Here is a 45,297-nt window from a genome sequence, read left to right on the forward strand (position 1 = left end):
CCGGCCCCCCGCGCCGCCGACCGCGCGCGGTCCCGCGCACCGAGGAGGCGGGCGGCGTGAGCGCGCAGGGCACCACCCCCGACGGCACCACTGCGGCGCAGCCCCCCGGCGGCGCCGGGGCGGCCCCGGCGGGGCGGGAGGCCAGCGTCCAGGCGCCCGTCTTCTGGGGTGCGGCGATCGCGATCCTGGCGATCGCCGGCTGGATCCTGCTCGCCCCCGAGTCCGCGTCGTCGGTGATCTCCACCGCGGTGGGCTGGGTGGGGCAGTGGTTCGGCTGGTACTACGTCCTGTTCGCCACGGTCGTGCTCGTCTTCGTCGTGGTCCTGGCGCTGTCGCGGTACGGGCGCACCAAGCTCGGCCCGGAGCACTCCTCCCCGCAGTTCAGCACCTTCGCCTGGGTGTCGATGCTGTTCGCCGCGGGCATCGGCACCGACCTGATGTTCTTCGCGGTCGCCGAGCCGGTGACGCAGTTCCTGCAGCCGCCGGTCGGCCAGGGCGGCACGGTGGCCGCCGCGCGCGAGGCGACCGTGTGGACGATGTTCCACTACGGCATCTCCGGCTGGGGCATGTACGCGCTCATGGGCATGGCCCTGGGGTACTTCTCCTACCGGATGAACCTGCCCCTGGCGATCCGCTCGGCGCTGTACCCGGTGTTCGGCCGGCGCGTGCACGGTGCCCTCGGTCACGGCGTCGACATCGCCGCCATGCTCGGCACGATCTTCGGTGTGGCGACGTCGCTGGGCATCGCCGTCGTGCAGCTGAACTTCGGCCTGTTCGTCCTCTTCGGCGTCCCCGAGGGCCCGGCCGCCCAGATCGGGCTCATCGCCCTGGCGGTGGTCCTCGCCACGATCTCCGCCATCACGGGTGTGGACCGCGGCATCAAGCTGCTGTCCCAGCTCAACGTGCTCCTCGCCGCCGGCCTGGTGCTGTTCGTGCTGGTCGCCGGGAACACCACGCTGCTGCTCAACGGCCTGGTCATGAACGTCGGCGACTTCGCCAGCGGGTTCGGGTCCCTGACGATGGAGACCTTCGCCTGGACGAACCCGCAGGACTGGATGAACGGCTGGACGCTCTTCTTCTGGGCGTGGTGGGCCGCCTGGGCGGCGTTCGTGGGCATGTTCCTCGCCCGGATCTCCCGGGGCCGCACCATCCGCCAGTTCGTGCTGGGCAGCCTGACCATCCCGTTCGCCTACATCGTCATGTGGGTCTCGATCTTCGGCAACAGCGCCATCGACGCGGTGCGCCGGGGCGGCTCGGACTTCGGCGAGCTGACCGTGAACACCCCCGAGCGGGGGTTCTACACCCTGCTCATGGAGTACCCGGCGTTCACGTTCGTGGCCGGTCTGGCGACCGTCATCGGCCTGCTGTTCTACGTGACCTCCGCCGACTCCGGCGCACTGGTGATGGCGAACCTGTCGTCCAGGCTGCCGACGCCGAACACCGACGCCGGCACCGGCCTGCGCGTCTTCTGGGCCCTGGTCACCGGCCTGCTCACGGTGGGGATGCTGCTGGTCGGCGGCGTCACCGCCCTGCAGAGCGCCACCGTCGTCATGGGCCTGCCGTTCACCTTCGTGATGCTGCTGGTCATGGTCGGGCTGTACAAGGCGCTGCGCGTGGAGGGCCTGCGGGACGTCAGCCGGGTCTCCAGCCTGCCGGGCCGGCTGTCGGGCCGCAGCCCCGGCGTGCCCGAGCGGCGCGACGGGGACAGCTGGCGCCTGCGCCTGGGACGGGCGATGGGGTACCCCTCCCGCGACGCCGCTCAGCGGCACCTGGACGAGGTCGTCCTGCCCGCGCTGCGGGAGGTCGCCGGTGAGATGCGCGAGCGCGGGGTGGACGCGGAGGTGGGCTGGACCACCGACGCGTTCGGCGACCGCTACGCGCAGCTGGCCGCGGACCTGGGACAGGTGCAGCCGTTCTGCTACCGGGTCCACCGGGCCGAGCTGCCGGTGCCCGTCTTCGCCCGCGACACCCCGAGCCGATCCGGCGACGACCGTGGGGACGACCGTGAGCAGGCCTACTCCCGCCTGGAGGTCCACCTCGCCGAGGGCGGGCAGGGCTACGACGTGATGGGCTACACGCACTCCCAGCTGATCGACGACGTGCTCGACCAGTACGAGCGCCACGTGGAGTGGCTGCGGTTGCAGCAGGACTCCACCCGCCAGGCGAACTGACCGTCCCCGAAGACCCGGAGGAGCCACCGTGCCCGAGCTGTTCATCGACTCCACCTGGCGACCGGCCGCCGAGGGCGGCCGTCGCGAGGTCGTCAACCCCTACGACGGCGAGGCCTTCACGACCGTCGACGAGGCCTCGGCACCCGACGCGGAGGCGGCCGTCCTCGCGGCCCGCCGCGCCTTCGACACCGGGCCGTGGCCGCGCACCGGTGTCGGGGAGCGCTCGGCGCTGCTGCGCCGCGTCGCGGACCTGCTCGAGCGCGACCGCGAGGAGATCGCCCGCACCGAGACCCTGGACACCGGCAAGACGCTGGTGGAGAGCCGCATCGACGTCGACGACGTGGCGGCGGTGTTCCGCTACTACGCGGAGCAGGTCCTCGTCGAGGTCGACCGCACCGTGGACGTCGGCCGCGACGACGTCGTCAGCCGGGTCGTGCACCACCCGGTCGGCGTGTGCACCCTGATCGCGCCGTGGAACTACCCGCTGCTGCAGATGTCGTGGAAGGTCGCCCCCGCTCTGGCCGCGGGGAACACCGTCGTCCTCAAGCCCAGCGAGGTCACCCCGCTGAGCACGGTGCACCTGGTGCGGCTGCTGGTCGAGGCGGGCGTGCCCGACGGCGTCGTCAACCTCGTGCTGGGGGCGGGGTCCGCGGTCGGGCCGGTCCTGACCGAGCACCCGGCCGTCGACCTGGTCTCCTTCACCGGAGGGCTGGAGACCGGCCGCGCGATCCTGCGCTCGACCGCGCAGACGGTCAAGCGCACGACGGTCGAGCTGGGCGGCAAGAACCCCCAGCTCGTCTTCGCCGACGTCGACCTCGACCGCGCCGCCGACACCGTCCTGACCGGGGTGTTCCTGCACGCCGGTCAGGTCTGCTCCGCGGGCACCCGGCTCATCGTGGAGGAGTCGATCGCCGACGAGCTCGTGGCCCGCGTCGCCGAGCGCGCCCGGCGCGTCCGGCTGGGCAACGGGCTGGACGAGGGCACCGAGTCCGGGCCGCTGGTCTCGGCGGTGCACCGGGAGAAGGTCGAGGGCTACGTGCGCCTCGGGCTGGAGGAGGGCGCCAGGCTCGTCACCGGTGGGCGCCGCCCCGCGGACCCGGCCCTGGCCCGCGGCTTCTTCTACGAGCCCACGATCTTCGACGGCTGCGACCGCTCGATGCGCCTGGTGCAGGAGGAGACCTTCGGCCCGATCATGACCGTCGAGCGCTTCCGCACCGAGGCCGAGGCGGTGGAGCTGGGCAACGACACCGCCTACGGCCTGGCCGGCGGGGTGCAGACCGGTGACGACGAGCGCGGGGAGCGCGTCGCGCGCGCCCTGCGGCACGGCACGGTCTGGATCAACGACTTCGGCCCCTACGTCCCGCAGGCGGAGTGGGGCGGCATGCGGATGTCCGGCAACGGCCGGGAACTGGGGCCCGCGGGCCTCGCGGAGTACCGCGAGGTGCAGCACGTGTGGCGCAACACGAAGCCGGCGGCAGCCGACTGGTTCAAGGGCTGACGGTGTCGGCCGGAGGAGAGGGAGAACGGTGAGCACCACGACCCCCGTCGAGGAGTTCGACTACGTCATCGCCGGAGGCGGCACCGCCGGGTGCGTCGTCGCCGCCCGGTTGTCGGAGGACCCGTCGGTGACGGTGTGCCTGCTGGAGGCGGGCCCGAGCGACGTCGGCGACGAGAACATCCTCAAGCTGACCGACTGGATGCACCTGCTGGACTCCGGCTACGACTGGGACTACCCCGTCGAGCCGCAGGAGAACGGCAACAGCTTCCTGCGCCACGCCCGCGCCAAGGTGCTGGGCGGCTGCTCGTCGCACAACTCGTGCATCGCCTTCCACCCGCCCGCCGAGGGGCTGGACGCCTGGGAGGCCATGGGCTGCACCGGGTGGGGCGCGAAGGACGTGCTGCCGCTGATCAAGCGGCTGGAGAACAACGACGGCCCGGGCGAGCACCACGGCCGCAGCGGGCCGGTCCGGCTGCGGACGGTCCCGCCGGTGGACCCCGCCGGCGTCGCGCTGCTGGAGGCGGCCGCCGCCGCCGGGCTGCCGACGGTCCGGTACAACGAGGGCGCCACCGTGATGAACGGCGCCGGGTGGTTCCAGATCAACGCCGATGACGACGGCACGCGCATGTCCAGCTCGCACGCCTACCTGCACCCGATCCTCGGCACGCGCCCGAACCTCGAGGTGCGCACCGGGTACTGGGTGGAGAAGGTCCTCGTCGAGCAGGACCCGGCGGACGGCACCCACCGCGCCACGGGTGTGCAGTTCATGGCGCCGGACCTCATCCACCACGGCACGGTGCGGGCCCGCCGCGAGGTCGTGCTCTCCGCCGGGGCCATCGACACGCCGAAGCTGCTGATGCTGTCCGGGATCGGCCAGCCCGAGCAGCTGCGCGGGTTCGGCATCGACGTCCTCGTCGACGCGCCCGGGGTGGGGGAGAACCTCGACGACCACGTCGAGGGCCTGGTGTTCTGGGACGCCCTGCAGCCGATGGTCACCGCGTCGACGCAGTGGTGGGAGATCGGTGTGTTCGCCACCACCGAGCTCGGCCGTGCGGCCGGCACGAACGTGCCGGACCTGATGATGCACTACGGGTCGGTGCCGTTCGACCTGAACACGGTCCGCTGGGGGTACCCGACGACCGACAACGGGTTCTGCCTCACGCCCAACGTCACCCAGGGCAAGTCCCGGGGAACGGTGAAGCTGCGCTCCCGCGACTTCCGGGACCGCCCCAAGGTCGACCCCCGCTACTTCACCGACCCCGAGGGTCACGACCTCGCCGTCATGACCGAGGGCATCCGCCTCGCCCGCCGGATCGTCGAGCAGGAGCCCATGGCGCCGTGGGCCGGTGCGGAACTTGCCCCCGGCAAGGACGTCGTCACCGACGACGAGATCGCCGACTACATCACCAAGACCCACAACACCGTCTACCACCCGGCGTGCACCGCGCGGATGGGTGCCGAGGACGACCGCATGGCCGTCGTCGACCCGCGGCTGCGGGTCAAGGGCGTGCGCGGCCTGCGCATCGCCGACGGCTCCATCATGCCGTTCCTCGGTGCGGTGAACCCCAACATCACCACGATGGCCATCGGTGAGAAGTGCGCCGACATGCTGGTCGAGGACCGCTGAGGGCCTCACCCCGAACGCACGGGGGCGCTGCACCGTCGCGGTGCAGNGCGCCCCCGGTGCGTCCCGGCCCGGTCCTCAGGAGCGCAGCAGCAGGGCCACCGGCAGGTCGGTCAGCAGGTCGGCGATGCGCGCCGGGCCGCCGGCCAGCTCCGCCCCGGTGAACGCGTTGCGCCAGCGGCCCTCGGGCAGGGTCAGCGTGTGCTCGCCCCAGCCGCCGTTGCGCTCCAGCGACACCGGCAGCCGGGTCGCCACCGCGATCGCCCCGGGGGCCTCGACCGGGCCCCGGGCGAACGCCAGGGCGTTGCCCGTGGACGTCGGCACGGGGGAGTAGCCGGCCTCGGGGCCGACGAAGGAGCGCTCGTGGTCCCGGCGGGCCCGCAGGGTCCGGGAGACGACGAGCAGCTTCTCGTCGTGCAGGTCCGCCGGGGCGGAGCCGCCGTCCAGCGCAGCCAGGCGGCGGGTCCGCTCGGCGTAGTCCACGGGCCGGCGGTTGTCGGGATCGACCAGGGACAGGTCCACCAGCTCGCTGCCCTGGTAGACGTCCGGCACGCCCGGCATCGCCAGCTGCACGAACTTCTGCCCCAGCACCGCCACGCGGGCCTGCGCCGCGGTCGCGTCGACGAACTCCCGCACCGCCGCCAGGACCGCCTCGTCCCCCAGCACCCCGGTGGCGAAGCGCTCCACCGCCGCCTCGTACGCCTCGTCCGGCGAGGTCCACGTGGTGTGGTCCTTCGCCTCGCGGGTGGCCTTCTGCAGGTAGCCCACCAGCCGCTCGTCGCTGATCGGGCCCTCGCCCCAGGTGCCGAAGAGGGTCTGCCACACCAGCAGCTCGGTGCGCGCGTCGAGCTCGCCCGCCCGGTGCTCGGCGGCCAGCTCGCGCCATCGCGTCAGCGCCGCGCCCCACTCCTCCGTCAGCTCCGACAGGACCGACAACCGCGCCCGCACGTCCTCGCTGCGCTTGGTGTCGTGCGTGGACAGCGTCGTCATGGCCGCGGGCCAGTCGCGGGCCAGGGCGGAGCAGAAGGAGTGGAACTCCTCCGGGGAGGTCCCGAAGCGGGTGGGGTCCCCACCGACCTCGTTGAGCGAGGACAGCCGGAACCAGCGGTAGAACGAGGTGTCCTCGATGCCCTTGGCCATCACCGGGCCGCAGGTCTGCTGGAAGCGCACCACGAACTCGGCGATCCGGGCGTCCGAGGGGTCGCCGGCCCGGTTCAGCGCCAGGTCCACCACCACCTGCAGGGTGTCGTGGCGCTCCTCGGGCAGGTGGGCGCGGGCCTGCTCGGCGGCACCCTCCACGACCCGGACGGCCTCCGGCGACGCCTCCTCCCCGGGCACCACGTAGGCGCGGTACTGGTGGAACGCCACCAGCAGCTCCACGACGCACTCGTGCAGGCCCCGGCGGGTGTGGTCGCGCAGGTCGACGTCGTCGTGGCAGATGCCGGAGAGCAGGTCCACCAGGCGGTGCACCTCGGCGTACAGGCCGTGCTCGACGACCTCGCGCTTGGCGTTGTCGACGACCGCCTGGAACGTGCCGGTCTCGCCGGTGAGCGCGGTGTACTGCTCGGTCAGCGGCTCGGCCCCCGCCGGGTCCAGGAACAGCCCGCCCACCCGCTGCAGGGCGTCGTAGCCGGTGGTGCCGGCGCACGCCCAGTCCGCAGGCAGCTGCTCCTCGCCCTCGAGGATCTTCTCCACGACGACCCAGGCGCTGCCGTCCCCGGTGGCGTTCGCGGTGGCCTGCGCCAGCCACCGCAGGTAACCGCGCGGGTCGGCCAGCCCGTCGGGGTGGTCGATGCGCAGGCCCTGCAGGTCCCCGCGGCCCACCAGCTCCAGCAGCAGGGCGTGGGAGGCGTCGAACACCTCCCGGTCCTCCACGCGGATCGCGGCCAGGGTGTCCACGTCGAAGAAGCGCCGGTAGTTCAGCTCCTCGTCGGCCACCCGCCAGTGCGCCAGGCGGTACCACTGCCGGTCCACCAGCTCCGCCAGCGGCAGCTCCTCGGTGCCCGGGCGCACGGGGAAGACGTGGTCGTAGTAGCGCAGCACGTGCTCCTCGCCCTGCGGCGTGGAGCGGGTGCCCAGGCTCAGCTCACCGGCGGCCAGGACCTGGCCGATGCGCTGCCCCAGCACCGCCATGAGGATCGCGCGGTCGGGCACCGACCAGTCCACGTCGAACCAGCGCGCGTAGGGGGAGCGGGGCCCCTCCTTGAGCACCGACCACAGCTGGGCGTTCTCGTGCGCCGGGGTGGGCACCGCCATGTGGTTGGGCACCACGTCGGCCACGGCGGCCAGGCCCGCCCCGCGCAGCGCGGCCACGAGCCGGTCGAAGCCCGCGCGCCCGCCGGCCTCCTCGTTGAGCCGGGAGTGGTCCACCACGTCGTAGCCGTGGGTGGAGCCCCTCGCGGGGGCCAGGACGGGGGAGAGGTAGGCGTGCGAGACGCCCAGGCGCTGCAGGTGCTCGGCCTGCGCGGCGGCGTCGTCGAAGGTGAACGCCGGCTGCACCTGGAAGCGGTAGGTGCTCACCGGCACCACGGCCGGGCGGTAGGTGGGATCGGTCACTTGTCCCCCAGCGGCTCTCGGGCCAGGACGAGCACGGAGCGGCCGGCCACGGGCAGCTTCGTGCCCGGCGAGAACGCCGACTCCTCGGTGAAGATGGACACCACCCCGACCTGGTCGTCGGCGGTGTCGAGGCGCACGTGCCAGTCGTCGCCGTACGCCTTCTCGGGCAGCGTGAACTCCACCGCCTCGTGCCACGGGTTGTACATGATCAGGAAGGAGTCGCCGACGATGCGTTCCCCGCGGCGGTCCGGCTCGGGGATCGCCTCGCCGTTGAGGAAGATCATGACGCTGCGGTTGGCCGCGTCGGACCAGTCCTCGTCGGTCATCTCGGTGCCGTCGGCGACGAACCACTCGATGTCGCCGATCTTGCTCTCCCCGCCGTGGCCGGCGTCGCCGGCGAAGAAGCGCCGGCGCTGGAAGACGGGCTCGGTGCGGCGCAGCTCGACCACCCGGCGCGTGAACTCCAGCAGCTCCTGCTGCGAGTCGGACAGGTTCCAGTCCATCCAGGCCAGCTCGTTGTCCTGGCAGTAGACGTTGTTGTTGCCCTGCTGCGTCCGGCCCATCTCGTCGCCGTGCAGGATCATGGGCACGCCCTGGCTCAGCAGCAGCGTCACCAGCATGTTGCGGTGCTGCCGCGCGCGCAGCGAGATGATCTCCTCGTCGTCCGTGGGGCCCTCGACCCCGCAGTTCCAGGAGCGGTTGTGGCTCTCGCCGTCCGCGCCGCCCTCACCGTTGGCGTCGTTGTGCTTGTCGTTGTACGAGACGAGGTCGCGCATCGTGAAGCCGTCGTGCGCGGTGACGAAGTTGATGCTGGCGATGGGCTTGCGCCCGGAGTGCTCGTACAGGTCGGAGGAGCCGGTGATGCGGCTGGCGAACTCCCCGAGCGTCCCGGCCTCCCCGCGCCAGAAGTCGCGCACGGTGTCGCGGTAGCGACCGTTCCACTCCGTCCACAGCGCCGGGAACCCGCCGACCTGGTAGCCGCCCTCGCCGACGTCCCACGGCTCGGCGATGAGCTTGACCTGGGAGATCACCGGGTCCTGCTGGACGATGTCGAAGAACGCGCTAAGGCGGTCCACCTCGTGGAACTGGCGGGCCAGCGTCGCCGCCAGGTCGAAGCGGAAGCCGTCGACATGCATCTCCGTCACCCAGTACCGCAGCGAGTCCATGATCAGCTGCAGGACGTGCGGAGAGCGCATCAGCAGGCTGTTGCCGGTGCCGGTGGTGTCGAAGTAGAACTTCTTGTCCTCGTCGACCAGCCGGTAGTACGCCTGGTTGTCGATCCCGCGGAAGCACAGGGTCGGGCCCATGTGGTTGCCCTCGGCGGTGTGGTTGTAGACCACGTCGAGGATGACCTCGATGTTCGCCTCGTGCAGCGCCCGCACCATCGACTTGAACTCCTGCACCTGTTGGCCGCGCTGGCCGGTGGAGGAGTAGGCGTTGTGCGGTGCGAAGAAGCCGATGGTGTTGTAGCCCCAGTAGTTGGACAGCCCCTTGTCGGTCAGGTGCGTGTCCTGCACGAACTGGTGCACCGGCATCAGCTCCACGGCCGTCACCCCCAGCGAGGTGAGGTGCTCGATCATCGCCGGGTGCGCCATGCCGGCGTAGGTGCCGCGGATCTCCTCGGGGATGTCCGGGTGGAGCTGGCTGAGGCCCTTCACGTGGGCCTCGTAGATCACCGACTCGTGGTACTCGTGGCCCGGCTGCCGGTCGTTGCCCCAGTCGAAGAAGGGGTTGACCACGACGGAGAGCATCGTGTGCCCCAGGCTGTCGTCGTCGTTGACGACGGAGTTGTCGTCGAAGCGGTACGAGAAGAGCGACTCGTCGCCGTCGACCTGGCCCTCGATGGCCTTGGCGTACGGGTCCAGCAGCAGCTTCTCCGGCTGGCAGCGCGCCCCGCTCTCGGGGTGGAAGGGGCCGTGCACGCGGTAGCCGTACCGCTGCCCGGGCATCACCGAGGGCAGGTAGGCGTGCCAGACGAAGCCGTCCACCTCGGGCAGGTCCAACCGCTCCTCGGTGCCGTCGTCGCCGATCAGGCACAGCTCCACCCGCTCCGCGACCTCGGAGAAGAGGGCGAAGTTGGTCCCCGCCCCGTCGTAGGTGGCGCCCAGGGGGTAGGGCCGTCCGGGCCAGATCTGCATCGCGGGTCCTTCCACTGCCTAGCTCGTGCACTCCACGTGCGCGGTCGACGGTCATCATGTCCGCTCGCGCCCCGGCTCACACCCCGACCGGCGGCGGCGGCGCGTGCGCCGCGGCCCGCGCCGCCGGCGCGGCTACCCTTCGGCGGTGCCCGAAGACCCCTCCCGGCCCGCGGGTGCCTACCGCGGACCCGCCCTGCCCGCCCTGCCCGCCGTGCCCGCCGCCGCCCGCTCCCCGCGGGTGCGCCGCGCGCTGGGCGCCGCCCGCGAGCTGGTCGCCGGCACGGTCGGCGCCTGCCTGCGCTTCCGGATCACCGGGCTGGCCGCCGAGGGCGGCTTCTTCGCGCTGCTGTCGCTGCCGCCGCTCGTCTTCGGCCTCGTCGCCAGCCTCGGCTACGTCGGGCGCTGGCTGGGGCGGGACGAGGTCGCCGCCGCCCGCGGGCAGCTGACCCGCCTGACGGAGGCCTTCTTCACCCCCGAGGTCATCGACGAGGTGGTCCTGCCCACCTTCGACTCGGTGACCACCGCGGGACGGGCCGACCTCACCCTGCTGGCCTTCGGGTTCAGCGTCTGGTCCGGTTCGCGCGCCCTCAACGTGTACGTGGACACCATCTCGATCATGTACGGCCTGGGTGGTCACCGCGGCATCGTGCGCACCCGGTTGCTGTCGCTGGGCACCTACCTGGCGGGTCTGCTGGTGGCCGTGGTCGTCCTGCCGCTGCTGCTGGTGGGGCCGCGCGTGGTGGGGCGCTGGTTGCCTGCGGAGCTCGCCGTGCTCTCCCGCAGCTACTGGCCCGTGGTGCTGCTGCTGTCGGTGTTCTGCCTCGCGACGCTCTACCACCTGGCCACGCCGGTGCGCAGCCGCTGGTGGCGCGACCTGCCCGGCGCCGTCCTGGCGCTGCTGCTGTGGCTGCTGGCCTCCTCGCTGCTGCGTCCGCTGCTGTCGGCCTCCGTCGGCGGCACCTCCACCTCGATCTACGGGCCCCTGGCCGCGCCGATCGTGGTGCTCGTGTGGTTCTACGTCCTGGCGATCGCCGTGCTCGCCGGGGCGGCCCTGAACGCCGCGGTGGACCGGGTCTGGCCCGACCCCGGCAAGGCGGCCGCGCGCGAGGCGGCGCGTGCCGAGGCCGTCGAGAGGCGCCGCTGGGTGCCGTGAGACGGGGCTCGTCCCGGCTCCGCCGTGCGGGCGCCAGGCGCCGGGCACGACGAAGGCCCGGCACCTGCGGGTGCCGGGCCTTCGATCGAGGGAGTGGGCGATACTGGGATCGAACCAGTGACCTCTTCCGTGTCAGGGAAGCGCGCTACCGCTGCGCCAATCGCCCTCGAGCACACCGGGAGCGACCCGATGAGCTTGTGAGGTGGAGACGGGATTCGAACCCGTGTGGACGGCTTTGCAGGCCGCTGCCTAACCTCTCGGCCACTCCACCGTGAGGCTCGCGCCTGTGAGCCGGCCTCCGAGCGGACGACGGGACTCGAACCCGCGACCCTCACCTTGGCAAGGTGATGCGCTACCAACTGCGCTACGTCCGCACGTCTCCGGCTTCCCGCCCTTCCGGCCGGTTCCCCGTGACGTCGTAGACAGTAGCCGACGGCTGCGGGTGCAGTCCAACCGCCCCGCCCGGCGCGTTCACCCGGCGTTCGTCGAGCGGGGGCGGTGGGCGCACCAGGGGCCCGCACCCGGCGTCGGTGCCGGGCGCGGGCCCCTGGTGCGAGCGTCGCGCTCGTCGCTGCTGGTCAGGCGGTCAGCCGGGCGATCAGGTCGTCCAGGTCCAGGTGACGCGCCTCGCGCCCCGGGGGCACGAGGGCCTCCGCCCGGCGCAGGAAGCGCCGGACGTCCGCCTCGTCCGCCTCGAGCTCCGCGTTGCCGTCCGGGGACGACAGGCGGAGCAGGACGCGCGGGCGACCCTCGGGGGAGTCGGTGCACGGGCGCACCTGCACGTCGCCGTCGCCGGCGGGTGCGGTGAGCCCCTCCCTCAGCAGGTCGCGCGCGAAGACCCACTCCACGTCCGCGTCACCCCCGCGGAAGACCGCGTGGATGGCGAAGGGGTCGTCAGCCCCGTAGTGCAGGCTGGCGGGGACGGGGAGACCGGGCCCGCTGGTGGTGCGTAGGCGCAGCGACACGTCGACGTCGACCTCGGTCTTGCGGTGCGGCAGTGCAGGCACGTCGACCTCCGTGTGCTCATGGCCGCTGACGGGCTACAGCGACCGTGCTGAGGAGTTTCCCACCGATCCGGCCTCCCAAACACCCGGACGGCGCAACTGGGACGTGTCCCGTCCACCTGCGGTTCCCCCCGGGCCCGCCGCCACCCCCGCCGCACCGGCCCGGACCCCGGTGCGCCGGGGAGCGTTCGCGGCACCTCGTGCGTTGGGGTGGTCGACGGAGGGCCCCGGCGGCGGGGCGGGCGAGGAGGAGCGGGTGCGCGTGACGGCGGACGGTCGGCAGGGCCGCGCGGGCGGTGGGGACGAGGCGGAGCGCGTGCCGCCGCCCGGCCCCTTCGCCCCGCCCGGGGGCGACGGGCCGCGCGGCGCGGACGGGGCGGTGCCCGCGGCCAGGGTCGGCGGCACCTCGCCGACGGGCGCGCCGGCGCCCGCGACCGCACCGGGGGGCGCAGGTGCCGGCGACCCGCTGCTGGTCCGCCGGCGGCGCGCGGAGCGCCTGCGCGCCGCCCTGCGCCGGCGCCGCGAGCGCCTGCGGGCCGACGCCCACGCCGACCGCGCCTACCGCACCGCGGTCGCGGTGGTCGGCACCGCCGTGGCGCTGCTGGGCCTGGTCATGGTCCCGCTGCCGGGCCCCGGCTGGCTCGTCGTCTTCCTGGGCCTGGCGATCCTGGGCACCGAGTTCGCCACCGCGCGGCGCGTGCACCGCTTCGCGCACCGCCAGGTCCACCGGTGGACGCAGTGGATCGCCGGGCGCTCGTGGGCCACCCGCATCGGCCTGGGCACGGGCGCGGCGGCGGCCGTGGGGGCCGCGGCGTGGGGGTACCTGGCCTGGCAGGGCGTGCCCGCCTGGAGCCCCGAGGTGGTCACCGCCCAGCTGAGCCGCCTCCCCGGGCTCTGAACGACGCACCCGCGGGGGCGGTCGTGAACACCCCCGGGGACACGGTATGGTTCTTCCACCGGTCGCGGTCAGCGGTCGCACCGGGCGATTAGCTCAGCGGGAGAGCACCTCGTTCACACCGAGGGGGTCACTGGTTCGATCCCAGTATCGCCCACACCAGCACCACCAGGAGCATCACGTGCAGAGCCCCGGAGTCGTCGACGCCGGGGCTCTCGTCGTCCAGATCGCCGTCTTCCCCGTGAAGTCCGTCGCCGGTCTGCTCCCCGCGGCCGTCGAGGTCGGCCCCGAGGGCCTGGAGGGGGACCGCGGGTTCGTCCTGACCGCCGGCGGTGAACCGCTGCGGGCGAAGACCACCCCCCAGCTGCGTGAGCTCGAGCTCTCCGGGACGCCGCAGGCGCCCCTGGTCAGCGCCCCGGGCGCCGCTCCCGGCGACCTGCGGGCCGTGGCCCGCTTCCTCGGCGTGGACGCACCCGTGCAGCTGCACCCCGCCCCAGGGGGCGCGCGCCAGGTCGCCGCCGTGCACGTGGTGACCACCGCGGACCGCGACGCCCCCGGCGCCGGCGACTCCTCGCGGGCGAACCTCCTCCTGCGTCCCGCCGCCGCCGCGCTCCCGCCCGCCGCGGAGCTCGCCGGTGCCCTGCTGGAGGTGGGACCGGTGCTGCTGCGGCTGGGGCGGCCGCCGCGCCACTGCGCCGGTTCCTTCGCCGAGGTGCTGCGCGGCGGGACCGTGCGCACCGGTGACGCGGCGCGGCTGCGGACGCGTGCCGACGGCCCGGGCGGGGCTCCCGGCTAGAGTCGCGGGCGTGGGGGAGCCCCCACGCCCCTGACCGACGACCCCCGGAGGCGCGCAGTGTCCGCCCAGCTCACCGTCACCCGTTCCGGCGCCTCGGCGCCCGCGACGACGGTGCAGGTCGAGGCCGGCGCGACCGCCGGCGAGCTGTTCACCGACGAGCGCGACGTCGTCGTCGCCCGCGTCAACGGCGAACTGCGGGACCTGACGCACCCGCTGGCCGACGGCGACGAGGTCGAGGGCGTCCTGATCTCCTCCGAGGACGGGCTGGCGGTGCTGCGGCACTCCGCCGCGCACGTCGTGGCCCAGGCCGTGCAGCAGCACTTCCCCGAGGCCAAGCTGGGCATCGGCCCGCCGATCCGCGACGGCTTCTACTACGACTTCGACGTCGAGCGCCCCTTCACCCCCGAGGACCTGAAGACCCTCGAGAAGACGGCGCAGCGCATCGTCAAGGAGGGCCAGCGCTTCGTGCGCCGCGCCGTCACCGACGACGAGGCGCGCGCCGAGCTGGCCGGCGAGCCGTACAAGCTGGAGCTCATCGGCCTGAAGTCCACCGCCGGTGAGGCCGCCGAGGGCGCCGGCGTCGAGGTCGGCGCGGGCGAGCTGACGATCTACGACAACGTCCGCCGCGACGGCACCGTGGCCTGGAAGGACCTGTGCCGCGGGCCGCACCTGCCCAGCACCCGCCTGGTCGGCAACGGGTTCAGCCTGCTGCGCTCGGCGGCCGCGTACTGGCGCGGCAGCGAGAAGAACCCCCAGCTGCAGCGCGTCTACGGCACCGCCTGGCCCACCAAGGACGACCTGAAGGCCTACCAGGAGCGGGTCGCGGAGGCCGAGCGCCGTGACCACCGCCGCCTGGGCGTGGAGCTGGACCTCTTCTCCTTCCCCGACGAGATCGGCTCCGGGCTGGCGGTCTTCCACCCCAGGGGCGGTGTCGTCCGCCGGGCGATGGAGGACTACTCGCGCCAGGCCCACGAGAGGGCCGGGTACGAGTTCGTCTACTCCCCGCACATCACGAAGCAGAACCTCTTCGAGGTGTCCGGGCACCTCGACTGGTACGCCGAGGGCATGTTCCCCGCCATGCAGCTGGACGCCGAGGTCGACGCCGACGGCACGGTGCGCAAGGCCGGGCAGAACTACTACCTCAAGCCCATGAACTGCCCCTTCCACAACCTGATCTTCGACAGCCGCGGACGCTCCTACCGCGAGCTGCCGCTGCGCCTGTTCGAGTTCGGCACCGTCTACCGCTACGAGAAGTCCGGTGTCGTGCACGGGCTCACCCGCGTGCGGGGGATGACGCAGGACGACGCGCACATCTACTGCACCCGCGAGCAGATGAAGGACGAGCTCACCCGCACCCTCGGCTTCGTGCTCGGGCTGCTCTCCGACTACGGCCTGGACGACTACTACCTCGAGCTGTCCACCAAGGACCCGGAGAAGTACGTCGGCTCCGACGACGCCTGGGAGGAGGCCACCGCGACGCTCGCGGAGGTCGCGCAGGCGTCCGGTCTCGAACTGGTCCCCGACCCCGGGGGTGCTGCCTTCTACGGCCCGAAGATCTCGGTGCAGGCCCGCGACGCCATCGGCCGCACCTGGCAGATGTCCACCATCCAGCTGGACTTCAACCTGCCCGAGCGCTTCGGCCTGGAGTACACCGCCGCCGACGGCTCCAAGCAGCGCCCCGTGATGATCCACCGCGCGCTGTTCGGGTCCATCGAGCGCTTCTTCGCCGTCCTGACCGAGCACTACGCCGGCGCGTTCCCGCCCTGGCTGGCGCCCGTGCAGGTCGTCGGCGTGCCCGTCGCCGACGCGCACGTGCCGCACCTGCAGGAGGTCGCCGCGAAGCTGCGCGAGCGCGGGATCCGCGTGGAGGTCGACGCCTCCGACGACCGCATGCCCAAGAAGATCCGCACCTGGACCAAGCAGAAGGTGCCGTTCCTCCTCATCGCCGGTGCCGAGGACGTCGAGGCGGGCGCGGTCTCCTTCCGCTACCGCGACGGCAGCCAGGAGAACGGCGTACCCGTCGACGACGCCGTGGCGAAGGTCGTGGACGCCGTCCAGCGGCGCGTGCAGGTCTGATGAGCGACGCGCACGAGCCCGGGGGAGAGGCGTCGGTGGAGCCGGCCGGCGCCCTGCCCGGCGACGCGGACGGGTTCGAGCGGCTGTGGACCCCGCACCGCATGGCGTACATCCGGGGTGAGAGGAAGCCCACCGACCCCGACGACGCCCAGCAGTGCCCCTTCTGCCGGGCGCCGTCGCGCTCGGACGAGGACGGCCTCGTGGTGCACCGCGGGCAGCGCGTCCTCGTCGTGCTGAACCTGTACCCGTACAACCCCGGTCACCTGCTGGTGTGCCCCTACCGGCACGTGTCCTCCTACGTCGACCTCGACGCCGCCGAGCTGGCCGAGTTCACCGCGCTCACCCGGGCGGCGCTCGCCACCCTGCGGGCCGCCTCGAACCCCGCCGGGTTCAACGTCGGCATGAACCAGGGCGCCGTCGCCGGGGCGGGCATCGCCGCCCACCTGCACCAGCACGTCGTGCCCCGCTGGGCCGGGGACGCGAACTTCCTGCCGGTGGTGGCGCGCACCAAGGCCCTGCCGGAACTGCTGGAGGACACCCGCAGGCGCCTGGCCGAGGCGTGGACCGCGCCCGTCCCGGCCGCCGCGGCCGGCGGCGAGGGCTGAGGCGTGCTCGGCCGCAACGCCCGCGCCTTCGCCGGCCGCGTCTTCACGCCCCCCGCGAAGCTGCTGCTGCGCCTGGGCGTCGACCCCGATGCGGTGACGATCGCCGGCACGGCCGGCGTCCTCGCCAGCGCCCTGGTGCTCTACCCCCTGGGGCAGCTGTTCTGGGGCTCCATCGCGGTGGGGTTCTTCGTCCTGTCCGACACCGTCGACGGGATCATGGCACGCACCCTGGGCCGCACGGGCCGCTGGGGCGCCTACCTGGACTCCACCCTGGACCGCTTCGGCGACGCCGCCGTCTTCGGCGGCCTCGTCGTCTGGTTCGCGCGCGGCGGCGACTCGCCGGTGACGGCCGGGCTGGCGCTGCTGTGCCTGGTGCTGGGCAGCCTCGTCTCCTACGCCAAGGCGCGCGCCGAGGGGCTGGGGTTCACCGCGAACGTCGGCATCGCCGAGCGTTCCGACCGGCTCCTCGCCGTCCTCGCCGCCACCACGCTCGTCGGCCTCGGCGTGCCGCTGCCGTTCCTGACCGTCGTGCTCGCGCTGCTGGCCGTCGCCAGCCTCGTCACCGTGGTCCAGCGCATGGCAGCGGTGCGCCGCCAGGCCCTGGCCGCCGCAGACGCCTCCCCGCCCGCCTCCGCTCCGCGCGCGTGAGCGGCGCCCGCGACGACCTGACCGCGTCCGCCTTCCGCCTGGCGTGGCGGCTGGCGCGCGCGGTGCCCGAACCGGTGGCGCTGACGCTGGCCGAGCGGGCCGCGGACCGGGTGCACGCCCGCGGCGGCACCCGGGTGGAGCAGTTGCGGGCCAACCTGCGCCGCGCGCGACCGCAGGCGTCGCCCGCCGAGCTGGACGACCTGGTGCACGAGGGCCTGCGTTCCTACGCGCGCTACTGGTGCGACGTGTTCCGGCTGCCCGCGTGGTCCCGCGAACGAACCACCGCGGGGGTGCGCGCGAGCGGTGCCGAGCCGCTGCTCGAGCAGTTGCGCTCGGGGCGGGGAGCGGTGCTCTTCCTCGGCCACCTGGGCAACTGGGACCACGCCGCGGCGTGGTGGTCGGCCTCCGGGCTCTCCCGGGTCGTCACGGTCGCGGAGCGGCTGCGCCCCGAGGCCGTCTTCACCGAGTTCCTCGCCTTCCGCCGGCGACTCGGCGTGGAGGTGCTGCCGCTGGGCGACCCGGGCACCTTCCCCGCGCTGGTGCGCGGGGTCCGAGCGGGAGCCGTGGTCCCGCTGCTGGCGGACCGGGACCTGTCGGGCAGCGGCGTGCCGGTGCGCTTCCTCGGCGAGACGCTGCCCATGGCCGCCGGACCGGCCACGCTCGCCCTGGCGGCCGGGGTGCCGCTGTTCCCCGCGGCCGTCTGGTACGAGGGGCCGCCGTCGCGCCCGCGCACGCTCGTGGTCGAGGTCGGCGAGGAGGTCCGCCGGCCGCCGGCCGACCCCGCCCGTCCCGCCCGCGAGGACCGCGCCGCGGCGGTGGCGGCGATGACGCAGGGCTGCGCGGACGCGCTCGACGCGGCGGTCCGCGCCCACCCGCAGGACTGGCACGTGCTGCAGCCGGTGTTCCCCGCGGACGTCGCCCGCGGGGGAGCGCGGGGAGGGACCCCGTGAGGATCGGGATCGTCTGCCCGTACTCCTTCGACGTGCCCGGTGGCGTGCAGTTCCACGTGCGCGACCTGGCCGAGCACCTGATCGCCCTGGGCCACTCCGTGCGCGTCCTGGCCCCCGCCGACGACCCCGCCACCCTGCCGGCCTTCGCCGACGCCGCCGGCGGGGTGGTCGCGGTTCCCTACAACGGCTCGGTGGCCCGGCTGTCGTTCGGGCCGCTGACCGCGGCCAGGGTCCGCCGCTGGGTCACCGAGGGGGACTTCGACGTGCTGCACGTGCACGAGCCGCTGTCGCCCAGCACCTCCCTGCTGGCGCTGTGGGCCGCGCAGCGCTCCGTGGTGGCGACGTTCCACACCGCCAACCTGCGCTCGCGCGCGATGCAGGCGGCCTCACCGCTGCTGCGCCCGAGCCTGGAGAAGATCGCCGCCCGCATCGCCGTCAGCGAGGACGCCCGGCGCACCGTCGTCGAGCACGTCGGCGGCGACGCCGTGGTCGTCCCCAACGGCGTGTTCACCGACCGCTTCGCGCGCGCGCCGCGCCGCCCGGAGTGGTGCGGCACCCCCGAACGGCCCGTCGTGGCGTTCGTCGGGCGCCTCGACGAACCCCGCAAGGGCCTGGGGGTGCTGTGCGAGGCGGTGCCCCGCGTGCGCGCGGTCCTGCCCGGCGCCCGCTTCCTCGTCGCCGGGCGCGGGGACGCCGACGCCGCGCGCGCCACCGCGCCCGACCCGGGGGCCCTGGAGTTCCTGGGCGCGGTCGACGACGACGACAAGCGCTCGCTGCTGGCCTCCGCCGACGTCTACCTGGCGCCGCACACCGGGGGGGAGAGCTTCGGCATCGTCCTGGTCGAGGCCCTGGCGGCCGGTGCGGCCGTCGTGGCCAGCGACCTGGGCGCCTTCCGCCGCGTGCTGGACGACGGCGCGCACGGCCGGCTGTTCCCCACCGGCGACGCAGCTGCGGCCGCGGCCGCTCTGCTGGAGCTGCTGACCGACCCCGGGCAGCGGCGGCGCCTGGTGGACGCCGGGCAGCGCGCGGCCCGGCGCTACGACTGGTCCGTCGTGGCCGCCGACGTCCTCGCCGTCTACGAGACGGTCCGCTCCGGCGAGGACGCCCACCGTGGTGGCGAGCAGCGCAGGTCCGGGCGGTGAACCCCCTGACCTGGGCGCTGGCCGGGCTGCTGGTCCTGTGCCTGGTCGCCTGGTACCTGTCGGCCACCGCCCAGCGGCTGGACCGGCTGCACCGGCGGGTGGAGACCAGCCGGGCGGCGCTGGACGCGGAGCTGACCCGGCGGGCCTCGGCCGCCCTGGAGCTGGCCACCTCCGGCCGGCTGGACCCGGCGTCGTCGCTGCTGCTGGCCGACGCGGCCACGGCCGCCCTGGACGCGCCCCGCACCCCCGCGGCGCTGCGCGACGCCACCGACGCCGACGACGCGCAGCGCTGGCGCGCCGAGAGCGACCTGACGCGGGCGCTGGCCGCCGCCCTGCCGCCCCCGGGCGAGCGGGCCGGGCCGACGGGCGCGGACGAGCCGGCCCCGGGCGGGCTCGGGGTCGAGGGCGGGGACGAGCGGTGCGCGCGCGTCCTGGACGCCTGGCACCGGGTCGGGCTGGCCCGGCGCTTCCACAACGACGCCGTCGTCCAAGCCCGGCGCCTGCGGGGCAAGCGGGTGGTGCGCTGGGGGCACCTGGCCGGGCACGCGCGCCTGCCCGAGACGGCCGACTTCCACGACGGGACGGCGGACGGGGACGTCCGGCCCGGTCCGTAGGATGCGCCCGGCAGGTCCGGTTCCCCGGAGCACACCCCGACACGAAGCGCGAGGCGCCAGAGCGTGAGCACCGACCAGTCCACCCCCCGTGCCGGGATGCCCGCGCCCCGGGCCGAGGTCCGCGCCGGCGCGGGTCCCGCCGTCGGCACCGACCGCGTCAAGCGTGGCATGGCCGAGATGCTCAAGGGTGGTGTGATCATGGACGTCGTCACCGCCGAGCAGGCCCGCATCGCCGCCGACGCCGGCGCCGTGGCCGTCATGGCCCTGGAGCGGGTGCCCGCCGACATCCGCGCCCAGGGCGGCGTGTCCCGCATGTCCGACCCGGACGTGATCGAGTCGATCGTCTCCGCGGTGTCCATCCCCGTGATGGCCAAGGCCCGCATCGGTCACTTCGTCGAGGCGCAGGTGCTGCAGTCCCTCGGCGTGGACTACGTCGACGAGTCCGAGGTCCTCACCCCGGCCGACTACGCCCACCACATCGACAAGCACGCGTTCACCGTGCCGTTCGTGTGCGGGGCCACGAACCTGGGCGAGGCGCTGCGGCGCATCACCGAGGGCGCGGCGATGATCCGCTCCAAGGGGGAGGCCGGCACCGGCGACGTCTCCAACGCGGTCACGCACGTGCGCACCATCCGCGCGGAGGTCAACCGGCTGCGCTCGATGGCGCCGGACGAGCTGTACGTGGCGGCGAAGGAGATGGCCGCCCCCTACGAGCTGGTCCGCGAGGTCGCCGAGCGCGGGGAGCTGCCCGTGGTGCTCTTCACCGCCGGCGGCATCGCCACCCCCGCGGACGCGGCGATGATGATGCAGCTCGGCGCCGACGGCGTCTTCGTCGGCTCGGGCATCTTCAAGTCCGGCAACCCCGCTCAGCGCGCCGAGGCGATCGTCAAGGCCACCACCTTCCACGACGACCCCGACGTCGTCGCGAAGGTCTCCCGCGGTCTGGGCGAGGCCATGGTGGGGCTGAACGTCGAGGCCCTCCCGGAGCCGCACCGCCTGGCCACCCGCGGCTGGTGACCCGCTGAGCGAGCAGGACCCGGGCGAGCACGACCCGCTGGGCCCGGAGTGGGGCACCGCCCCCGACGGGACCCGCACCCGCAGCGCGGCCCGCGTCGTCGTCCTCGACGACGCGGGTCGCGTGCTGCTCGTGCGCGGCACCGACCCCAGCGCACCGGGGGCGGCGTGGTGGTTCACGGTGGGTGGCGGCCGCGACGCCGCCGAGCCGGCCCGGTGCGCAGCGGTCCGCGAGCTGGGCGAGGAGACCGGCATCGTCGCCGACCCGGCCGAGCTGGTGGGCCCGGTGTGGGAGCGCACTGCCGACTTCCCCTACCTCGGGCAGCGCTGCCGCCAGCACGAGGAGTTCTTCGTGCACCGCCTGCCCGCCCCCGCGCAGCTGTCCCGCGAGCGGTGGACGGCCCTGGAGGTCGCCACCCTCACCGACGTGCGCTGGTGGGACGTGGCCGAGCTGGCCCGCACCACCGACACCGTGTACCCCGCCGCTCTGGCGCACCTGCTCGCGCAGCTGCCGGTGCGCTGGGACGGGCCACCCCTGCGGATCGCCTGAGCAGGGAGCGGTCCTACGCTCACCCGGTGCGCGAGGAACCGGTGATCGGGGTGCTGGCCCTGCAGGGCGACGTCCGTGAGCACCTGGCGGCCCTGACCGCCGCGGGGGCGCGCGCCGTCACGGTGCGCCGCGAGCGCGAGCTGGCGGAGGTGGACGGCCTGGTCCTGCCCGGCGGGGAGTCCACCACCATCGACCGCCTGCTGCGCACCTTCGAGCTGCGCGAGCCGCTGCGCGAGCGCGTCGACGGCGGCCTGCCCGTCTACGGCTCCTGCGCGGGCATGATCCTGCTCGCGGACCGCGTCCTGGACGGCGCGCCGGACCAGCGGACCCTCGGCGGCATCGACATCACGGTGCGGCGCAACGCCTTCGGGCGGCAGGTGGAGAGCTGGGAGGAGGACCTCCCGGTCGAGGGCGTCACCGACGGCGGCGATGACGTGCGCGCCGTCTTCATCCGCGCACCGTGGGTGGAGGAGGCCGGCGAGGGTGTGCGGGTGCTCGCCCGGGTGGGCTCCGGGCCGGCCGCGGGTAGGATCGTCGCAGTGCGTTCCGGCGATCTGCTGGCGACGTCGTTCCACCCGGAGATCACCGGGGACGACCGGGTGCACCGCTACTTCGTGGACCTGGTGCGAGGCCGGGACCGCGGGCAGGGGCACGAGGAGCGGCGGGGCTGAGATCGCCCGGCAGACATCGACCAGCGAGCGAACGGCGGAGGGAACACCATGTCCGGCCACTCCAAGTGGGCGACGACCAAGCACAAGAAGGCCGTCGTCGACGCCAAGCGCGCCAAGAGCTTCGCTCGGCTGATCAAGAACATCGAGGTCGCGGCCCGCACCGGCGGCGGCGACCCCGCGGGCAACCCGACGCTGTACGACGCCATCCAGAAGGCCAAGAAGACCTCCGTGCCGGCGGACAACATCGACCGCGCCGTCAAGCGCGGTTCGGGTGCCGAGGCCGGCGGCGCCGACTGGCAGACGATCATGTACGAGGGGTACGGCCCCAACGGCGTGGCGATGCTCGTGGAGTGCCTGACGGACAACAAGAACCGCGCGGCCATGGAGGTCCGCACGGCGATGACCCGCAACGGCGGCTCGATGGCCGACCCGGGCAGCGTGGCGTACATGTTCAGCCGCAAGGGCGTCGTCGTCATCGGCAAGGAGGGCACCGACCTCACGGAGGACGACGTCCTGGCCGCCGTCCTGGAGGCCGGCGCCGAGGAGGTCACCGACCAGGGCGACACCTTCGAGGTCGTCTGCGAGCCCACCGACCTGGTGGCCGTGCGCGAGGCCCTGCAGGCGGCGGGGATCGACTACGACTCCGCCGACGCCAGCTTCGTGCCCAGCGTGCAGGTGCCGCTGGACGCCGAGGGCGCCGCGAAGGTCTTCCGGCTCGTCGACGCGCTCGACGACTGCGACGACGTGCAGAACGTCTTCGCCAACTACGACGTCTCCGACGACGTCATGGCGGCCCTCGAGGACGCCTGAGCGGCCCACCGCAGGCGCGTCCCGCGCGCCCGGGACGGCCCCCACCTCGCCGCGTGCGAGGCTGGGGGCCGTGCGCGTCCTCGCCGTCGACCCCGGTCTCACCCGCTGCGGTCTGGGGGTGGTCGAGTCCACCGGCTCCACCGCCGCCGCCCGGGCGGCGGGTCGTCGCGTGCGGATGGTCGCCGTCGGCGTCGTGCGCACCCCCGCCGACGAGCCCGTGGCCGCCCGGCTGCTGTCCGTGGCCGACGGGCTGGACGAGTGGTTGGACGAGCACACCCCCGACGTGGTCGCCGTCGAGCGCGTCTTCGCCCAGGCCAACGTCCGCTCGGTGATGGGTACCGCCCAGGCCGCCGGACTGGTGCTCGTCGCCGCCGCCCGGCGCGGGCTGCCGGTGGCGATGCACACGCCCAGCGAGGTCAAGGCCGCCGTCACCGGTTCCGGGCGCGCCGGCAAGGAGCAGGTGACCGCGATGGTGACCCGCATCCTCGGCCTGGACGCACCGCCCCGGCCCGCCGACGCCGCCGACGCGCTGGCGCTGGCGCTGTGCCACCTGTGGCGGGGGTCGGCCACCACCCGGCTGGAGGCCGCCGCGCACGGCGCCCTCGTCACCGGGCGGCGCAACGGCTACGCCGAGGCGGCTCGTGCCGCCGCCCGCCGGCCGGTGGGGCAGCCCGGGCGCGCCACCCGCTGACGGGGCTCCTCAGCCGCGACGGTGCGGCGGCTCTCCTCAGCCGCGACGGTGCGGCAGCGCCGCCACCAGGGTCAGGAGCGCCGCGGCGACGTCCTCCACGAGCGCGGCGTCCACGTCCGGCACGCGCTCGCCCGCCCAGGCGCGCCAGGCGGCACCGGCGTACGAGCCGGCCGCGGCACCGGCCAACCCGGCCAGCGCCGGCAGGAGCGTCCTGCTGCGCTCACGGCGCGCCAGGGCGGCGGCGCCCACCGCTCCCGTCAGCAGTCGGGGCGGCAACCCGCTGGCGCCGAGTCTGCTGGGCGTGCCCGGCAGCTTGTCGGCGATGAGCTCACCACCCAGAGCGAGGCCGCTGAGCGCGGCGGCCGGGGCGCCGCCGGGCAGCGCCCGGGTCCCGGCGGACAGCAGCGCGGGGCCGGCCAGGCCCAGGGAGCTGCGCCCGCCCGCCGCCACGCCCAGCAGCGCGCTGCGCAGCACCAGGCCCGCGGAGGCGCGGGACGGGGAGCGGCGTCCGGCAGCCGGCCGGTCCAGCGAGGGCAGGTCCACGATCGGGGTGCGGGCCCGCCCGGGGACCGGGTCCAGGGCGCGCAGCGTCGCGTGGGTGACCACGCCGTAGGCCAGGTGCGGCAGGGCGTCGGAGACCCAGTCCTGCGTGCCCCAGGTGCGCAGGTCGGTCACGCCGAGCGCGTGCGCCGGCAGGTCGGTCGCCGCCATCGCGAGCGCGCCGGTGACCACGCCGCCCAGGCCGGCGGGCATGCGCAGCCCGGCGGCGCGGCCCAGCCCGACGAGCTTGCCCACCCCGACACCGGCGGCGTACCCGGACAGCGCGCCCAGGGCGCTGGTGCGGTGCGCGCGCTCGGCGCCGCGGCCGGCCACCGGGCGCCCGAGGCGCTCGGCCAGGGCGGTGGCCGTCTGCTCGGGCACCGCGCTGGGGGCGCGGCCGCGCACGGCCATGTCGCCGTACGTGACGGCGTTGAGGACCGTCGTGCCCGCGGCGCCGGAAGCGGCGCCGGCGAGGAGCACGCCGAGGGGGCTGCGGGGGCTGCGTGTCGTCGAGGTCACCGCGCCACTGTCCTGCCGTCCCCGCCGGTCGGCCACTCGGCGCCGCCCCGCGCGGACGGTCAGCGCAGGTGCTCGCGCAGGAACGCCGTGGTGCGCGACCAGGCCAGCTCCGCGGCCTCGGGGCGGTGGTTCGGGCGCTCGTCGTTGTAGAAGGCGTGCGGAGCCGGGTAGGTGCGGAAGTCCACCTCGGCGCCGGACTGCTCGCGCACGCGCCGTTCGGTCTCGCGCACCGCGTCCAGCGGCACGGAGGCGTCCTCCTCGCCGAAGTGCCCCAGCACCGCCGCCCGCAGCCCCGAGAAGTCCGTGGTCGGCCCGGGGATCCCGTACCAGGGCACGGCCGCCCCGATCCGCTCGCCCTGCTGGGCGGCGAGGGTGAGGACGAACGCCCCGCCCATGCAGAAGCCCACCGCACCGACGGTGGCGGAGGTCGTCTCCGGCCGGGCCAGCAGGTGCGTCACCGCGCCGGCCAGGTCCCGGGCCGCCCGCTCGGGCGGCAGCTCGGCCAGGAAGCGCTGCGCCTCCTCGGCGTCGTGCGTGGTGCGCCCGCCGTACAGGTCGGGCGCCAGGGCGACGAAGCCCTCGGACGCGAAGCGGTCGACGACACCGGCGACGTGGTCGGTCAGGCCCCACCACTCCTGCACGACGATCACCCCCGGCCCGCTGCCGGAGGCCGGCACCCGCAGGTAGCCGTGCGCGTGACCACTCTCGGAGGCGCTCTCGAACGTGACGTTCTGGCGGGGGTTGGCGTGCTGCTCGTGGCTCACGGCACCCGATCGTGCCGCCTGCGGCCGCGCGCCGCGCGGGGGGGTGTCGGTCGCGCTCGTTAGCCTTCGCTCGTACACGTGTTCGCGCGGGGCCGTCCCGCGCTGGGGTGGAGGTCGTGTGATCGCGTCGGTGCGCGGGCGGGTGCTCGCGGTGCGGCTGGACTCGGCGGTCGTCGAGGTCGGCGGGGTGGGCGTGCTCGTGCAGGCCGCCCCCGCGACGCTGGCGGCGCTGCGGCTCGGTGAGGAGGCCACGCTCGCGACGAGCCTGGTGGTGCGCGAGGATTCCCTGACGCTGTTCGGCTTCGCCGACGCCGACGAGCGCGAGGTCTTCGAGGTCCTGCAGACCGTCTCCGGCGTGGGCCCGCGCCTGGCGCTGGCGATGCTCGCGGTGCACCGCCCCGACGGCCTGCGCGCCGCCGTGGCCGCGGAGGACCACGCCGCGCTGGTGCGGGTGCCCGGCATCGGCAAGAAGGGCGCGCAGCGGATCTGCCTGGAGCTGGGCGACCGGCTCGGCCCGCCCAGCGGGGCGGCCGCCCCGGCGGTGCCCGCGCCGGCCGTCGAGGACGCCCGCCGCCAGCAGGTCGTCGACGCCCTGGCGGGCCTGGGCTACGCGCCGAAGCAGGCCGGGGACGCGGTGGACGCGGTGGTGGGCGAGGACGAGGTGGGCGTGACGGACGTGGCGGGAACCCTGCGCTCCGCCCTGCGGCACCTGTCGGGACGCTGACGCGCCGATGGCGAGGGAGGACGACGTGAGCGAGCGGATGGTCACGGCGGGCGCCGACGAGGGGGAGCGCGCCGCCGAGTCGGCGCTGCGCCCGCACGGCCTGGACGAGTTCGTCGGCCAGAAGGTCGTGCGCGAGCAGCTCTCGCTGGTGCTCGACGCGGCGAGGGCCCGTGGCGGTACCAGCGACCACGTGCTCTTCTCCGGCCCGCCCGGGCTGGGCAAGACGACGCTGGCGATGATCGTCGCCGCCGAGATGGGGGCGCCGCTGCGGCAGTCCAGCGGCCCGGCGATCCAGCACGCCGGCGACCTCGCCGCCGTGCTCAGCTCCCTCGACGAGGGTGAGGTCCTCTTCCTCGACGAGATCCACCGCATGGCGCGCCCGGCGGAGGAGATGCTGTACATGGCGATGGAGGACTACCGCGTCGACGTCGTCGTGGGCAAGGGACCGGGCGCCACCGCCATCCCGCTGGAGCTGCCGCGCTTCACGCTGGTGGGCGCGACCACGCGCGCCGGGCTGCTGCCGGCGCCGCTGCGCGACCGCTTCGGCTTCACGGGCTACCTGGACTTCTACACGCCCGAGGAGCTCGTGCAGGTGCTGCGCCGCTCCGCCGCCCTGATGGGGGTGCAGCTGACCGCGGAGGGCGCCGTCGAGATCGGCCGTCGCTCGCGCGGCACCCCGCGCATCGCCAACCGGTTGCTGCGCCGGGTGCGGGACTGGGCCCAGGTGCGCGGTTCGGGACTGGTGGACCGCCGCGCGGCCCGCGCCGCGCTGGAGGTGTATGAGGTGGACGAGCGCGGTCTGGACCGGCTCGACCGGGCCGTGCTGGACGCGCTGTGCCGCCGCTTCGGCGGCGGGCCGGTGGGGTTGTCCACCCTCGCGGTCGTCGTGGGGGAGGAGGCCGAGACCGTGGAGACGGTCGCCGAGCCGTTCCTGGTGCGCGAGGGGCTGCTGGGCCGCACCCCGCGCGGGCGCGTGGCGCTGCCGGAGACGTGGGCCCACCTGGGGCTGACCCCACCGCGGGACGCCGCCTGGCAGCTGCTGCCGGAGCCTGCCGGCGAGGGGGACGACGAGGCGGACGGCGCCGGCGGCGCGTGAGCCGCCCGGGGGAGCGGCGGACCGGGGGTGCGGGCCACGTCGCTGTCCAGGGCTGTCCGGGTGATCCGTCTAGACTGCGCGGGCGGGCCGGCCGGCCGGCGCCTGCCGGGTCGAGGAACCCGCAGCGGGTGCCTGGCGTTGGCCCGCCGTGCCGGCAACGGGCCGGCGCGGGTGCCGGTGCGCCGTCGAACCCACCGGCGCGGAGAGGGATGTCGTGGGTGGTGGCGGCGGTAGCCAGCTGATCTTCCTGCTGCTGATGGTCGCGCTGCTGGTCTTCATGTTCAGCCGGACGCGCAAGCAGCAGCGGGCCCAGGTGGAGATGCAGAACAGCGTCGGTCCGGGTGCCGAGGTCATGACGACGTCGGGCACCTACGGGACGGTCGTGGACGTCGACGGCGACACGGTCGTCCTGGAGATCGCGCCGGGCGTGCGCACCCGGTGGGCGCGGCGCGCGGTCGCGCGCGTGGTGACCCCGGCCCTGGCGCCGGTGAGCCCTGCCGACGCCGTTCCCGGCGCCGAGGGCGGCCTGGACCTGCGCAAGCCCGGTCAGGACCCGGCGGGCGACGACCCCGCGGACGGCGGCGCCCACCGCGCCTGACACGCCCTGCGCCGCTGCGCCCGTCCCGCTCACAGCGGTTACTGGTATGACAGCGGCCATCTACTATCAGTGACAAGCTTGCGCTGACCGGGTGACGACCGTCTCCGGGTGAGCCCCGTCCCGAGGTACCCAGTGTCCAACGACAGGCCCCCGCGCGTGCGCCGAGGCGCACCCATCCGCCGTCCCCACCCCGGGCGCACCCTGGTGCTGCTGGCGGTGCTGGTCGCGCTGCTGTTCGGCGCCGTCGGCGCCGGCTCGATCTGGGGGACCGCGCGCTGGTCGCCGGGTCTGGCCCTCGACCTGGAGGGCGGCACCCAGGTCGTCCTGACACCGCGTGCCGTCGACGGCGGTGAGGTCGAGACCGAGCAGGTGCAGCGCGCAGCGAACATCATCCGCCAGCGCGTGGACGCGACCGGGGTCTCCGAGGCCCAGGTGCAGGTGCAGGGCGGGGAGAACATCACGGTCTCCATCCCCGGCCGGGCCACCCGCGAGCAGCTCGACCTCATCGCCCGGTCAGCGCAGCTGCGCATGCGACCGGTGATCTACGCCGAGCCGGTCGCCCTGTCCATGGACCCCGAGCCCACGGCGGTGCCCGAGGAGGGTGCGACCCCGACCGAGGGTGCGACCCCGACCCCCACGCAGAGCGCCGACGGCGCGGCGGCGCCCGCCGCCCTGCAGCGGGCCACCACGGCCCCCGCCGAGCCCGCGGCCCCCGCCGAGCCCGCGGCCCCCGCCGAGCCGGCGCCCACCCCGCCCTCCCTCACCGAGCTGGCCACCCCGCGGCCCACCCCAGGGCCCGGGCAGCCGAGCGAGGCGCCCACCCCGGCCCCCACGGACGCCAGCGACGACGCGTGGCTGTCCAGCCCCGGGCTGGTGGAGGTCTTCCAGGGCCTGGACTGCTCGGACCCGGCGCAGCGCGCCGGCGGCCTCCTCGAGGACCCCGACCTGCCGCTGGTCACCTGCAACCAGGAAGGCACTGAGAAGTACGTCCTCGGGCCCGCCGTGATCGAGGGCACCCAGCTGACCGACGCCACCGCCGCCCAGGCGCGCAACGACCAGGGGTACGCGACCGGTGGCTGGGCCGTGCAGCTGTCCTTCGACGCCAGCGGCGACGCGGTCTTCCAGGAGCTGACCGCGCGCATCTCGCAGCTGAGCGACCCCAAGAACCGCTTCGCCGCGGTCCTGGACGGCCTCGTCGTCACCGCCCCGAGCGTCAGCCAGACGATCGTGGGCGACCCGGAGATCACCGGGAACTTCACGCAGGCCAGCGCCGACGCGCTCGCCCAGCAGCTGAAGTTCGGCGCCCTGCCGCTGTCCTTCGTGGTGCAGACCGAGGAGCAGATCTCCGCGACGCTCGGCGAGGACCAGCTGCGCAACGGCCTGATCGCCGGGCTCGTCGGCCTGCTGCTCGTCGTGGCGTACTCGGTCCTGCAGTACCGCGCCCTGGCGGTGGTCACGATCGGCAGCCTGGCGCTGGCCGCGCTGCTGACCTACGGCGTCATCCTGCTGCTGAGCTGGCTGCAGGGCTTCCGGCTGAGCCTGGCCGGCGTTGCCGGCCTCATCGTCGCGGTCGGCATCACCGCCGACTCCTTCATCATCTTCTTCGAGCGCGTGCGCGACGAGATCCGCGACGGGCGCGCGCTCACCTCCGCCGTCGAGGCCGGCTGGCACCGGGCGCGCCGCACGATCCTCGTCTCGGACGCGGTGAGCCTGCTCTCGGCGGTCGTGCTGTTCGTCCTCGCGGTCGGCAACGTGCGCGGCTTCGCCTACACGCTCGGCATCACCACGCTCATCGACCTGCTCGTCGTCGTGCTCTTCACGCACCCCGTCGTGGGGCTGCTGGCGCGCACGAAGTTCTTCGGCGGCGGGCACAAGCTGTCCGGGTTCGACCCCGAGCACCTCGGCTCGACCGTCGCGCGGCACGCGCTGCACCACGGCGCGCACCGCCCCACGGTCGCCGAGCGGCGCGCTGCGGAGCGGGCCCGGGCAGCCCAGGGCGACGAGACGGGCGGCGCTGCGGACGGCGGCGCGGACGACGAGGCGGCGCGCACCGGCGGGGCCGGTGCCGCGAGCGACAGGAGCGACGCCTGATGGGCATGGCAGCAGTGGGCAACCGGCTCTACACCGGTGAGTCCTCCTTCGACTTCGTGGGCCGGCGCAAGCTGTGGTTCCTCATCGCCGCCGTGTGCGTCGCGCTGTCCGCGGTGCTCCTCGTCAAGCCCGGCCTGAACTTCGGCATCGAGTTCGAGGGCGGCTCGCAGTTCCGCGTCACCGGCTCCAGCGACCAGCAGGCCGCCCGCCAGGCCGTCGAGTCCGTCCTGCCGGGCACCGTGCCCGAGGTGACGCAGGTCGGCACCGACGGCGTGCGCGTGCAGACGGAGACGGTCAGCACCGACGAGCTGGACCGGGTCCGTCAGGAGCTCGCCACGGTCCTGGGCGTGCCGGTGGAGGACGTGACCTCCTCGGCCGTGGGCCCCAGCTGGGGCCAGGACGTGACGGACAAGGCCCTCACCGCGCTGGTGATCTTCTTCGTCCTCGTCTCGGTGGTCATGGCGGTGTACTTCCGCACCTGGACGATGGCGCTGGCCTCCATGGTCGCGCTCGTGCACGACCTCGTCATCACCGCCGGCGTCTACGCCCTCGTCGGCTTCGAGGTCACCCCCGCCTCCGTCATCGGCTTCCTCACGATCCTCGGGTACTCGCTGTACGACACCGTGGTCGTCTTCGACAAGGTGCGCGAGAACACCGACGAGGCGTTCGTGAAGCGCGACCGCACGTTCGCGCGGGCGGCGAACCTCGCCGTCAACCAGACCGTGGTTCGCTCGGTGAACACCACGGTCGTGGCGCTGCTGCCCGTGGCGGCCATCCTGTTCATCGGCGACCTCCTGCTGGGCGCCGGCACGCTGCGCGACATCAGCCTGGCCCTGTTCGTCGGGACCATCGTGGGCGCCTACTCCTCGATCTTCGTCGCCACCCCGCTGCTGGTGGTGCTGCGCTCGCGCGAGCCGCGGGTGCGGGCGCTGGACGCCGCCGTGACCGAGCGCGGCGCGCGCGGCGAGACGGAGCCGGTCGGGGCCGCGTCGGCGGGCGCGACCGCCGCCGGCACCACCACGGACGGCACCACCGGCGGTACCGCGTGAGCGTGCCGCAGGAGTCCCGGCAGCACGCCGTGCCCGGTGCGGACCGCGTGGCCGCGCTGGTGGACGCGGGGCTGCGGACCGTCCCCGACTTCCCCACCCCCGGGGTCCTGTTCCGGGACATGACGCCGTTGCTGGCCGACCCGGCCGCCTTCGCCGCGGTCCTGGCGGCGCTGGCCGACGTGGCGCGCAGCGCGGGCGCGGAGGCGGTGGCCGGGGTGGAGGCGCGCGGGTTCATGCTCGCCGCGCCCGTCGCCGAGCGCACCGGCCTGCCCTTCTGGCCGGTGCGCAAGGCGGGCAAGCTGCCCGGGCCGGTGCTGCGGCGCGAGTACGCCCTGGAGTACGGCACCGCCGCCCTCGAGCTGCGCGGCGACCTCGTGCGTCCCGGCCAGCGGGTCCTCGTGCTCGACGACGTGCTCGCCACCGGCGGCACCGCGCGCGCCGCGTGCGAGCTGGTCGAGGAGGCCGGCGCCCGCGTGGTGGCCCTGGCGGTCCTGCTCGAGCTGACCGCTCTCGGTGGTCGCGCCCGGCTGGGCGAGCGTGACGTGCTGGCGCTGAGCACCACCTGACCCGACCCTCCGGGGCGCTGCGGTCCGCGCGGTGGCCCGACGGCTCCTAGACTGGCCCTCTGCGGACAGGAGGAGCGCCATGGCGGACGGCACGGGCACCGACGGCCGAGCGGTGGGGGTCCACCCCGCACCGCCGGAGGGTGAGGACACCCGCGCCCGCACGGCGGCCCCCCCTCCCGCACCGTCCTCGGTCCTGCCCGCCCCGGTCGCGGCCTCCCACCCGGCCCCGCCGGTGGCCCGCCCCGCCGGGCCGGAGCGCCGCCGCAACGGGGAACGCGCCCGCCCGGCCGAACCGGTCCACACCGGCCCGGTCACCGCCAGCCGCATGCTCTCGCGGCTGGCCCGCTTCGGTCAGCACCGCCAGTCCAGCGTCTCGCCGGTGCTCGAGCCGCTGCTGCGGACGGTGCGGATGACGCACCCGAAGGCGGACCTCAGCGTCGTCGAGCGCGCCTTCGACCGCGCCGAGAACGCCCACGACGGCCAGCGCCGCAAGAGCGGCGACCCGTACATCACCCACCCCGTGGCCGTGGCGACCATCCTGGCGGAGCTGGGCATGACGCCGTCCACGCTGGCCGCGGCCCTGCTGCACGACACCGTCGAGGACACCGACTACTCCCTGAGCGACCTGCGGGGCGAGTTCGGCGACGAGATCGCCCAGCTCGTCGACGGCGTCACCAAGCTGGACAAGGTCACCTACGGCGAGGCCGCGCAGTCCGAGACGGTCCGCAAGATGATCGTGGCGATGGCCAAGGACATCCGCGTCCTGGTCATCAAGCTGGCCGACCGCCTGCACAACGCCCGCACCTGGCGCTACGTCCCCGCGGCCTCCGCGGAGAAGAAGGCCCGCGAGACGCTGGAGATCTACGCACCGCTGGCCCACCGGCTGGGCATGAACACCATCAAGTGGGAGCTGGAGGACCTGGCGTTCGCCACGGTCTACCCCAAGGTGTTCGACGAGATCGTGCGGCTGGTGGCCGACCGCGCCCCCGCCCGCGAGGAGTACCTGGCCGGGGTTCGCACCCAGATCGAGGACGACCTCAAGAGCGCGCGCGTGCGGGCCACCGTGACGGGCCGGCCCAAGCACTACTACTCGATCTACCAGAAGATGATCGTGCGCGGGCGCGACTTCGCCGAGATCTACGACCTGGTGGGCGTGCGCGTCCTCGTGGACTCGGTGCGCGACTGCTACGCGGTCCTCGGCGCCCTGCACGCGCGGTGGAACCCGGTCCCGGGCCGGTTCAAGGACTACATCGCGATGCCGAAGTTCAACATGTACCAGTCGTTGCACACGACGGTCATCGGGCCCGAGGGCAAACCCGTCGAGATCCAGATCCGCACCTTCACGATGCACCGCCGCGCCGAGTACGGCGTGGCCGCCCACTGGAAGTACAAGGACGACCCCAACGCCACCGGCGGCAAGCGCGACAACGAGATGGAGTGGCTGAAGTCCGTCGTCGACTGGCAGCGCGAGTCGCCCTCCAGCGAGTTCCTCGACGACCTGCGCTTCGAGATCAACGCCGGCCAGGTGTTCGTCTTCACGCCCAAGGGCGACGTGCGCGAACTGCCCGCCGGGTCCACCCCGGTGGACTTCGCCTACGCCGTGCACACCGAGGTCGGTCACCGCACGATGGGCGCGCGCGTCAACGGCCGTCTCGTGCCGCTGGACTCCACCCTCGACAACGGTGACCTGGTGGAGATCTTCACCTCCAAGGCGGACGGTGCGGGCCCCAGCCGCGACTGGCTGCAGTTCGTCAAGTCCCCCCGGGCGCGCAACAAGATCAAGCAGCACTTCTCCAAGGAGCGGCGCGAGGAGGCGATCGACCTCGGCAAGGAGGAGATCGCCCGCGCCATGCGCAAGCAGCACCTGCCGCTGCAGCGGCTGGTGTCGCACGAGTCCCTGCTGGCGGTGGCGCGCGAGCTGAACCTCGCCGACGTCTCCGCGCTGTACGCCGCGGTCGGGGAGAAGCACGTCTCGGCCCAGCACGTGGTGGACAAGCTCCTCGTCGCCGTCGGTGGCGAAGCAGCCGTCGAGGAGGACCTCGCCGAGGCCACCACTCCCGGGGCGCCGCGCACCGGCCGCGCCGGCGGTGACGCCAGGATCGTCGTCGACGGCAGCGGTGACGTGTGGGCGAAGCTGGCGAAGTGCTGCACCCCGGTGCCCACCGACCCGATCATCGGGTTCGTCACCCGCGGCGCCGGTGTCTCCGTGCACCGCCAGGACTGCGAGAACGTCGTGCGGTTGCGCCACGAGCCGGAACGCATCGTGCACGTGGCGTGGGGTTCGGCGTCCTCGCCGACCGGTTCCTCCCGGCTGTTCCTCGTGCAGATCCAGGTCGAGGCGCTGGACCGTTCGCGGTTGCTGTCGGACGTGACCCGCGTGCTCTCCGACAACCACGTGAACATCCTGTCCGCCACGGTCAGCACCAGCCGCGACCGCGTGGCGGTGTCGAAGTTCTCCTTCGAGATGGCCGAGCCGAACCACCTGGGGCACGTGCTGAACGCGGTCCGCCGCGTCGACGGCGTGTTCGACGCCTACCGCGTCTGACGACCCGGGCCGGGCCGGGCTCACCGCCCGACCGGGGCGGCGGCCAGCGCACGGCGGGCGGTGCGCACGTGCGCCCGGCCGCGGGCACGGCGCACCGCGAGCTCGACGTCCCCGCTGTCGACCCCGGAGGCGGTCAGGAGCTCGCGCAGCCGTGCCGCGGAGCGCGGTGCGGTGCGGGCGACGTCCAGCAGGGTGCGCGCCGGGCAGGTCAGTGCCAGCCCCGCCACGTCCACGACCTCCCGCTCGTCGAGCAGGCAGCGCGAGGCGACCAGGCGCACCCCGCCGACGCTGCGGTGGCGCGCTGCTCCCGGGCGCACCACCTGCACCTGCTGGGGCGGCGGCAGCGGTGCGCCCACGTGCACCCACGCGGCCGCCCACCCCACGACCACCGCGCCGGGCGGCACGAGCAGCCCGAGCGCACGGGCCCGCACGCCGGTGTCCGCTTGCACGCCGGCGGCGACGACCACGTCGCCGACCACGCGGCGCAGCAGACCGTCGCGCACGTCCCTGACGGTGGCGGCGCGGGCGGCCGCCGAGGGGCCGGGCCGCCACGGCCCCGAGGGGTCCGGGCAGCGGCCGCGCTCCAGCAGGTCGGTGAGCCAGGCGGGCGAGGAGGAGGCCGGCGGAGGCGGCGAGAACGCGGTCACGCACGCAGTGGACCGCACCGCGCACCCCGGCGGCGGCACGAGGCCGGATGCCTGTGGACGCCCGCCGGAACCGCGGTGCTGTGGGTGCACCGCGGTCCCGGCGGGCCTCAGCGCCCCGGTGTCAGCGACCGGTGTCAGCGACCGGTCTCGCGCAGCGCCGCCTGCGCGGCGTCCAGCCACGCGCGCCGGGCGCGCAGCGCCTCCTCGGCGCGGGCCAGGGCCCGGGCGTCACCCTGGGCGCGGGCCTTCTCCACGTCGTCCTCGAGGTCGCGGATGGCCGACTCCAGCTGGCTGGCCAGCCCGCCGGCGCGCGCCTGCGCCTCCGGGTTGGAGCGCGACCATCGGGCCTGCTCCGCGTCGCGCACGGCCGTCTCCACCGCCCGCAGGCGCCCTTCGACGCGGTTCAGGTCCCCCCTCGGCACCTTGCCGGCCGCTTCCCAGCGGTCCTGGATGCCGCGCAGCGCCGCCTTCGCGGCACCGACGTCCTTGATCGGCAGCAGCGCCTCGGCCTCGACGAGCAGCTCCTCCTTCACGGCGAGGTTGCCGCGGAACTCCTCGTCGACCGCCTCGTTGGCGGCGGTGCGGGCCGCGAAGAAGACGTCCTGGGCGGCGCGGAACCGCTCCCACAGCGCGTCGTCGTCCTTGCGGCCCAGCCGGCCCGCGGCCTTCCAGCGGTCCATGAGGGTGCGGTAGGCCGTCGTCGTGCCCCGCCAGTCGGTGGAGGTGGACAGCGCCTCGGCCTCCGCGACGAGCTTCTCCTTCTCGGCGCGGGTGCCGGAGCGCTGCTCACCCAGGGCGGCGAAGTGGTGCCGGCGCAGCTTGTCGAAGGTGCTGCGCGCGTGGCTGAACCGCTTCCACAGCTCGTCCTCGCTGCGCTTGTCCAGCCGGCCCTCGCGCTGGGCGGCCTTCCACTCCTCGAACAGCACCCGCAGCCGCTCGCCGGACGCGCGCCACTGCACCTTCTCGGGGTCCTGGGCGGCGATCGCCTCGGCCTCCTCCACGATCTCCACGCGGGCCGCGCGCAGCCGCTCGCGGTTCGCGGCCCGGGCGCGGTCGGCGGCCGCGCGCGCCTCGTCGGCGATGGTCGCCAGCGCCTCCACCCGGGCGGTCAGCGCGTCCAGGTCACCCACGGCGCGGGTCTCGGCCAGCGCGGTGCGCAGCGCGCTGACACCGGCGACGATGTCCTTGCCGGCCAGCTCGGTGCTGCGCAGCCGCTGCTCGAACAGGTCGACCTGCGCCACCAGCTCCTCGTACTTGCGCACGAAGTACGCCACCGCCTCCTCGGGGGTGGCGTCCGGGTACTGCCCGACCTCGTGCTCACCGTCGGCGCGGCGCACCCACACGGTGCCGTTCTCGTCCACGCGGCCGAAGGCGGCCGCGGCCTCGCGGTCCACCGACGTGGTGTGCACGACCTCCGTGGCCGGGGGCTCGGCGGCGGGGTCGTCGGTCAGCGCGCGCGGCGCCGCCGGGACCGGGGGCACGGACCGGGGGGAGGGGCGGCCGGCCAGCGCCGCCGGCGAGGGCCGCGTCGCCGCGGCGTCCGCGACGTCGCGGGCGTCCTCCACCGCCGCCGCGGGCGTCGCGGGCGCGGGCACCTCGCCGCCGCGTCCGCTCGCCTGCTCGGACGTCTGCTCCGGCGTCTGCTCCGGTGCCTGCACGGGCTCCTCCGCGGGCGCCTGCTCGGGCGCACCGGCCTGCGGGGGGGCCGGCTCACCGGCGGGGGCCTGCGGCTCCTGCGCCGCGGGGGTCTCCTGCTCCGCCGTCGTGGGGTCGCTGGGGGTGTCCTGAACGTCCTGGGCGGACGCCGGCTCCTGGGGGTGCTCGCTCACCCGCCGCAGTCTAGGTCCCGAGCTCCCCGGACGGCGCAGGTGCTCACCGGGCGTCGCGCAGCGCTCGCGCGCCGTGGTCACCCCCGGGCGTGCGCAGCGGGTTCCCCCTACTGTCGGCGGTGTGCTCGTGGAGACCGTGGAAGCGGCCGTCGCCGGGACCAACTGCTACGTCGTGGCCCCCGCGGCGGGGGAGGAGTGCGTCGTCGTCGACCCCGGCGTCGACGTCGCCGACCGGCTGGCCGAGGTCCTGCGCCGGCACCGGCTGCGCCCGGCGGCGGTGCTGCTGACCCACGGGCACTTCGACCACACGTGGTCCGTCACCCCCGTGTGCGGCGCCCACGGCGTGGCCGCCACCATCCACGCCGACGACGCCCACCGGCTGCGCGACCCCCTGGCGGGGATGGGCCCGCAGCTGCGGGCGGCCCTGCAGGCCTCCGGCGCCGGCGCCTGGCGCGAACCCGACGACGTGGTCACCGTCGGCGACGGCGCGCGGCTGGCGCTCGCGGGGCTGGACGTGAGCGTCAGCCACGCGCCCGGGCACACCGAGGGCTCGGTGCTCTTCGCCGTCGCCCGTCCCGGCGAGAGCGACCTGCTGCTGGCCGGGGACGTCCTCTTCGCCGGCTCGATCGGGCGCACGGACCTGCCCGGCGGCGACGGCGAGGCGATGGTGCGCAGCCTGGCCACGCGGGTGCTGCCGCTGGACGACGCCACCGACGTGCTGCCCGGTCACGGCCCGGCCACCACGATCGGCCGCGAGCGCGCCACCAACCCGTGGCTGCGGCAGCTGCAGGGGTGAGCCGCACGCTCAGCCGGCGACCGCGATCCCCAGGTGCGCCGCCAGCAGCGGCGCCAGGCGCAGCAGCTGCACCTCGCTGACGACCGCGCCGCGCAGCCCCGCCACGCCGCTGACGCCGTCCAGCTCGCTCGTGGAGACGTCCACGTCCGCCAGCCGCGCCGAGGACAGCTCCAGCGCCCCCACCCGGCAGTCCTCGAACCGCACGCGCGTCCAGCGGGCCCCGGTGGCGTCCACGTCGCGCAGGTCGCAGCCGGTGAACGTCACGTCCGTCAGCTCCGACTCGCGCAGGTCCGCGAAGTCGACCCGCGCGCCCGCGACCGCCACCCGGGTCAGCGAGGCTCCCGGCGCCGACAGCGCCCCCACCCGCAGCTGCTCCAGCGCGCACTCGCGCCAGGACGACGCGCGCAGCGTCAGCGCCGTCGCCGCCAGGCCGGCGACCACGCAGTCCACGAACCGCGCACCCGTCAGCACCAGGTCGTCGCCGCGGCAGCCGAGCAGCCGGCACCCCAGGAACCGCGCGTCGGTGACGTCCGCCCCCGACAGGTCCACGCCCTCCAGCAGGAGGTCGTCGTGCGGCGCCCCCGCGTCCGGCGCACGGGCGGAGCGCACCGCGTCGGCCGGGGCCGGCAGGTCGGGGGAGGGCGGAGCGGGCCGGCGCGGCGCGGATCGGGTCACGGCGCCACCCTCGCGCACGCTCCCGACACGTCGGCCGACCCGCCGCGAGCACCCCGCCGGTGACGGTACGTCGCCCGTTCCACCCGGTCGCCGCGGCCCGGCCCGTTCAGGGCGCACCGGGCGCGGTCGAAGCGGCAGGGGCATCCGACGAGCCGTGGAGCAGCCTCCGCCCGCGCGCGGAGCGTGCGCGAGGCCGCCGCCGACTGCCGCGCTGCGCCGGGACGTGGCCGGTGCGCACCACGTGCTCAGCACCCGCACCGACGGGCTCGCCTTCCACGACGACGGCTCCGTCGCCGACCACGCCGGCGCCGCCGCCGTCGTGGCCGCCGAGCTCGCCGGCGCCGGGGTCGGCGCCGCCCGCCGACCGCCCGGCCCCGCGCCGAGCCGCCGCGCCGGGCACGTCCGTAGGATCGTCGTCGCGCACCACCGCGCACGGACGACGAGAGGAACCCCCGTGCTCCGCACCCACGAGGCCGGCGCGCTGCGCGCCGGCCACGCAGGCCAGACCGTCACGCTCACCGGCTGGGTGGCGCGGCGGCGCGATCACGGCGGGGTGGCCTTCCTCGACCTGCGCGACGCCTCGGGCGTCGTGCAGGTCGTCGCGCGCGACGAGATCCTCGACGCCGGCGGCGCCCACGAGCTGCGCAACGAGTACTGCGTGCGGATCACCGGCGAGGTCCGGCTGCGCCCGGAGGGCAACGAGAACCCGGCCATCCCCACCGGTGCGGTCGAGGTCGACACGGCCGAGCTGGAGGTCCTCAGCGAGGCCGCCCCGCTGCCGTTCCAGATCGACGACACCCTCAACGTCGGCGAGGAGGCGCGGCTGAAGCACCGCTACCTGGACCTGCGCCGCAGCGGGCCCGCGCGCGCCCTGCGCCTGCGCAGCGCCGCCAACAAGGCCGCCCGCGAGGTGCTCGACGCCGACGGCTTCACCGAGGTCGAGACCCCCACGCTGACCCGGTCCACCCCCGAGGGCGCCCGCGACTTCCTGGTGCCCGCGCGCCTGGCCCCCGGCTCCTGGTACGCGCTGCCGCAGAGCCCCCAGCTGTTCAAGCAGCTGCTCATGGTCGGCGGCGTGGAGCGCTACTACCAGATCGCCCGCTGCTACCGCGACGAGGACTTCCGCGCCGACCGGCAGCCTGAGTTCACCCAGCTCGACATCGAGATGAGCTTCGTCGACCAGGACGACGTCATCGCCCTCGGCGAGCGGATCGTCGCCGCGCTGTGGAAGCTCATCGGTCACGACGTGCAGCTGCCCCTGCCGCGCATGACCTACGAGGAGGCCATGCGCCGCTACGGGTCCGACAAGCCGGACCTGCGGTTCGGCATCGAGCTCGTCGAGTGCACCGAGTTCTTCGCCGACACCGCCTTCCGGGTCTTCCAGGCCCCCTACGTCGGGGCCGTCGTCATGCCCGGCGGCGCCTCCCAGCCCCGCAAGACCCTCGACGCCTGGCAGGAGTGGGCCAAGCAGCGCGGCGCCCGCGGGCTGGCCTACGTCCTCGTCGGCGAGGACGGTGAGCTGTCCGGCCCCGTCGCGAAGAACCTCTCCGACACCGAGCGCGCCGGGATCGCCGCGCACGTCGGCGCGCAGCCCGGCGACTGCGTCTTCTTCGCCGCCGGTGCGGTGAACCCCTCGCGCGCGCTGCTCGGCGCCGCCCGCGGCGAGATCGCCCGGCGGATCGGCGCGATCGACGAGAACGCCTGGTCCTTCCTCTGGGTGGTCGACGCGCCCATGTTCAAGCCGGCCGCCGAGGACGACGACGTGTCCATCGGCGGCGGCGCTTGGAACGCGGTGCACCACGCGTTCACCGCGCCGAAGCCCGAGCACCTCGACACCTTCGACACCGACCCCGGCTCGGCGCTGACGAACGCCTACGACATCGTCTGCAACGGCAACGAGATCGGTGGCGGCTCGATCCGCATCCACCGCCGCGACGTCCAGGAGCGCGTGTTCGCGGTCATGGGCATCGACGAGGCGAGCGCGCGGGAGAAGTTCGGGTTCCTGCTCGACGCGTTCTCCTACGGCGCCCCGCCGCACGGCGGCATCGCGCTCGGGTGGGACCGCGTCGTGGCGCTGCTGGCCGGTGCGGACTCCATCCGCGAGGTCATCGCCTTCCCCAAGTCCGGCGGCGGGTACGACCCGCTGACCGCGGCGCCCGCGCCGATCACCGCGCAGCAGCGCAAGGAGGCCGGGGTCGACGCGAAGCCCGAGGAGCGCAAGCAGCCAGGTGCCTGAGCGCTCCCCTCGGGGCCCGGCGCTCGCGGCCGCGGCGTGCGCGGCCGCGGCCGCCGCGCTCACCGCGGCCGTCGCCTCGGGGGCGACCGCGAGCGTGGACGTGCCGCTCTCGCGCGCCGCGGTCGCCGCGGCCGTGGACTCCCCGGGCCTGACGCGAGCGGCCCAGGTGGTCGAGCACGTCACCGAGCCGGTGTGGCTGTACCTGGCGGCCCTGGTCGGCGTCGCGGCCTGCGCCCGCTCCGGCCGGCGGCGCCAGGCGCTGTGGGCGCTGCTCGCCGGTGCTGTCGCGGCCGTGGCCTCACCGGTGCTGAAGGCCCTCGTCGGGCGGACCCGCCCCGCGCTGGACGCCGGGCTGACCGGCTCCGACGGCGGGGCGTTCCCCTCCGGGCACTCCTTCGCCGCCGCCACCGTGGTGCTCGGCGCGCTCGTGCTCCTGCTGCCGCCGGCGCGCTCGCGGGCACGGCTCGCGCTGCGCGCCGCGGCGGGGGCGCTGGTGCTGCTGCTCATCGGCGTCGACCGCGTCTGGCTGGGTGCGCACTGGCCCACCGACGTCCTCGGCGGCTGGCTGATGGGCGCCGCCCTCGTCGCGCTGGCCGCGGCGCTGGCGGCCCGGGGGCGGCCGGCCACCGGGCGCCCGGCCCCCGGTGGGCCCGGCCCGGGGGTCAGAGCGAGACGGTGACCACGTACGTGCCGCGCCCGGCGCCCGTGCCGGTCGGCTCCACCGGCAGCGCGGCCGGGGAGGTCACCACGGCCGGTGCGGCGACGGGCACGCGCGCACCGGCGTCGACCGTGGTGACCGGTGCGGCGGAGGCGGTGCCCGCCGTGGTCACGGCCAGGCCGACGGAGGAGACGCCGGCGATGAGGCCGGCGGCCAGCGCCCGGCGGTGCAGCGCTGCGCTGCGCACGGATCGGCGGGTGGTGCGGGCGGCGGTGGCGGTCAGGTTCGTCGTCATGGCAGCAGAGTGCTCCGCGTCCCTGTGGCGTCGCTGTGGCGGCGATCGGGCCGCCCTGCCGGTTCCCTGTGCCTTCCCTGAGCGTGCGCCCGGTCAGCCGGCCGGGGCGGGAGGTGCGGCTCCCACCGCCGGCAGGCTCACCCGGAACGCGGTGCGCCCGGGGCGGGAGTCGACCGCGACCTCGCCGTGGTGGGACGCCACGACGGCCTGCACGATGGCCAGGCCCAGGCCGGTGCTGCCGGCGGCGCGGGAGCGGGAGGAGTCCCCGCGGGCGAACCGCTCGAAGACGTGGGGCAGCAGGTCCGGTGCGATGCCCGGCCCGTCGTCGACGACGTCCAGGTGCACTCGTCCCGCGCCGCCGGGGGCGGGGTCGGCGGCGAGGTGGACGGTGACCGTCGTGCCCGGTGGGGTGTGGCTGCGGGCGTTGGCCAGCAGGTTCACCAGCACCTGGTGCAGCCGGGCCGCGTCGCCGGGGACCTCCACGGCCTCCTCCGGCAGGTCCAGGCGCCAGGTGTGCTCGGGGCCCGCCACCCGCGCGTCGCTGACCGCGTCCAGCACGGTCATCGTCAGGTCGACGCTCTCGCGCTCCAGCGGCCGCCCGGAGTCCAGGCGAGCCAGCAGCAGCAGGTCCTCCACCAGGCCGGTCATGCGCACCGCCTCGGACTCCACGCGGCGCAGCGCGTGCGCCACGTCCGCCGGCACGCTCTCGCGGTTGCGGCGGGCCAGTTCGGCGTAGCCGCGGATCGCCGCCAGCGGGGTGCGCAGCTCGTGGCTGGCGTCGGCGACGAACTGGCGCACCCGCTGCTCGGAGGCGTGCCGGGCTCTCAGCGCGGAGCCGACGTGGTCCAGCAGGCGGTTCAGCGCCGAGCCGACCCGCCCCACCTCGGTGCGCTCGTCGGTGTCGGCCTCGGGCACGCGCTGCTCCAGGTCCACCTCCCCGCGGTCCAGCTCCAGCTCGGACACGCGCGCGGCGGTGGCCGCCACCCGCTGCAGCGGGGCCAGGTCGCGGCGCACCAGGACGGTGCCGGTGACCGCGGCGGCGGCCACGCCCAGCAGGATCACGGCGGCCTCCACTCCGACCACCGTCCACAGGGTCGTCTCCACACCCGTCAGCGGTACCCCGGTGACCTGCAGCGCACCCGTGGGCAGGGTCGCCGCCACCACGCGGTAGGTCCCCAGCCCGGGCAGCTCCACGGTGCGGGCGCCGCCCAGCTCCACCTGGCGCAGCACCTCGGCCTGCGCGTCGCTCAGCGCCACGGCGCACTCCTGGCTGCCGGTGCTGCTGGTGTCGATGACCCCCGACTGCCCCGCCACCAGCTGACCGCCGGCGAAGCGCGCACCCAGGGTCCCGTCCACCTGCCCGGGGCCCACGAAGGCGGGCCGCGTGCCCGAGGGGCAGGCGCTGGCCTCCTCCTCGTCCGGGGGCGGGCCGCCCCGCCCGCCGAACTCGGAGCGCTGGGCCAGCTCCACCGACTCGGCGAGCTGACCGTCGACCTGGTCCACCAGCTGCTCGCTCAGCGCGTACGTGGTCACCACGCCGATCACCAGCCCCACCGCCACCAGCAGTGAGGTGACCGTCGCGATGAGGCGCCCGCGCAGCGTCTGCGGGCGGCGCAGCGGGAACCTCACCGGTCCGCCCTCGCGCTGCCGGTGCGGTGCGTCACGTCCGGTGCGCCGCTCAGGCGGCCGGGTCGACGGCCGGCTTGAGGACGTACCCGGCGCCGCGCACGGTGTGGATCATGGGGGAGCGGCCGGCGTCGATCTTGCGGCGCAGGTAGGAGACGTACAGCTCCACGATGTTCGCCTGCCCGCCGAAGTCGTAGTTCCACACCCGGTCCAGGATCTGCGCCTTGGACAGCACCCGGCGCGGGTTGCGCATCAGGAAGCGCAGCAGCTCGAACTCCGTGGCCGTCAGCTTGACCTCCTCACCGCCCCGGAACACCTCGTGGCTGTCCTCGTCCAGCACCAGGTCGCCCACGCTGAGCACCGGCTCCTGCTTGGCGGCGGCCAGGCCGGAGCGGCGCACCAGGCTGCGCAGGCGGGCCACGACCTCCTCCAGGCTGAACGGCTTGGTGACGTAGTCGTCGCCGCCGGCCGTCAGGCCCGCCACCCGGTCCTCCACCGCGTCCTTGGCGGTCAGGAACAGCACCGGCACCTCGGTGGAGTCCGCGCGCAGCCGGCGCAGGACCTCCAGGCCGTCGATGTCCGGGAGCATGATGTCCAGCACGACCGCGTCGGGCCGGAAGGTGCGGGCGGTGCGCACGGCCTCCAGGCCGTCGGCGGCGGTGCGCACGTCCCAGCCCTCGTAGCGCAGCGCCATGCTGAGCAGCTCGGACAGGGTGGACTCGTCGTCGACGACGAGCACGCGCAGCGGGCTGCCGTCGGGGCGCTGCAGGTCGCTGCGGGTGGTGGTGGCGGTCATGCCCCCATCGTCGGTGCCCCGACTGCGACGCATCAGGGGAAAGGCTGAGAAGAACCTGTGCGGCCCGGGGACGTTCACCCGCACGGCCCAGCGCCGGCGCTCAGGAGGCGGCCGGCACCCGCGCGCCCCGGCCGGTCGCCGCAGGGGGTTAGCGTTCGGGCCGTGGCCGACCTGTTCTCCACCGACGCCGAGCCCGGCGGCGACCCGGCTCCCGCCGGCACCGGCCCCGCCGTGCTGGCCGGCGCACCGCTCGCGGTGCGGATGCGCCCGCGCGGCGTGGAGGAGGTCGTGGGCCAGCAGCACCTGCTGGGGCCCGGTTCCCCGCTGCGCCGGCTGGCCACCGAGGGCGACCTGGGTCGCGCCGGCCCCGCCTCGGTGGTGCTGTGGGGACCGCCCGGCACCGGCAAGACCACGCTGGCGCACGTCATCGCCCGCTCCGGCGGACGGCGCTTCGCGGAGCTGTCGGCGGTCACCGCCGGCGTGAAGGACGTGCGCCGCGTGGTGGACGAGGCCCGCGAGCACCGCGACCTGCACCGCCGGCAGACCGTGCTGTTCCTCGACGAGATCCACCGCTTCACCAAGGCCCAGCAGGACGCCCTGCTGCCGGCCGTGGAGAACCGCTGGGTGGTGCTGGTCGCGGCCACGACGGAGAACCCCAACTTCTCCGTGATCACCCCGCTGCTGTCGCGCTCGCTGCTGCTGACGCTGCGCCCGCTGGAGGACGACGACGTGCGCGGCCTGCTGCGTGCGGCGCTCGCCGACCCGCGCGGCCTGGCCGGGGAGGTGGAGCTGAGCGCGGAGGCGCTGGAGCACCTGGTGCGCGTGGCCGACGGCGACGCGCGGCGCGCGCTGACCGCGCTGGAGGCCGCGGCGGGTGCCGCCTTCGACGCCCCGGTGGCGCAGGGCGCGCGCCCGGTGGTGGCGCTGGAGCACGCCGAGCGGGCGCTGGACCGCGCGGCGGTGCGCTACGACCGCGCCGGCGACCAGCACTACGACGTGGTCAGCGCGTTCATCAAGTCGATGCGCGGCTCGGACGTGGACGCCGCCCTGCACTACCTGGCGCGCATGGTGGAGGCGGGGGAGGACCCCCGCTTCATCGCCCGGCGCATCGTCATCGCCGCCGCCGAGGACGTCGGCATGGCCGACCCCTCGGCGCTGCAGACCGCCGTGGCCGCGATGCACGCCGTGGCGCAGATCGGGATGCCCGAGGCCCGCATCGTGCTGGCGCAGGCGGTCGTGCACAACGCCACCGCGCCGAAGTCCAACGCCGTCTACAACGGTGTGAACGCGGCGATCGCGGACGTGCGGGCGGGGATGGCGGGGCCCGTGCCCGCGCACCTGCGCGACGCGCACTACTCCGGGGCGAAGCGGCTGGGGCACGGCGGGGGGTACGTCTACACCCACGACGTGCCCGCCGGGGTGGCCGCGCAGCAGTACGCCCCCGACGGGCTCGTCGGCAAGGACTACTACGCGCCCACCGACCGCGGCTTCGAGGCGCAGCTGCGCGAGCGCGTGGCGCGCCTGCGCCGCCTCGTCCGCGGCCGCTGAGCCCACCCGCCCCCCGCCCCCGGCTCTCCCTCCCGCGCTTCTGCTCCGAGTTCGGGTACCAGGCGCCACCGGCGTGGGCGACCCTCACCCGCG

39 protein-coding genes and 4 tRNA genes are annotated in these 45,297 nt (G+C 75.0%); 29 read left to right on the forward strand and 14 right to left on the reverse strand.

What is annotated here, in order from left to right; all coding sequences use genetic code 11:
• Positions 1-56: 56 nt before the first annotated feature.
• From betT to MN205_RS21840, 3 genes are read left to right on the forward strand one after another with little or no spacing between them, the layout of a single operon-like run.
• Entirely contained in the window at positions 57-2,171 is a 2,115-nt protein-coding gene (gene betT, locus MN205_RS10700; protein ID WP_242127065.1) for a choline BCCT transporter BetT, read from the forward strand.
• A gap of 28 nt (positions 2,172-2,199) precedes the next feature.
• Entirely contained in the window at positions 2,200-3,669 is a 1,470-nt protein-coding gene (locus MN205_RS10705) for an aldehyde dehydrogenase family protein (RefSeq protein ID WP_242127067.1), read from the forward strand.
• A 28-nt stretch (positions 3,670-3,697) separates the two neighbouring features.
• Entirely contained in the window at positions 3,698-5,296 is a 1,599-nt protein-coding gene (locus MN205_RS21840) for a GMC family oxidoreductase (protein WP_242127069.1), read from the forward strand.
• A 75-nt stretch (positions 5,297-5,371) separates the two neighbouring features.
• Here the strand turns inward: MN205_RS21840 and treY are convergent, their stop codons facing one another.
• Both treY and glgX read right to left on the reverse strand, forming a co-directional pair.
• Positions 5,372-7,849, reverse strand: coding sequence for a malto-oligosyltrehalose synthase (treY, locus tag MN205_RS10715; protein WP_242127071.1), 2,478 nt, complete (start codon positions 7,847-7,849; stop codon positions 5,372-5,374).
• Positions 7,846-9,987 carry a glycogen debranching protein GlgX gene (glgX, locus tag MN205_RS10720; RefSeq protein ID WP_242127072.1) on the reverse strand — a complete coding sequence of 714 codons (2,142 nt, stop codon included), beginning with the start codon at positions 9,985-9,987 and terminating at the stop codon, positions 7,846-7,848. The genes treY and glgX overlap by 4 nt, the downstream gene beginning before the upstream one ends.
• A gap of 145 nt (positions 9,988-10,132) precedes the next feature.
• On the opposite strand from glgX, the gene MN205_RS10725 reads away from it, so the two are divergent.
• A complete protein-coding gene (locus tag MN205_RS10725; RefSeq protein ID WP_242127074.1) occupies positions 10,133-11,140 on the forward strand; it encodes a YihY/virulence factor BrkB family protein in 1,008 nt (335 codons plus the stop codon).
• A gap of 94 nt (positions 11,141-11,234) precedes the next feature.
• Here the strand turns inward: MN205_RS10725 and MN205_RS10730 are convergent.
• The 4 genes from MN205_RS10730 to MN205_RS10745 all read right to left on the reverse strand — a co-directional run bounded on the left by MN205_RS10730 (position 11,235) and on the right by MN205_RS10745 (position 12,147).
• Positions 11,235-11,306 (reverse strand) — tRNA-Val (locus MN205_RS10730).
• A 34-nt stretch (positions 11,307-11,340) separates the two neighbouring features.
• Positions 11,341-11,411 (reverse strand) — tRNA-Cys (locus MN205_RS10735).
• Positions 11,412-11,441: 30 nt separating this feature from the next.
• Positions 11,442-11,514: transfer RNA gene (locus MN205_RS10740), tRNA-Gly, on the reverse strand.
• A gap of 204 nt (positions 11,515-11,718) precedes the next feature.
• The gene (locus tag MN205_RS10745) at positions 11,719-12,147 is read right to left on the reverse strand and encodes an SsgA family sporulation/cell division regulator (RefSeq protein ID WP_242127076.1); all 429 of its coding nucleotides are present in this window, start codon (positions 12,145-12,147) and stop codon (positions 11,719-11,721) included.
• A 253-nt stretch (positions 12,148-12,400) separates the two neighbouring features.
• Between MN205_RS10745 and MN205_RS21240 the strand changes: the two genes are divergently transcribed.
• The 14 genes from MN205_RS21240 (at position 12,401) to ruvC (ending at position 23,606) form a co-directional block, all read left to right on the forward strand.
• Entirely contained in the window at positions 12,401-13,042 is a 642-nt protein-coding gene (locus MN205_RS21240; RefSeq protein WP_308220267.1) for a TIGR02611 family protein, read from the forward strand.
• A gap of 82 nt (positions 13,043-13,124) precedes the next feature.
• Positions 13,125-13,196, forward strand: a tRNA-Val gene (locus MN205_RS10760).
• A 24-nt stretch (positions 13,197-13,220) separates the two neighbouring features.
• Positions 13,221-13,835, forward strand: coding sequence for an MOSC N-terminal beta barrel domain-containing protein (locus MN205_RS10765; protein WP_242127078.1), 615 nt, complete (start codon positions 13,221-13,223; stop codon positions 13,833-13,835).
• A gap of 57 nt (positions 13,836-13,892) precedes the next feature.
• Complete coding sequence (thrS, locus tag MN205_RS10770; protein WP_242127080.1) at positions 13,893-15,911, forward strand: threonine--tRNA ligase; 2,019 nt, start codon at positions 13,893-13,895, stop codon at positions 15,909-15,911.
• On the forward strand, positions 15,911-16,516 hold the full coding sequence (locus MN205_RS10775; RefSeq protein WP_242127082.1) for an HIT domain-containing protein: 606 nt from the start codon (positions 15,911-15,913) through the stop codon (positions 16,514-16,516). Before thrS ends, MN205_RS10775 begins: the two co-directional genes overlap by 1 nt.
• 3 nt (positions 16,517-16,519) lie before the next feature.
• A complete protein-coding gene (gene pgsA / locus MN205_RS10780) occupies positions 16,520-17,164 on the forward strand; it encodes a phosphatidylinositol phosphate synthase (protein WP_242127084.1) in 645 nt (214 codons plus the stop codon).
• Positions 17,161-18,114, forward strand: a complete 954-nt coding sequence (locus MN205_RS10785; RefSeq protein ID WP_242127085.1) for a phosphatidylinositol mannoside acyltransferase — start codon at positions 17,161-17,163, stop codon at positions 18,112-18,114. Before pgsA ends, MN205_RS10785 begins: the two co-directional genes overlap by 4 nt.
• Complete coding sequence (locus tag MN205_RS10790; RefSeq protein WP_242127087.1) at positions 18,111-19,256, forward strand: glycosyltransferase family 4 protein; 1,146 nt, start codon at positions 18,111-18,113, stop codon at positions 19,254-19,256. The genes MN205_RS10785 and MN205_RS10790 overlap by 4 nt, the downstream gene beginning before the upstream one ends.
• Positions 19,253-19,870, forward strand: coding sequence for a hypothetical protein (locus MN205_RS10795; RefSeq protein ID WP_242127089.1), 618 nt, complete (start codon positions 19,253-19,255; stop codon positions 19,868-19,870). The genes MN205_RS10790 and MN205_RS10795 overlap by 4 nt, the downstream gene beginning before the upstream one ends.
• A 96-nt stretch (positions 19,871-19,966) precedes the next feature.
• Positions 19,967-20,887, forward strand: a complete 921-nt coding sequence (gene pdxS / locus MN205_RS10800) for a pyridoxal 5'-phosphate synthase lyase subunit PdxS (RefSeq protein ID WP_242127344.1) — start codon at positions 19,967-19,969, stop codon at positions 20,885-20,887.
• A 37-nt stretch (positions 20,888-20,924) separates the two neighbouring features.
• Positions 20,925-21,434 (forward strand): NUDIX hydrolase, encoded by a 510-nt coding sequence (locus MN205_RS10805; protein ID WP_255819041.1) that lies wholly within the window; start codon positions 20,925-20,927, stop codon positions 21,432-21,434.
• Between the two features lie 26 nt (positions 21,435-21,460).
• On the forward strand, positions 21,461-22,105 hold the full coding sequence (gene pdxT / locus MN205_RS10810; RefSeq protein WP_242127094.1) for a pyridoxal 5'-phosphate synthase glutaminase subunit PdxT: 645 nt from the start codon (positions 21,461-21,463) through the stop codon (positions 22,103-22,105).
• A gap of 48 nt (positions 22,106-22,153) precedes the next feature.
• Complete coding sequence (locus MN205_RS10815; RefSeq protein ID WP_242127096.1) at positions 22,154-22,915, forward strand: YebC/PmpR family DNA-binding transcriptional regulator; 762 nt, start codon at positions 22,154-22,156, stop codon at positions 22,913-22,915.
• 70 nt (positions 22,916-22,985) lie between these two features.
• On the forward strand, positions 22,986-23,606 hold the full coding sequence (gene ruvC, locus MN205_RS10820; RefSeq protein WP_242127098.1) for a crossover junction endodeoxyribonuclease RuvC: 621 nt from the start codon (positions 22,986-22,988) through the stop codon (positions 23,604-23,606).
• A gap of 36 nt (positions 23,607-23,642) precedes the next feature.
• Here ruvC and MN205_RS10825 read toward each other — a convergent pair whose 3' ends face one another.
• Both MN205_RS10825 and MN205_RS10830 read right to left on the reverse strand, forming a co-directional pair.
• Positions 23,643-24,665 (reverse strand): hypothetical protein, encoded by a 1,023-nt coding sequence (locus tag MN205_RS10825; RefSeq protein ID WP_242127100.1) that lies wholly within the window; start codon positions 24,663-24,665, stop codon positions 23,643-23,645.
• Positions 24,666-24,724: 59 nt separating this feature from the next.
• The gene (locus MN205_RS10830) at positions 24,725-25,429 is read right to left on the reverse strand and encodes a dienelactone hydrolase family protein (RefSeq protein WP_242127101.1); all 705 of its coding nucleotides are present in this window, start codon (positions 25,427-25,429) and stop codon (positions 24,725-24,727) included.
• Positions 25,430-25,547: 118 nt separating this feature from the next.
• On the opposite strand from MN205_RS10830, the gene ruvA reads away from it, so the two are divergent.
• The 7 genes from ruvA (at position 25,548) to MN205_RS10865 (ending at position 34,098) form a co-directional block, all read left to right on the forward strand.
• Positions 25,548-26,153: a Holliday junction branch migration protein RuvA gene (ruvA, locus tag MN205_RS10835; RefSeq protein WP_242127103.1), complete on the forward strand. Its 606-nt coding sequence runs from the start codon at positions 25,548-25,550 to the stop codon at positions 26,151-26,153.
• 7 nt (positions 26,154-26,160) lie between these two features.
• Positions 26,161-27,249 (forward strand): Holliday junction branch migration DNA helicase RuvB, encoded by a 1,089-nt coding sequence (gene ruvB / locus MN205_RS10840; RefSeq protein WP_308220268.1) that lies wholly within the window; start codon positions 26,161-26,163, stop codon positions 27,247-27,249.
• 214 nt (positions 27,250-27,463) lie between these two features.
• Positions 27,464-27,847 (forward strand): preprotein translocase subunit YajC, encoded by a 384-nt coding sequence (gene yajC / locus MN205_RS10845; RefSeq protein ID WP_242127105.1) that lies wholly within the window; start codon positions 27,464-27,466, stop codon positions 27,845-27,847.
• Between the two features lie 132 nt (positions 27,848-27,979).
• Complete coding sequence (gene secD, locus MN205_RS10850; RefSeq protein ID WP_242127108.1) at positions 27,980-29,938, forward strand: protein translocase subunit SecD; 1,959 nt, start codon at positions 27,980-27,982, stop codon at positions 29,936-29,938.
• Complete coding sequence (gene secF, locus MN205_RS10855) at positions 29,938-30,987, forward strand: protein translocase subunit SecF (protein WP_242127110.1); 1,050 nt, start codon at positions 29,938-29,940, stop codon at positions 30,985-30,987. The genes secD and secF overlap by 1 nt, the downstream gene beginning before the upstream one ends.
• A 2-nt stretch (positions 30,988-30,989) precedes the next feature.
• Positions 30,990-31,553 carry an adenine phosphoribosyltransferase gene (locus MN205_RS10860; protein WP_242127111.1) on the forward strand — a complete coding sequence of 188 codons (564 nt, stop codon included), beginning with the start codon at positions 30,990-30,992 and terminating at the stop codon, positions 31,551-31,553.
• A 79-nt stretch (positions 31,554-31,632) separates the two neighbouring features.
• A complete protein-coding gene (locus tag MN205_RS10865) occupies positions 31,633-34,098 on the forward strand; it encodes a bifunctional (p)ppGpp synthetase/guanosine-3',5'-bis(diphosphate) 3'-pyrophosphohydrolase (RefSeq protein ID WP_305037199.1) in 2,466 nt (821 codons plus the stop codon).
• Between the two features lie 20 nt (positions 34,099-34,118).
• On the opposite strand, the gene MN205_RS10870 is transcribed toward MN205_RS10865, so the two are convergent.
• The gene (locus tag MN205_RS10870) at positions 34,119-34,745 is read right to left on the reverse strand and encodes a hypothetical protein (protein ID WP_242127113.1); all 627 of its coding nucleotides are present in this window, start codon (positions 34,743-34,745) and stop codon (positions 34,119-34,121) included.
• Positions 34,746-34,879: 134 nt separating this feature from the next.
• Positions 34,880-36,574: a DUF349 domain-containing protein gene (locus tag MN205_RS10875; protein WP_242127114.1), complete on the reverse strand. Its 1,695-nt coding sequence runs from the start codon at positions 36,572-36,574 to the stop codon at positions 34,880-34,882.
• Positions 36,575-36,695: 121 nt separating this feature from the next.
• On the opposite strand from MN205_RS10875, the gene MN205_RS10880 reads away from it, so the two are divergent.
• Positions 36,696-37,370, forward strand: coding sequence for an MBL fold metallo-hydrolase (locus tag MN205_RS10880; RefSeq protein ID WP_242127117.1), 675 nt, complete (start codon positions 36,696-36,698; stop codon positions 37,368-37,370).
• A gap of 9 nt (positions 37,371-37,379) precedes the next feature.
• Here MN205_RS10880 and MN205_RS10885 read toward each other — a convergent pair whose 3' ends face one another.
• Positions 37,380-38,045, reverse strand: coding sequence for a pentapeptide repeat-containing protein (locus MN205_RS10885; protein WP_242127119.1), 666 nt, complete (start codon positions 38,043-38,045; stop codon positions 37,380-37,382).
• Between the two features lie 454 nt (positions 38,046-38,499).
• Between MN205_RS10885 and aspS the strand changes: the two genes are divergently transcribed.
• Both aspS and MN205_RS21845 read left to right on the forward strand, forming a co-directional pair.
• Positions 38,500-40,281, forward strand: coding sequence for an aspartate--tRNA ligase (aspS, locus tag MN205_RS10890; protein WP_374115912.1), 1,782 nt, complete (start codon positions 38,500-38,502; stop codon positions 40,279-40,281).
• The gene (locus MN205_RS21845) at positions 40,274-40,960 is read left to right on the forward strand and encodes a phosphatase PAP2 family protein (protein ID WP_242127123.1); all 687 of its coding nucleotides are present in this window, start codon (positions 40,274-40,276) and stop codon (positions 40,958-40,960) included. Before aspS ends, MN205_RS21845 begins: the two co-directional genes overlap by 8 nt.
• On the opposite strand, the gene MN205_RS10900 is transcribed toward MN205_RS21845, so the two are convergent.
• The 3 genes from MN205_RS10900 to MN205_RS10910 all read right to left on the reverse strand — a co-directional run bounded on the left by MN205_RS10900 (position 40,944) and on the right by MN205_RS10910 (position 43,656).
• Complete coding sequence (locus MN205_RS10900) at positions 40,944-41,234, reverse strand: hypothetical protein (protein ID WP_242127125.1); 291 nt, start codon at positions 41,232-41,234, stop codon at positions 40,944-40,946. The genes MN205_RS21845 and MN205_RS10900 overlap by 17 nt on opposite strands.
• A gap of 93 nt (positions 41,235-41,327) precedes the next feature.
• Positions 41,328-42,863 (reverse strand): cell wall metabolism sensor histidine kinase WalK, encoded by a 1,536-nt coding sequence (locus tag MN205_RS21245; RefSeq protein WP_242127127.1) that lies wholly within the window; start codon positions 42,861-42,863, stop codon positions 41,328-41,330.
• A gap of 49 nt (positions 42,864-42,912) precedes the next feature.
• Entirely contained in the window at positions 42,913-43,656 is a 744-nt protein-coding gene (locus tag MN205_RS10910) for a response regulator transcription factor (RefSeq protein WP_305037200.1), read from the reverse strand.
• Positions 43,657-43,818: 162 nt separating this feature from the next.
• Between MN205_RS10910 and MN205_RS10915 the strand changes: the two genes are divergently transcribed.
• Positions 43,819-45,204 (forward strand): replication-associated recombination protein A, encoded by a 1,386-nt coding sequence (locus MN205_RS10915; protein ID WP_242127129.1) that lies wholly within the window; start codon positions 43,819-43,821, stop codon positions 45,202-45,204.
• Positions 45,205-45,297: the final 93 nt, after the last annotated feature.

The sequence above is a fragment of the Kineococcus sp. TRM81007 genome (assembly GCF_022669155.1).
GTDB lineage: Bacteria > Actinomycetota > Actinomycetes > Actinomycetales > Kineococcaceae > Kineococcus.

Excerpts from the sequence above, each read along its gene's own strand:
- pdxS (WP_242127344.1), top strand. The coding sequence starts at position 19,967 with ATGCCCGCGCCCCGGGCCGAGGTCCGCGCCGGCGCGGGTCCCGCCGTC.
- secF (WP_242127110.1), top strand. The coding sequence starts at position 29,938 with ATGGGCATGGCAGCAGTGGGCAACCGGCTCTACACCGGTGAGTCCTCC.
- MN205_RS10775 (WP_242127082.1), top strand. The coding sequence starts at position 15,911 with ATGAGCGACGCGCACGAGCCCGGGGGAGAGGCGTCGGTGGAGCCGGCC.
- ruvB (WP_308220268.1), top strand. The coding sequence starts at position 26,161 with ATGGCGAGGGAGGACGACGTGAGCGAGCGGATGGTCACGGCGGGCGCC.
- MN205_RS10910 (WP_305037200.1), bottom strand. The coding sequence starts at position 43,656 with ATGACCGCCACCACCACCCGCAGCGACCTGCAGCGCCCCGACGGCAGC.
- MN205_RS10900 (WP_242127125.1), bottom strand. The coding sequence starts at position 41,234 with ATGACGACGAACCTGACCGCCACCGCCGCCCGCACCACCCGCCGATCC.
- MN205_RS10815 (WP_242127096.1), top strand. The coding sequence starts at position 22,154 with ATGTCCGGCCACTCCAAGTGGGCGACGACCAAGCACAAGAAGGCCGTC.
- MN205_RS10865 (WP_305037199.1), top strand. The coding sequence starts at position 31,633 with ATGGCGGACGGCACGGGCACCGACGGCCGAGCGGTGGGGGTCCACCCC.
- glgX (WP_242127072.1), bottom strand. The coding sequence starts at position 9,987 with ATGCAGATCTGGCCCGGACGGCCCTACCCCCTGGGCGCCACCTACGAC.